Genomic DNA, 56,049 nt, shown 5'->3' on the forward strand with positions numbered 1-56,049 from the left:
ACCCGGACGTGATCGCACCGGAGGCGATCGCCAGCCCCACCCCGCGCGCGTCCACGTGCAGGCGCGGCGCGAAGGCCAGCGCCAGCAGCACGCCCATCGGCGCGGCGCGGATGAAGCCGGCGGCGCTGGCGGCCAGCGGATCGGCCGCACCACGGCCGCGCAGCGAGTACCCGCCCCAGGCCACCCCGGCGCCCGCCATCAGCACCGCCCCGGCCGGCGAAGGCGCTGCGGCGCCCGGCAGCAGCAGCACCGCAAGACCGCCCATGGCCAGCGCCAGCCCGAGCCAGCCGGCCGGCGCGAAGCGTTCGCCGCGCAGCAGGCCCACGCCCAGCATGGTCAGCTGCACGGCGCCGAACAGGATCAGGGCGCCGGTGCCGGCGGCCAGGGAGACGTAAGCGAAGGAAAACAGGGCCACGTAGGCGAACAGCAGCGCCGCCGAGCGCCAGCCGCCGTCTTCTGCCCGGGGCCGGCGGCCGATGCGCACCGCGCAGGCCAGCACCAGCGCGCCGGCCAGCAGCCGCACCGCGCCGAAACTGGCGGGGTCGATGCGGTCCTGCTGCAGCGCCAGCCGGCACAGCAGGGAGTTGGCGGCGAAGGCCAGCATCGCCAGCGCGGTCAGCCCGGCCGCGCCCAGCCGGGGCCCGGCAGCCTCAGGATCCGCGCGACGGAACATGGTCGAACTCCATTGGACAGCCTCCCGGGAAGATGCTTGAGGATTCCCTAAATCCCGTCCAGATTGTAAGCTATGCGATTTACAAGATAAACGCGCGCCATGCCCTGCCAAAAGCAGGGTGGAACGAGCGCATCCGCCGCCCTTCTGCTACCGTATGGAGCTTGCCGGCTCAGCGCCCACTTCAACTTCTTTGACTGAACACGACATGACCCTCTCGACAGAAACGGATACCGGCCTTCCCCTCGACATGACCATCTTCGGTGGCATGGGCGACCTGGCGATGCGCAAGCTGCTGCCGGCCCTCTACATGGCCTACCTGCACGGCAACCTGCCGGCCTCGACCCGCATCATCTCGACCGGCCGCCAGGAGTACGACCGCCAGGCCTACCTGGCCCACGTGCAGGAGCATTCGCGCGCCTTCATCCTTGAGGACAACTTCAACGAGAAGACCTGGGACGGCTTCCTGCAGCTGCTCGAGTACGTCCGCCTCGACGTCCAGCAGGCCGCGGATTTCAGTGCCCTCGCCAGCGCCTCGCGCCAGGGCGCACAGCGCGTGTTCTACCTGTCGACCGCACCATCGCTGTTCACCATCATCTGCGAAAAGCTGGCGAGCGCCGGCCTGGTCGACGCGAACGCCCGCGTGGTGCTGGAAAAGCCGCTCGGCACCGACCTGGCGTCGGCGATCGAGATCAACGAGGCGGTCGGCAAGCACTTCGGCGAATCCCAGATCTACCGCATCGACCATTACCTCGGCAAGGAAACCGTGCAGAACCTGATGGTGCTGCGCTTCGGGAACTCGATCCTCGAACCGCTGTGGCGCGCGCCGAACATCTCGAGCGTGCAGATCACGGTGGCCGAGGAAGTCGGGGTCGGCAGCCGCGCCGGCTTCTACGACGGCGCCGGCGCGATGCGCGACATGGTCCAGAACCACCTGCTGCAGTTGCTGTGCATCGTGGCGATGGAGCCGCCGACCTCCCTCAACGCCGACGCGGTGCGCGACGAGAAGCTGAAGGTGCTGCGCTCGCTGCGCCGCTTCACCCTGGCCGACATCGCGCGCGACACCGTGCGCGGCCAGTACACCCGCGGCGTCAGCGGCAACCAGGAAGTACCGGGCTACCATGAAGAGAAGAACGTCCCGCCTGACAGCAAGACCGAGACCTTCGTGGCGCTGCGCACCTTCATCGATACCTGGCGCTGGTCCAAGGTGCCGTTCTACCTGCGCACCGGCAAGCGCATGCAGCGCCGCTCCTCGAAGATCGTGATCGAGTTCACGAATCCGCCCTTCCCGCTGTTCCCGGATGCGCCGGGCGGCGTCGCGAACCGCCTGGTGATCGAACTGCAGCCGGAGGAAGCGATCAAGCTGCAACTGATGGCCAAGGAACCCGGCAGCGGCATGCACATGCAGCAGGTCGCGCTGAACCTCGACCTGCAGTCGGCCTTCCAGCAGCGCCGCGCCGAAGCCTACGAGCGCCTGCTGATCGACGTGGTGCGCGGCCGCCTGACCCACTTCATGCGCCGCGACGAACTGGAAGCGGCCTGGTCATGGGCCGATCCGATCATCGAAGGCTGGGGCACGCTGGGCGAAAAGCCGCACACCTACGCCGCCGGCTCGTGGGGACCGGCGGAATCGTTCGCGCTGCTGGCGCGCGACGGCTACAGCTGGGTGGAGTGAGATAGAACGGGAGGGGGCGCCCCCTCCCGCGGCCGTCTTCAGGCGTCGGCCTTGACGTCGGCCACCGCCAGCGCCGTCATGTTGACGATCCGGCGCACGGTGGCGCTGGGGCTGAGGATGTGCACCGACTTCGCCGCGCCCAGCAGGATCGGGCCCACCGTCACGCCCTTGCCGGAGGAAACCTTCAGCACGTTGAACAGGATGTTGGCGGCGTCCAGCGAGGGCATCACCAGCAGGTTGGCGCTGCCTTCGAAGCTGTTCTGCCCGGCCGGCAGGTAGACAGCGCGGATGTTCTCGTCCAGCGCGGCGTCGCCGTGCACTTCACCCAGCACCGCCAGTTCCGGCGCTTCCTTCGCCAGGATCTCGCGCGCCTCGCGCATGCGCTGCGCGGACGGACGCTGCGAGGAACCGAAGATCGAGTGCGACACCAGCGCGACCTTCGGATCCAGGCCGAACTGGCGCAGCTCATCCGAGGCCAGGCGCGTGATCGCCGCCAGTTCCTTGCCGGACGGCTGGTCGTTGACGTAGGTGTCGGTGATGAACAGGGTGCCCTTGTCCAGCACCAGTGCGTTCATCGCCGCCATCACCTCGGCGCCCGGCGCCAGGCCGATGTCGCGCTGCACGTGCGCCAGGTGGCTGTCGTAGCTGCCCTTCATGCCGCAGATCAGGGCATCGACTTCGCCCGCCGCCAGCATCGCGGTGCCGCGCGCGGTCGTGTCATCGCCGCATTCGGCGAGGGTGTAGTCGGCGTCGCGTCGCAGGCGCAGGCCGGATTGCCTGATCGCCTGCTCGATCTCGGCGCCGCGGCCGATCAGCACGGGCTTGCCGAGGCCCTCGTCGACCACGGTCTGCACCGCGCGCAGCACGCGCGGATCCGCGCCTTCCGCATAGGCGACGCGGCGCAGGTCGGAAGCATTGAGCGCGCGCGCCTTGGCGAACACCGGCCGCATGAAGAAGCTGGTGTGGTAGGTCAAGGCCGCGAGCTGTTCGCGGTAGGCGCCCATGTCCTCGATCGGGCGCGTGGCGACGCCGGAAGCCTGGGCCGCGGCGGCCACGGCCGGGGCGATCGCCGCCATCAGGCGCGGATCGAAGGGTTTCGGGATGATGTAGTCGGGGCCGAAGCTCAGGTCCTGGCCGGCGTAGGCGGCGGCCACGGCGTCATTCGCCTCGGCCTCGGCGAGTTCCGCGATCGCGGTCACGCAGGCCAGCTTCATCTCGGTGGTGATGCGGGTCGCCCCGCAGTCCAGGGCGCCGCGGAAGATGTAGGGGAAGCACAGCACGTTGTTGACCTGGTTCGGGTAGTCCGAACGGCCGGTCGCGACGATGCAGTCCGGACGCGCGGCCTTCGCCACTTCCGGACGGATCTCGGGTTCCGGATTGGCCAGCGCCAGGATCACCGGACGCGCCGCCATGGTCCTGACCATGTCGGCGGTCAGCACGCCGGCGGTCGAGCAGCCGAGGAAGACGTCGGCGCCGTCCACGATATCCGCCAGGCTGCGCGCGGAGGTGTCCTGGGCATAGCGCGCCTTGTTGGCTTCCATGTTCGCCTCGCGGCCCTTCCAGATCACGCCGCGCGAGTCGGTGACGTAGATGTTCTGCTGCCGGACGCCCAGGCTGACCATCATGTCCAGGCAGGCGATCGCCGCGGCGCCGGCGCCGGACGCCACCAGCTTCACCGCGCCGATGTCCTTGCCGACCACCTTCAGGGCGTTCAGCAGGGCCGCGCTGGAGATGATCGCGGTGCCGTGCTGGTCGTCGTGGAAGACCGGGATGTTCATGCGCTCGGAGAGCTTCTTCTCGATGTAGAAGCATTCCGGGGCCTTGATGTCTTCCAGGTTGATGCCGCCGACGGTCGGCTCGAGCATGGCGATCGCTTCGATCAGCTTGTCCGGGTCGTTCTCGGCCAGCTCGAGGTCGAACACGTCGACGCCCGCGAATTTCTTGAAGAGGCAGCCCTTGCCCTCCATCACTGGCTTGGACGCCAGCGGGCCGATATTGCCCAGGCCCAGCACGGCGGTGCCGTTCGAGATCACGGCCACCAGGTTGCCGCGCGAGGTGTACTCGGCGGCCATGGCCGGATTGGCGGCGATTTCTTCGCAGGCGTAGGCGACGCCAGGGGAATAGGCCAGCGACAGGTCGCGCTGGTTGGACAGCGGCTTGGTGGCGACGACCTCGATCTTGCCGCGCACGGGGCTGCGGTGGTAATCGAGGGCGTCGGCGCGCAGCTGCGCGTCCTTGCCCGGTTCCTGGATGCCGCTATCGAGGCTGCTTTCGGTGCTCATGGGTTCTCCCTTTGTTTCGAATGGCTATCATGTTCTCAGAAACGGCCGTGCCGCGCACGGGACGGCCTCGAACGGCGCAGCCTGCCGCTCAGAAAGCGTCGTGCGCCACGGTCAGGTGGGTGACGTTCGGGGCGCCGTCGAAGCAATGCCCGACCAGGGCGCGCCAGGCCTGGAAGTCTTCGCTGCCGCGGAAATGCACGGTATGGTCTTCCAGCGTCGCCCACTCCACCAGCAGGCGGTAGGCGCGCGGGTTCTCGACGCCGCGCATCACCCGCATGCCCTGGCAGCCCTGCGCCCGCTTGAACAGCGGCGCGGCCTGGCGCACGCCCTCCTCGAACGCCGCCTCCATCCCTTCCTTCACCAGGATCTCCGCACTTTCCAGCACCATATCGCTTTCCTTTCGTTAGTTTGAATACACAGGATCAGGACGATTATGCCAGTTGCGCCCGGATGCGGTATCGTGACGGTCCCGTTCCAGGAGCCCCCATGACGACAGCGTTTCATTTCTACGAGCCGCGCCACGGCCACGGCCTGCCGCACGATCCCTTCAACGCCATCGTCGGCCCGCGTCCGATCGGCTGGATCTCCTCGCGCAGCCGGTCCGGCATCCTCAACCTCGCGCCCTACAGCTTCTTCAACGCCTTCAACTACGTGCCGCCGATCGTCGGCTTCGCCAGCATCGGCTGGAAGGACACGGTGCGCAACATCGAAGAGACGGGCGAGTTCTGCTGGAACCTGGCCACGCGGCCGCTGGCCGAACAGATGAACCGGAGCTGCGCCGCGGTCCCGCCCGAGACCGACGAATTCGCGCTCGCGGGCCTCAGCCCGGCGCCCTCGCGCGTGGTCGGCGCGCCGCGCGTGGCCGAGACCCCGGTCTCGATGGAATGCCGCCTGACCCAGCTGCTGCAGCTGCAGCGCGCCGACGGCAGCCAGGTGCCGACCTGGCTGGTGCTGGGCGAGGTGGTCGGCGTGCACATCGACCGCGCCCTGCTCAGGGATGGGGTCTACGACACCGCGGCCGGTCAGCCCATCCTGCGCGGCGGCGGCCCGGCCGATTACTTCTCGATCGGCCCCGATCAGCTCTTCAGGATGTTCAGGCCGGGCTGAAGGAATTCCAAGGAATTTTGATCTACATCAAGATCGGTTTTGACAGCGGCAAGCGCTAGGCATACAGTGTCTTTCAGTGCTTCGGGGAGGAACCGAGACCATGTACAAGACCATCCTCATCCACGTCGACGGCGGCGCCCGCCAGGACAGCCGGCTGCGCGCCGCCGCCCTGCTCGCCGTCCGGCACGGCGCCCACCTGATCGGCAGCAGCGCCACCGGCATCTCGTGGATGGACTTCAGCCTGCTGACCGCCTCGATGGCGGCCCCGGTCATCGCCGACGACTACCAGCGCCTGCGCGATGCAGCCGCCGCCCGCCTCGAATCCTTCCGCCTCGCCGCCGAACACCTGGGCGTGGCCGCGCCCGAAGTCCGCCTGGCCGAGGACGATCCGCGCTTTGCCCTGCTGCTGCAGTCGCGCTATGTCGACCTGGTGGTGCTCAGCCAGAACGGCGACGAGGTGCAGGAATCGGGCCTGCCGGTGCGCGTGCGCGCCCTGCCCGAGCACCTGGCCCTGCGCGGCGCCAGGCCGGTGCTGGTGGTGCCCGGCGACTATCAGGGCGAACCGATTCCCGGCACCGCGGTCGCGGCCTGGGACGGCGGCATCCCGGCGCTGCGGGCGATCACCGCGGCCCTGCCGCTGCTGGCGCTGGCCGCCAGCGTCAAGCTGGCGGTCGTCAACCCCGATGCCCTGTCCGAGCTGCACGGCGAACAGCCCGGCGCCGACATCGCGCTCTGGCTGGCGCGCCACGGCGCGCGGGTCGAGGTCGTCGTCGAACGCAGCCGCACCACCGCCGGCGCCGCCCTGTGCGGACTGGCGCGCGACTGCGGCGCCGGGCTGATGGTGGCCGGCGCCTTCGGCCACAGCCGCTACCGCGAATGGATCCTGGGCGGCACCACCCGCGAGCTGCTCGAACGCGCCCCGGTACCGCTGCTGATCGCGCACTGAGGACCCGCGCCGATGACGCCGCGCCGCCCGCCGCAAGCGCCGCCGGCCTACAGCGCGGCGCTGCGCCATGCGCGCCGCCAGCTCTGCAGCCGTCTGGCGCGCTGCGCCGGCGCGCCGGACGAGTGCTTCGTGCGCGAGTACGCGGACATCGTGGCCGAGGTCGAAGCCCACCTGCACCACGAGGAAGTCGTGATGGAAGCCTGCCGCGTGCAGCGGCTGGAGGAAAGGGTGCACGAGAAGCGCCAGGAAAACGCGGCCATCCTCGCCGCCCTGCACCACACGCTGCCCCAGGTCGAGGACGGCGAGCTCGGCATGGCGCGCCGGCTGGTCGCCGCGCTCGCCGGCATCCTGTCCCTGCACCGCATCAGTGCCGACCTGGCCCTGCCGCACCGGCCGCCGGCGCCGGCCGGGCCGCCGCGCATGCGCGGACGGGCGGCGCGCCCGCCCGCACCCATGCCCGCGCGCACGCCGCCGCGCGCCGCGCGCCGTCTCCGTTCCCGCGACGCGCCGGAACGCTTTTCCTTCCCAACGGAGATCCCGATGTCGCTGCAGTCCATCCTGGTCCATGCCGACCTGTCCCGGCACGCGCCGGCCCGCATCCATGCGGCCGCGCTGCTGGCCCGCGAACACGGCGCGCACCTGACCGGGGCCGCCATGATGGGCGTTTCGCGCGCCATCTTCCCCGATGGCTACCAGGAGCGGCCCGGCTCCCTGAGCGCCGCCTGCTTCGACCCGCTGGCGGAAAACGCCCGCCTGGCGCTGTCGCGCTTCGAGGAAATCGCCAGCGCGCTCGGTGTCCCGCACGACACCCGGCTGGTGCCGGACGACGTCGACGACGGGCTGGCGATGCTGTCGCGCTTCGCCGACCTGGTCGTGGTCAGCCAGGACGATCCGGACGAATCGACCTCCGACCGCGTGCTGCGCATGCCCGATTACGTGGTCCTGAACAGTCCGCGCCCGGTGCTGGTGATCCCGCGCGACGCGACGCCGGAAGACGGCCTGGGACGGCGCATCCTGCTGGGCTGGGACGGCAGCCGCGAAGCCGCGGCGGCGATGGGCGCCGCGCTGCCGCTGCTGCGCCGGGCGGACGCGGTGACGGTGGCGATGCTGTCCGGACCCGGACTGGCGCCGGCCGACTGCGCGGCCCAGCAGCAGGAACTGCTCGCCTTCCTGGGCCGGCACCGGGTCCGGCCCGCGGTGCTGGTGCGCGATTGCCGGGCCGAGTATGGCGGCGACACCGGCCGCGCCCTGCTGGCGATGGCGGACGAGCGTGCGGCCGACCTGCTGGTGATGGGCTGCTACGGCCACAGCCGCCTGCGCGAACTGTGCCTGGGCGGCGCCAGCCGCACGGTGCTGGCCGAAGCGCGCATCGCGACCTTGCTGGTTCACTGAGCGGCGCGGCGTCGGGCGCGCCGCCCGATCCAGGCATACAGCGCCGCATTCAGGACCAGCACCCCGACGCCCAGCCCGAGCTGCAGCGTGCGCGTCAGCCCGGGCGGATAGATCAGCGGCACGAGGTAGTGGTCGATGAAGCCACCGCGATAGCCGGCCTCACCTGCCAGCGTGCGGAAAGCCAGCTCGGCCCAGGTCAGCGGGCAGACCGCGCCGGCCGCCTCCACCAGGAAGCCCCAGCCGGCCGCGGCGAGATGCAGGGGCAGCCAGCAGCGCCGGCGCGCCACCAGCAGCGCGCCGAACACGACGAACAGGATGAAGCCGAGGTGCAGCAGTAGAACGGCATCGGCCAACAAGCGGTAGAGCATAGTCCCAATTGAGCGACATCAAACGCGTAGTGTCATACCCACCTATTCTGCCTATGAACCGCAGGAAGGAGAACAACATGCCATCCAGAATCGTATTCCAGCGGACTGCCTGCCTCGGCGTCGCGGCCCTGCTGCTGTCGGGCGCCTACCCGCACGCCACGGCGCACACGCCTGCCGATCAGGACCAGCAGGCCGGGCATGCAGGCGGCAGCGATACCGCCACCCGGCGCCAGCAGGCCGCCGTCAAGCGCATCGGCGACGCGGTCGGTGTGGTCAACGCCATGCTGCAGGAACCCGGCATGCAGGACCTGCTGTCGCGCGCGCGCGGCGTGTACATCGTGCCGACCTACGGACGCGCCGCGCTCGGGGTCGGCGGCGAAGGCGGCTCCGGCGTGCTGATGGTGAGGCGCGCCGACGGCAACTGGGGCAACCCGGCCTTTTTCAATATCGGCGGCGTCAGCGTCGGCTTGCAGGTCGGCGTCGAGGGCGGCCCGCTCGCCCTGCTGCTGATGAACCAGAAGGCGGTCGACCATTTCCGCAACAAGAACAATTTCTCGCTGAGCGCGGACGTCGGCCTGACCGTCGTGAACTATACCCGCCTGGCGCAGGGCATGGCGACCGGCGACGTGGTCGCCTGGTCCGGCCACAAGGGTCTGTTCGGCAATGCCGCGACGCTGGCGATCAATGACATCCGCTACAACCAGCGCCTGAACGAAGCTTATTACGGCAAGGCAATGACGGCGCTGCAGACGATCGACAGCACCGAGAAAAATTCCCAGGCCGATGCCCTGCGCAAAGTGCTTGGAAAGTAGAAATATCCCGGCGTATAAGCACTTGGCCGGCCGCAAATGCGCATGCCGATCGTCCCGTGCGGGGATTCGCACGCGCGCGGCAATGGCGTACATTGCAGTCTTCCTGATTGAGAAGAGACCGCCATGTACGCAACGAACTGGAACACCTTCGGCACCCTCGGTGCCATGGCCCTCAAGCAGATGGACCGCAGCCGCCAGGCGCGCGGCCAGATGCTGGAGCGCGCCGGCTATGGCCCGCAGCCGACCCCATCCACGATCCTGCACAGCGAGCCCGGCCTGAACCTGCGCCGCTTCGGCCCGCAGCACGCCGAAGGCCCGGCGGTACTGCTGGTGCCGGCGCCGATCAAGCGCGCCTATATCTGGGACATGGCGCCCGAAGTCAGCGTGGTGCAGCGCTGGCTGGAGCGCGGCTACCGGGTCTACCTGGCCGAATGGACGCAAGCGGACGAGACCGAATCCGACGAAGGCTTCGGCCTGGCGGGCTACGCCGACCGCCTGCTGGTCGCCTGCCGCGCCGCCATCGCAGCCGACGGCGCCACCGGCAAGCCGGCCATCGTCGGCCACTCGCTGGGCGGGATCCTGGCCGCGATCCACAGCTGCCTGTATCCGGACCAGCTGCGCGCCACCATCCTGCTGGAGTCGCCGCTGCACTTCCAGCCCGGCTCCTGCTGCTTCAACAAGCTGGTGCAGGCCACGCCCGATGCGCGCGAGATCGCCTCGACCTTCGGGCGGGTGCCCGGCGTGTTCCTGAACACCATGAGCGCGATGGCCGAGCCGCAGGCTTTCCAGTGGGAACGATGGACCGACCGCTGGCTGTCGCTGGGGGACCCGCAAGCCCTCGCGACCCACATGCGGGTCGAGCGCTGGACCCACGACGAATTCGCGCTGCCGGGCAAGCTGTTCATCGACCTCGTCGAATCGCTCTACCGCAGGGACGAGCTGATGCAGGGCGAACTCGACATCGGCGGCCGGCAGGTCGGCCCGTCCGCCCTCAGCACGCCCCTGCTGAGCGTGGTCGACCCGCGCAGCAAGCTGATTCCGCCGGCGGCCATGCTGCCCTTCCACGAAGCGGCCGCGAGCGAGCGCAAGCAGGTGCTGCACTACGAGGGCGATGTCGGCGTCAACCTGCAGCACGTCGGGGTGCTGGTGGGCCGCAACGCCCACGCCAGGATCTGGCCGGCGGTGTTCGACTGGCTGGGCTAGTCCTACAAGGGACGCAGGAACAGGCCCACCGTCAGCGCCACGCCGATGCCGACGATGGCCACCCGCAGCGCCTTCTCGTTGACCCGGTGCAGGGCCCAGGTGCCGGCCAGCCCGCCGGCGATGGCGCCGAGCGCCAGCACTGCCGCCTGCAGCCAGTGCAGCTCGGGCGACGTGAGGAACAGGACCACCGCCGAGGCGTTCATCGCGCCCGCCAGCACGTTCTTGGTACCGCCGGCGTTGCGCGCAGACAGCCCGGCCATGGTCAGCGCCGCCATCATCAGGATGCCGATGCCGCCGCCGAAATAGCCGCCGTAGACCGCAATCACGAACTGCGCGGCGCCGGTGCTGAAGGGGCCGAGGTGCGCCGCCTTCTCGGCCGAGCCCTTGCGGAAGAAGCTGCCCCAGGTGAACAAGGCAGTGGCGAACAGCACCAGCCACGGCACCAGGCGCGCGAACACCTTGGGCGAGGTATGCAGCAGCAGGAGGCCGCCGGCCGCGCCGCCGAGGATGCTCAGGATGAACAGCGCGCGGAAGGACAGCCCGGCCGCGCCGCTCACCAGCTTGCGGCCGGCGTAGCCCGACGCGATCTGGCCGGGAAACAGCGCCACCGTCGAGGTGATGTTCGCGGCCAGCGGCGACATCCCGGACAGGATCAGCGCCGGCAGCGTGACGAAGGAGCCGCCCCCGGCGAGGGTGTTCTGTATGCCGGCCCAGACGCCGGCGAGGAAGATCAGCAGGAACAGCATCGCGTTTCCCGCCTCAGGCGGCGAGCACCTGCGGCCCGATCTCGCTCAGCGACTTCACGCCGGTCAGGACCATGTTCGTGCGGATGTCCTTCTCCATGATCGCCAGCAGGCGTTCGACCCCGGCCTGGCCCCCGGTCGCCAGTGCGTAGATGAAGGCGCGGCCGATCAGGACGCCGTCGGCGCCCAGCGCCAGCATGCGGAACACGTCGGTGCCGGTGCGCACGCCGCCGTCGGCGAAGATCGTCATCTTGCCCTTGACCGCGTCGGCGATCGCCGGCAGCACGCTGGCCGAGGACGGCGCGCCGTCGAGCTGGCGGCCGCCGTGGTTCGAGACCACGATGCCGTCGGCGCCGAAGGCCAGGGCGTCGCGCGCGTCTCCGGTGTCGAGGATGCCCTTCAGGACCAGCTTGCCCTTCCACTCGTCGCGGATCCACTGCAGGTCCTGCCAGCTGATGCCGGGATCGAAATTCGAACCGAGCCAGCCGATATAGTCCTCGAGGCCGGTCGCATGGCCGCGGTAGGTCGAGATGTTGCCGAGGTCGTGCGGGCGGCCGTGCAGGCCGACATCCCAGGCCCAGCGCGGATGCATCATCGCCTGCAGGATGCGGCGGCGCGGGCCGGCGTCGCCGCTCATGCCGCTGTGCAGGTCACGGTAGCGGTTGCCGGGCACCGGCATGTCGACCGTGAAGATCAGGGTCGTGGCCCCCAGTTCGCTGGCGCGGCGCATGATGTCGCGCATGAAGCCGCGGTCCTTCAGCACGTAGAGCTGGAACCAGATCGGCTTCGATGCCTTGGCCGCCACCTCTGCCAGCGAGCAGACCGAGACCGTGGACTGGATGAAGGGGATGTTGGCGCGGCAGGCCGCCTGCGCCGCCTGGACTTCGCCGCGGCGCGCGTACATGCCGGCCAGGCCGATCGGGGCCAGCGCGATCGGCAAGGCGTGCTCCTGGCCGAACCAGTGGGTGCCGAGGTCGAGATGCTCGGAGCCGCGCAGCACGCGCTGGCGCAGCTTGACGGTCTGCAGGTCGTCGACGTTGGCGCGGAGGGTCTGTTCGGCGCCGGCGCCGCCGTCGAGGTAGTGGAACAGGAAGGGCGGCAGCTTGCGCCGCGCGGCTTCGCGGAAATCGGTTGCGGAAGAGATGATCATGGGTCTCGGGATGCCTGCCATTGGCTGTTCTTGTCGTATTGTCCAGTGTACGACGAAATGCCCGTCATGGGCAGGCCGGGCGCTTGATTTCCGGGCCGCGATGCTATAGTGTGCCGGCCCTTTCCATTGCAGAGTAAAGACATCACGATGTTCCCGGCAGTTTCCCTCGACGTGGCGGCGGCCCTGAAGACGCTCGTCCTGACCCTCGACCTGGTCGGCACCTTCGTGTTCGCCCTCAGCGGCGCGACCGCCGGCGTCAAGCGCCGGCTCGACATCTTCGGCGTGCTCGTGCTTTCTTTCGTGGCCGCGAATTCCGGCGGCATCGTGCGCGACCTGCTGATCGGCGCCCGGCCGCCCGCCGCCATCAGCGACTGGCGCTACCTGCTGGTGTCGGTGCTGGCCGGGCTGCTGATCTTCTTCTGGTATCCGAAGCTGCGCCACCTGAAAAACCCGGTGCTCGTGTTCGACGGCGCCGGCCTGGCGCTGTTCTGCGTGGCCGGCGCGCAGAAGGCCCTGGTGTTCGGCCTGGAGCCCGTCATGGCGGCCCTGCTCGGCATGCTGACCGGGGTCGGCGGCGGCGTCGCGCGCGACGTGCTGCTGTCCGAAGTGCCGGCCGTGCTGCGCGCCGAGGTGTATGCGGTGGCGGCCCTGGCCGGCGCCGCCGTGGTGGTGCTCGGCCATGTGCTGGGCCTGCCGTCCACGCCGATGGCCTGCGCCGGCGCAGCCCTGTGCTTCCTGCTGCGCATGGCGGCGATCCGCTGGGACTGGCACCTGCCGGTGGCGCGCCTGCCTCAAGAGTAAGTGCGGAGTGCGACCGCTTTTATTGACATAAGTCAGTTACCCTTGGATATCATCGGCGCATTCCGAGGGCTTGCGTCAATTCCGCGCCCGGCAAACTTGCCTTCGCCGCCCTGCTGTTTTCCTTCCTCGGCGGAGCGATCCTCGAGCGCTGGAGCGTCGGCGCCCGGGTCCGGCGCCGACGCTGATGGCCGCGCTGCCCGTGGCCTGGTGCCTGTGGACCTCGGCGGCGCTGCTGTGCATCGTCCTGTGCGGAGCGGAACTCCTCAGGGGCAGGCGCGGACGCTGAACGTGCTCGCGGGCGCGGCAAAGCGCCAGTCGACAAGGAAGCCGCGTCTCGCTGTAGAATCCGCTCTTTGCCCTCCTCGCGCCCATGAACACACGCCCGCCGCTGTCCGCCGCCACGCCCCCGGTTCCCGACCTGGTCCTCGGACTGGAAGACCGTCCCCCCGTCCTGGTCGGCATCCTCGCCGCCCTCCAGCACCTCCTGGCCATCATCGTCCCCATCGTCACGCCGGGCCTGCTGATCTGCCAGGCGCTGGGCGTATCGGCGCGCGACACCAACCTGATCGTCTCGATGTCGCTGGTGGTGTCCGGGATCGCCACCTTCGTCCAGTGCCGCCGCTTCGGCCCCTTCGGCGCCGGCCTGCTGATCGTGCAGGGCACCAGCTTCAACTTCGTCGGCCCGCTGATCGCCGGCGGCAGCCTGATGGTCAAGCAGGGCACGCCGGTGGAAGCCGTGATGGCGGCGATCTTCGGCGTGGTGGTGGCCGGCTCCTTCATCGAAATGGGCGTGTCGCGCGTGCTGCCCTTCCTGAAGCGCATGATCACGCCGCTGGTCACCGGCATCGTGGTGCTGATGATCGGCCTCACCCTGATCAAGGTCGGCCTGATCAGCATGGGCGGCGGCTTCGGCGCCATGTCGAACGGGACCTTCGCGAACGGCGAGAACCTGATGCTGTCCGGCGTGGTCCTGGCCATCATCGTCATCCTCAACCGGGTGCCCATCGTGTGGATGCGCAGCGCCGCCATCATCATCGCGCTGGCGGTCGGCTACCTGCTGGCGGGTTCGCTGGGACGGCTGGACTTCACCGGCATGCACCAGGCGGCCTGGTTCCAGGTCCCGCGGCCCCTGCACTTCGGCCTGAGCTTCTCGTGGTCGCTGTTCATCCCGATGATCGTGATCTACCTGGTCACCTCGCTCGAAGCGATCGGCGACGTCACCGCGACCAGCAAGGTATCGCGCGAACCGGTCGAAGGCGAGACCTGGATGCGGCGCATCAAGGGCGGCGTGCTGGTGAACGGCGCCAACTCCCTGCTGGCCGGCCTGCTCAACACCTTCCCCAGCTCGATCTTCGCCCAGAACAACGGCGTGATCCAGCTGACCGGCATCGCCAGCCGCCATGTCGGCATGTGGATCGCCCTGTTCCTGGTCGTGCTGGGCCTCTTCCCCAGCGTGGCCGGCGTGATCCAGGCGGTGCCGGAGCCGGTGCTGGGCGGCGCCGCCATGGTGATGTTCGGCGCGGTTGCCGCGGCCGGCATCAACATCCTGGCCAGCGTGACCCTGGACCGCCGCGCCCTCCTGATCATCGCGGTGTCGCTGGCGCTGGGCCTGGGCGTGTCGCAGGTGCCGGAATTCCTGGCCCACGTCCCGTCCGCGCTGCGCAACGTGCTGGAGTCGGGCGTGGCAACGGGCGGCATCTGCGCCGTGCTGATGAACTGGTTCCTGCCGGCCGCGCACGAAACGGGCGCCGGAACCGCCTGAGCTAATCCAGGCGCAGGTGCCGGGCGTGGGCGTAGCAGACGTAGTCGCGCCCGCGCGCGAAGGCCAGCAGCGTCATGCCGGCCCGCTCGGCCAGCTCGACCGCCGCCAGCGTCGGCGCCGACATGCCGACCAGGGCCGGAACGCCCGCCATGATCGCCTTCTGCGCCATCTCGTAGCTGACCCGGCTGGTGATCAGCAGGAAGCCCTCGCCGGGCCGGACACGCGTTGCCGCCATCGCGCCGATCACCTTGTCCAGCGCGTTATGGCGGCCGACGTCCTCGCGTACGATGCGCAGGCCGCCATCGTTGCCGCACCAGGCGGCCGCGTGGGCGGCGCCGGTCGACCGGTTCAGGGCCTGTTCGGCGCCGATCGCATCCAGGGCCCGCCGCACCGCCGCGGCATGGAAACCCTGCGCCGGCTCGAGCACCGGCAGCGGGCGTGAGACCTGCTGCAGGCTGTCCACGCCGCACAGGCCGCAGCCGGTGCGCCCGGCCAGCGAGCGGCGGCGCTCCTTCAGTGCCGTGAAGGCCGACGCCGCGATCTCGAGCTGCACGGCGATCCCCTCCTTGCCGGGCTCGACGTCGATGCCGTAACATTCCGCAGGCCGGGCGATGATGCCTTCGCTGAGGGAAAAGCCGAGCGCGAAGTCTTCCAGGTCGGCCGGGGTCGCCATCATGACGGCATGCGAGATACCGTTGTACACGAGCGCGACCGGCACCTCGTCGATCACCATGTCCTCGACCTCGGCGAGCACGTCGTGGCGCATGCGCAGCACCCGGCGCAGGTGCGCCGGTTCCGGATTCGGCGATGTGGGGCGGCGGTCCATGCTGCCAATCTAGCATTTCCCCCGTTTCCGGGGCGCTCGCCATTGTGCCGCCGCCAGGGCGGGAAAGAGAACGGAGCGTCGGCGCCGTGTGTGATAAAAGAGGGATTGCAGGGGTATGCCCGGTTCGTTTCAAGGAGAGAAGATGCTGAAGCTGGGGAATATGGATGGCGAGCGGGTCGAGCGCCTGGGCGCGCTGGCGGCGCACGTCGTGGAACATGCGCTGGCCTCGGGACTGAGCTGGGACGAAGCCATCCTCGGCTTCGGCATCGCGGCCAAGGCCATCGCCGCCAGGGCCTCGGACCAGGGCGGCGGCAGCCTCGAACAATGCGCGGCGCTGGCCGAGCGCCGCCTGAAGTCCGGCATGGAGCAGAGCGCCGACCTGCTGCGGGCCTGGCTGCGTTGAGCGGGCCGGTACGCGCATCGGCACGCTCATCGCCGCGCCTGGCCGTGCGCGGCCTGCGCTCGCGCTTCGGCGGGCCGTTCGACTTCGAGCTGCAGGCCGGCGAGTGCGTCGCCATCCAGGGCCCGTCCGGCGCCGGCAAGAGCGTCCTGCTGCGCATGCTGGCCGACCTCGATCCGCACGAGGGCGAGGTGCTGCTCGACGGCCAGTCCAGCGCCTCGATGCCGGCGCCGGCCTGGCGCGCCAGGGTGGTCTACCAGGCGGCCGAGGCGGCATGGTGGGAAGCCACCGCCGGCGAGCATTTCACCGATGCGCAGCGCGATTTCGTCGACCGGACGCTGGCGGCCCTGGGCCTGTCCGCAACGCTGCTCGAGACCGAGATCGAACGCCTGTCGACCGGCGAGCGCCAGCGCCTGGCACTGCTGCGTTCGCTGGCCGCGCAGCCGCGCGTGCTGCTGCTCGACGAGCCGACCGCCGCCCTCGACCCGGCTTCCGTAAAGCGCGCCGAAGACCTGCTGGCCGCGCGCCTGGCGGAAGGCATGACGGTGCTGATCGTGACCCACTCCGTCGAGCAGGCGCAGCGCCTGGCGCAGCGCATCTTCCACCTCGAGCATGGAAAGTTGGGCACGACATGAATGCGATGCACCTGGGCGCCTGGGACCTGCTGGCGGCCGCCCTCCTGATCCTGCTGGACGCCGCGCTGTCGCTCGCGCTGCGCCTCGGCGTGCACCGCCAGATCCTGGTCGCGGCGCTGCGGATGGTGGTGCAGCTGTCCATCGTCGGCCTGGTCCTGCGCGCCGTGTTCGCCAGCGCCTCGCCCGGCGCGACGGCCGCCGTGGTCGTGTTCATGGTCGCCGCCGCCGCGCGCGAAGTCGCGACCCGGCCGAAGCAGCGCCTGAAGCACCAGATGAATTACCAGATCAGCGCCGCGGTGGTGGCATGCGCCGGCTTCGCCACGGTCCTGCTGGCCCTGACCACGGCGGTGCGGCCCGACCCGTGGTACGCGCCGCGCTATGCGATCCCGCTGATGGGCATCGTGCTCGGCAGCGTGCTGAATGCGGCCTCGCTGGCGCTGGACGGCATCCTGGACGGCGTGGTGCGCGAACGGGGACGCATCGAGGCCCGGCTCGCGCTCGGCACGCCCTTCCGCGAAGCGATCGGCCCGCTGGTCCGCAACGCCACCCGGCGCGGCATGATCCCGGTGGCGAACCAGATGTCGGCCGCCGGCATCATCACCCTGCCCGGCATCATGACCGGCCAGCTGCTGGCCGGGATGGACCCGATGGAAGCGGTGAAGTACCAGATCCTGCTGATGTTCCTGCTGGCCGGGGCCAGCGGCCTGGCCTCGGTGGGGGCGGCGCTGCTGGCGGTGCGGGCGCTGAGCGACGAACGCCAGCGCCTGCGGGTGGACCGCCTGCGCACCTAAGGGCGCTTCCTGAAGTCCCGCAGCACCTCGCGCGCCGCATTGTGCCCCGGGGCCCCGGTCACGCCGCCGCCCGGATGCGCGCCCGCGCCGCAGGTGTAGAGGCCCGCCACCGGGCCGCGGTAGTCGGCGTGGCCCAGCATCGGCCGCGCGGCGAACAGCTGGTCGAGCCCGAGCGCGCCGTGGAAGATGTCGCCGCCGACCAGGCCGAAGCTACGCTCCAGGTCGAGGGGGCTCATGATCTGCCGGCCCAGCACCGCGCGCTTGAAATTCGGCGCGTAGCGGTCGACGGTGGCGATCATCAGGTCGGCCACTTCCTCGCGGTGCGCGTCCCAGCTGGCGCCGCCGGGCAGCGCCGGCGCCACATGCTGGCAGAACAGGCTGGCCACGTGCTGGCCCGGCGGCGCCAGCCCCGGGTCCAGGGTCGAGGGTATCAGGATCTCGACGATCGGTTCGCGCGCCCAGCCGTGCGCGCGGGCGTCGTGGTAGGCGCGTTCCATGTACTGCAGGCTGGGCGCGACGATGATGCCGCTGGCATGGTGCTCGGCGGCCTCCCTGCCGGGCAGGCAGCTGAAGTCGGGCAGTTCGGACAGGGCCACGTTCATGCGGAAGGTGCCGGAGCCGCAGCGCCAGGCCTGCATGCGGCGCAGGAAGTCGTCGGGCAGCGCGGCCGGATCCACCAGCCGGGTGTAGAGCAGGCGCGGATTCAGGTTCGACACCACCACGCGCGCATCCAGGCGCTCGCCTACCTCGGTGACGACGCCGGTGGCGCGGCCCTTGTCCAGCATGATCTCGGCCACCCTGCAGCCGGTGCGGATCTCGACACCGCGCGCCCGGGCCGACTTCGCCATCGCCTGCGTGATCGCGCCCATGCCGCCGATGGCATGGCCCCAGGCGCCCTTCTTGCCGTTCACCTCGCCGAACACGTGGTGCAGCAGCACGTAGGCGGAACCGGGCGTGTAGGGGCTGGCGTAATTGCCGACCACGCTGTCGAAGCCGTAGGCCGCCTTGATCGGCGCGCTCTCGAACCAGCCATCCAGCACATCGCCGGCCGACTTGGTGAACAGGTCGAGCAGCTCGCGCTGGGCCGCCAGCGGCAGCCGCGCGACGCGCTTGCCGATCCGGCCGGCCTTGAGCAGTTCGGGCAGGATGTCGAACCAGCCGCCCTGCGCGCGGTTGGGCGGGGTCTGCAGCACCAGTTCGCGCAGCAGGTCGGCGGCGGCGTCCAGGTGCGCCGCATAGTCGTCGAGCCGCGCGGCGTCGCGGCAGGAGAACTTCGCCACCTCGAGGGCGGTCCGGCCGGCGCCGAGCTTCAGGTAGCGGCCATCGTCGAGCGGCAGGAAGTTCGCCAGCGGCCGCTCGACCACGCGCAGCCCGTGCGCGGCCAGGTCCATCTCGCGGATCACCTTGGGGTTCAGCAGGGACACCGTGTAGGCGGCGACCGAGTTGCGAAAGCCCGGGTGGAATTCCTCCGTCACCGCCGCGCCGCCGACCACGCCGCGCTGCTCCAGCACCGTCACCTTCAGCCCGGCGCGGGCCAGGTAAAAGGCGCACACCAGGCCGTTATGGCCGCCGCCGACAATGATCGCATCGCGCATGCATGTCTCCCCGGTTGAACACGAGCATTGTGAACCGCTGCGCCGGAAAATGCACCTGAATAGACGGCCGGCACCAGGCCCGTCAAGTTTGCGTGAAGTCGCCCGTGCGGCCCTCCGCGCGCGTTATCCTTGGCGCATGACAAACGCTTCGACACCCGCATGCCGGCCCTGATCGACTGGGTGCTGCACCTCGACGCCCATCTCGGCGTACTGGCGGCGAGCCACGGCACCCTGGTCTACGCGGTGCTGTTCGCGGTCATCTTCATCGAGACCGGGGTCGTGATCCTGCCTTTCCTGCCCGGCGACTCGCTGCTGTTCGTGGCCGGCGCCATGGCGGCCCAGGGCAGCTTCAGCTGGTTCGTGCTCGCCCCGCTGCTGATCGCGGCGGCCATCGCGGGCGATGCGATGAACTATGCGGCGGGCGCCCTGATGCAAAGGAAGATGGCGGACGGCCACCGGCCGCGCTTCATCAAGCAGGAATATTTGACGCGCACAGAGGACTTCTTCGATCGTCACGGCCGCAAGACCATCGTGCTGGCCCGTTTCGTCCCGGTGGTGCGCACCTTCGCGCCCTTCGTGGCCGCGCTCGGGCACATGCCCTTCCCCAGCTTCCTGGCCTACAACGCGGTCGGCGGCGCCGCCTGGGTGGCCGCGCTGCTGGCCGCCGGCTATGCCTTCGGCAACTTGCCCTGGGTGGGCGAGCACCTGACGCTGGTCATGCTCGGCATCGTCGCGCTGTCGATCCTGCCCGGCGTGATCGGCTGGCTCAAGGAGCGCCGCAACAAGGACACGCCCGCGAAAACCATCGGGGACAAGGCATGAGCAGGAATCAGGGAGCCGAAGCCGCGAGCGCGGCGCAGGCGCTCGGCAAGGTGCCCGCGGTGACGCTCGGCTTCTGGCTGATCAAGATCGCGGCCACCACGCTGGGCGAAACGGCCGGCGACGCGCTCACGATGTCGCTGGGCCTCGGCTACCTGGTCGGCACCCTGGTCCTCGCCGCGCTGCTCCTCTGCGCGCTGGGCCTGCAGCTGCGCGCGCAGCGCTTCCACCCCATGCTGTTCTGGATCGTCATCGTGGCTACCACCACGGTCGGCACCACGCTGGCCGATTTCTGCGACCGCTCGCTCGGCATCGGCTACCTGGGTGGCTCGGCGCTGCTGGCGGCGCTGCTGGGGGCATCCCTGCTGGCCTGGCACCGGACGTTGGGCAGCGTCTCGGTCCAGCGCCTGGATACCCGCAGCGCCGAGATCTTCTACTGGGTCACGATCCTGTTCTCGCAGACGCTCGGCACCGCGCTGGGCGACTGGGTGGCCGATCCCGACAGCGGCTGGGGCCTGGGCTACGAAGGCGGGGCGCTGCTGTTCGCGGCCGGCCTCGCCGTCGTCGTCGCCCTGTATTACTGGTCGCGCGTGTCGCACACGGTCCTGTTCTGGGCCGCCTTCGTCCTCACCCGCCCGCTCGGCGCGACCGTCGGCGACTTCCTCGACAAGCCGATCGCGAGCGGCGGCCTGGCGCTGAACCGCTTTTCGGCATCGGCGGCCCTGGTCGCCTGCATGCTGGCGCTCATCCTCCTGTTGCCGCAGCGGGCCGAACGGGTCGCGGGGCCGCCCGCGTGAGCGGCAGAGTGACGGCCAGGCGCGAGCCGGGTCGAGCGGGATCGGAGGCCCGGCCTTGGCGGCTTCACGCTGATGGAGTATGCACGCGGTGGGAAGGTGATGCTCAAGACGGCCAAGGGTCCACTGCTGCTGGACACGGCCCGGCCCGAGCTGGCGGCGGCATGAGCGTCCTGTTCACCTTCCCCGGCCAAGGTGCGCAAAAGCCGGGCATGCTGCACGCGATGTAGGTGCGCCGGGCCGGGGCCGGGTCCTAGGCCGCCTGTTTGCAGCCGCCCTGCTTCAATACCCGCTCGGTGGACGCCGGATTGTTCGCCAGCTTGTCCTGGGGTCGCCTGGGGCGCACAACGAACTCGCCGCCGCAATTCGGGCACTTGTCCTTCAATACGTTCGTCACGCAATCCGCACAGAAGGTGCATTCGAAGGAACAGATCCGGGCCTCGGTCGATTCCGGCGGCAGGTCCTTGTCGCAGCACTCGCAATTCGGGCGTAGTTGAAGCATGTTTTTACTCCTGGTCTGGTTGAACGGCAGGTTGCGGCCGGTCCAGCAGGCGCCGCAGTTGCGCCGCCTGGTAGGCCCCGAAGGTATCGCCGAACAGGCAGCGGATCAGCGGGTCGTCGACCACGTCGGCGTCCTGCAGCTCGCGCTCGGTCCCGGCGTCGAACACGGCGTCGTTGATCCGCATGTACATCGAGGTCAGCGACTCGCCCAGTTCCAGCGCCGCATACAGCTTGGCCGCCGGGATCTCGGTGGTCCAGCCCGGCGGCGCCGATCCCGCGTCGGGAAAGGCGTCGCCGCCGCCGTCGAGACGATAGCGGAAGCGGGCCGCCTGCCCCTCGTGGTCGTAGACCGACAGCTGCCAGATGCGGGTCCGGTCGAAATAGTCCGAGGCGGCGTCAAGCCCGCCGTATTTTTCTATGATGCCGTGGCGGCAGAATTCCATGACCCGTGCCTGCTGCCCCTCGGTCAGCGGCGCGAAGCGGCGCGCAATCTCCGCTGTCGGCGGCGCGGCGCTATTGCCTTCGTAGACATAATCGACATCCTGCCCGCCGACCGGCACGACCCAGTCCAGCGGCGCCGCCGGCTGCAGCGAGTCCGCATCCAGCCGCACCGAGACCGAGGGATCGAGACGCACCACCTGCACCCGGGGCAGCGCCGCCCTCACTTCGCGCGCGAACATCGCATACGAGATCGGGAAGAAGGCCCGGTTATACCAGGACCACGGTTCCAGTTTGAACTGGCAGGAACTCGGCACCACGTAGCGCGGCGCGAGCGCGCGCAGCTGGGGAATCCATTCCTCGGGCAGCGCGGGCGGGGCCGCGGGCGCGCGCGACGGCGCCAGCACTTCGAGCTCGCGCATGGTCTGGAAGGGCCACAGCAGCATGTCCCAGGGGCCCTCGCCGACCAGCCTGGCGAGCGCGTCCTCGTCGATCCAGGAATCGACCACGTTCAGCACGTTCAGCCCGGCGGCCTGCACCTGGAACATCGAGTCGACCTCGGCATCCATGGCTTCGCGCGGCGTCACGCGGAAAGCGCCGACCTCGACCGGCTGGTTCAACTGCAGGGCATGCACCCGGCTGAAGCCGAGCTGGCGCACCATGTCGAACAGCTCCTCGAACAGGCAGTAGATGTACAGCGGCGTGGCGCGGTCCAGCAGGTCGAGGCTCTCGAGCGAGCAGTGGTCGTCGTGGAAGTGGGAGATGAACACCGCGTCGAAGCGCTGGCGCCGGATCGCATCGCGGTCGAAGCGCAGGTCGGGAAAGGCGTGGCAGTTGCGGCTGAAGGGATTCTCGAAGATGGAGTCGAAGGCGATGCGCGTGCCTTCGCAGTCGAATACATAGCCGGCGTGGAGGATGCGGGAAATGGTCAGCGATGGGCGATTCATGCCCGCATCCTAACATCTGGCGCCCAGACGTGACAAAATCGGGGCTTTCCCAACACAGGCGGCGTACATGGCGGAACAGCACCCACTCACCTTCGACGAACTGATGGCGCTGGCGCGCGCATCCGCCAGCGTGGCGCGCGCCTGCTCGTGCGCGATCGACACCTATCGCGAATGGACCCGCGTCCCGGCCGGTTTCCCGCAGGCGCAGATGCGCCCGGCCGGCACCCTGGTGGCCGATCCGTATGCCGATCCCACCTATGCCGAATACCATCCCGGCGGCACCGGCTACTGGTCGCCCGACGCGCCGATCGCGCCGCGCTGGTTTCCCACCAACCGCTGCACGGTCCAGCAATGTGCCGTGTGCGGGCGCGCCGCGCTGACTTATGTCGAGGCGGGCGGCTACTATGTCGAGCCGCGCATCCGGGCGCTCGACCCGAGGCTGCTGGTGGATGCGCCGCTCACGGAATAAGGCTTATTCGAGGGCGCGGTTGCGGGATTCGAGATCCACACACAGGATCGCCACCGCGCCGAGCGCCAGGAAGGCCGCCAGCATGGCCAGCGCCAGCGTGAAATGGGCCGCCATCACGGGCGCCACGATGGACGGCGCGAACAGGCCGCCGAAGCGGGCGACGGCGCCCGCCGTGCCCATCCCGCTGGCGCGCAGGTCGGTCGGATAGACCTCCGGCGTGAAGGCATACAGCGCCGCCCAGGTGCCGAGCAGCGCAAAACTCATCAGCAGCGTCGATCCGACCACCAGCCAGGTGGCGCTGCCGAGGCCGTAGAACATGCAGCCGGCCGCGCTCAGGAGCAGGAAGCCGACCAGCGTCGGCTTGCGCCCCCAGCGCTCCACCCCGTAGGCCGACAGCGCGTAGCCGGGCAACTGCACCAGGGCCAGCAGGATCAGGAACTCCTGCCCGCGCATGAAGCCGAAGCCTTCGGCGCCGAGCTTGAGCGGCAGGTAGACGAACACGCCATAGTAGGCGATCGAGATCAGCGCCCAGGCCGCGAACAGGGCCAGGCTCCGGCGCCGCAGTCCGCGTGAAAACAGGGACAGCAGCGAGGTCTTCGCCGGGCTCTCGGTGCGCAGCATCGGGATGCTCACCGTGCGGCCGTTCTCCCTGGCGACGCGCTCCAGCACTGCGCGCGCGCGCTCCGGCATGCCGCTGCGGTTCAGGTACATCGGCGACTCGGGCACATACAGCCGCAGGACCACGCCCACCAGCGCCGGGATGCCGGTGGCGAAGAAGATCGCGCGCCAGGCGTCGTCGCCCCAGCGCACGGCCAGCAGGGCCAGCACCGCCAGCAGGATGGTGCCGACCGCCCAGAAGGATTCGAGCAGCACCAGCCAGCGCCCGCGCCGGTCGCTCGGCAGGAACTCGGCCATCATGGTGTAATCCACCGGCAGCGTGCCGCCGACGCCGATCCCGGTCAGGAAGCGCAGCGCGAGCAGCCAGCTGAAGTCCGGCGCGAAGCTCGAGGCAACGCCGAAGCAGGCGTCGACCACCACCGCCGCCATCAGCACCGGCCGGCGCCCGATCCGGTCCGCCAGGCGGCCGAAGGCGAAGGCGCCGATCAGCATCCCGACGAAGAACACGGTGCCGGTTTCCAGCGCGCGCGGCATGACGATGCCGAAGGTCTTCGCGATCGACGGCGCGCTGAAGCCGATCGACAGGACCTGCATGGCGTCGGCCATCCAGACGAGCCCGAAGATGAGGAACAGGCGATACTGGAACTTGCCGACGCCTGCCGTCTGAATGCCCTGCTCCACGGTCGCGCTGAGGGTAGCCATCGTGTTTTCCTTCGCAATTCACACTGTTGTGAATGCTATTTTGCCGCAAGGATCAGATTGATACCGTGCATTGGAAAACAGAGGCGAAAAAAATCCCGCGCGGGCGGGAGCATCGAACCAGCGTAATTTAGCGATTTACGGGTTTGCCAGGTCAGGGAGATCGACTTATTGCGGCTCATCGAACCTGACAATCCTCTGCCCCTGCAAGCCGATCCCTGCCATGAGACCCTGCTGGCCGAACAGAAAAGCATAGACGTCGGACTTCAAGGTGGTCGTGGTCAGCGATTTGGCCATGCCTGCATCCACGACCACCACGCTCGGCCCGGAGCCCACCGACAAGCCGGCGCCGCTGGTGAGCTCGGTGATGGCCGAGTCGGTCAAGAGAAACAAGGCCTCGGAGAATGTCTGGGCGCCGGCCTGCAAGCCATACGACACGGCACGCGCCCTGTAATAGCCGAGGACCCTGCCGTCCGGAGAAAACATCACCCCTTTTCCGCCTTCCGCACCAATGATCAGGCCGGCCTTGGTAATGTCGGGAAATACGATGACGGCTTTCGCCCGGGGCTGGAGCGCGTGCGCCGCCGGCGTGCTGCCAACCAGTTGTTGTAGGGCCGCTTGCGCCTGCGCGACCAACTGCGGGTCGCCGCCATTTGCGACAGTCGGGTTCGTTGAGCAGGCCACGATCAACAGAACGACGGGAATCATGAGAATACGCCGAATGTAGGTGATCATTTTCCAGCTCCGGCCAGGCAGGTCTCTATCGTGTCCCCATGCATTGTGGCAGTGGCGTTCACATTGAGCGATTGGACCTTGGTCCCAGTGACATGCCGGGAAATACGAGCGCTTTGCACCGGCAGCGGGAAAGATGGTCATAAAAAAGCCCGCTCGAGGCGGGCTTTTTTGCAATCGACCTGAAAAATTTACTGGGTGACAGGCGTGGCAGCCGCCGGGGTCGCGGCGGCTGCCGGCGCAGTGTCCGTTGCCGGCGTCGTCGTTGCAGCCGGGGTCGTGCCTGCGGCCGGGGCCGGGGTGTCGGCCGGAGCCGGGGCCGGGGTCGGCGCCGCGTCAGCTGCCGGCGCCTGCGTCGCCGCAGCCTTGTCCTGGCTGTCCTTTGCCGTTTCCGTTTTCGCGACATGCCTGGTCTTGCTCTTCGCATGCTTGGCGCTCGACTTCGCATCCTTGGCGTGCGTCTTGGCCGCCTTCGCATCCTCATGCGCGGCTTTCACGTCGGCTTGCGCTCCCTGTACATCGACAGGCGCCGGCTTGCTGTCGGCTTTCGGCGCCTTCAGCGCTGCATTGTCGACCAGCACGGCTTGCTTGGCGGCCGGCTTCGAAGTCTTCGGGGCGGCCGGCGCGGGCGTCTGGGCGAAAGCTGCGGTGGCGAACAGACCGGCGATCATGGCGGCAATGGTTTTTTTCATGAGTATGCTCCTCAAAGTTTGTCGGGCGGTGTATGGCTTGCTGTGTAGCGTTCGCCTGTAAAACGCAGCCGCTTCACTGGCTGTTGACCGGATTTACAAACGCTTACGCAGATGACAGATATTTACATACTCTGCAATATTGCTGCGCATGCCACGGCCGGCCGCCCTGCGGCTGCTGCATGTCCTCGCGCGACAATGTTTGCGCTCACCATTCACCATGCATGGAGCATGCCAGCGCCGCCTCCAGCACCCGCGCCACATGCACCGCTTCCCGCTGCGCCCCGTCCGCGATCTGGTGCCGGCAGCTGGTGCCATCGGCCACGATCAGGGTATCGGGTCCGGCCTTGCGCACCGCCGGCAGCAGCGAGAGCTCGCCCATCTTCATCGAGGTCTCGTAGTGCCTGGCTTCGTAGCCGAAGCTGCCGGCCATGCCGCAGCAGCTGCTTTCGATCAGCTTGACCTCCAGGTTCGGGACCAGCCCGAGCACTACCTGCACCGGCTTGACCGCGTCGAAGGCCTTCTGGTGGCAGTGGCCGTGCAGCAGGGCCGTCGATTGCGGCAGCGCCTTGAGCTTGAGATTCAGGCTGCCCGCCTTCGATTCGCGCGCGATGAACTCTTCGAACAGCATGGCCGCGCGGGCCAGTTGCTTCGCTTCGTCGCCGAAGCCGTAGGCCAGGAATTCGTCGCGCATGGTCAGCAGGCAGGACGGCTCCAGGCCCACTACGGGCAGGCCGCGCCGGACGAAAGGCAGCAGCGCGTCGATGGTGCGGCGGGCCTCCTGTTTCGCTTCATCGACCTGGCCGGCCGCCAGGTAGGTGCGGCCGCAGCACAGGGGCCGCTCCTCGCCCAGGGCGCGCGCCACGTGCACGTGATAGCCGGCGGCCTGCAGCACCCGCAGCGCGGCGCGCGCATTCTCGGATTCGAAGTAGTTGTTGAAGGTGTCGGCGAACAGCACGACTTCCATCACGCCCTGCGCGGCCCGGGTCGACAGCGGCGCCGAGGACAGGAAGGGATCGCTGCGCCAGCGCGGCAGCGTGCGCCTGGCGCTCAGGCCCAGCCATTTCTCGCTCAGCGCGGCGGCGCCCGGCAGGCGGTCGCGCAGGTTCAGCAAGGGCGCGAACTTCGACGCCAGCGGCGCGTAGCGCGGCAGGTTCGCCACCAGCCTGTCCTTCAGCTTCAATCCATTGCGCTTGCGGTAGTGATACAGGAATTCCGTCTTCATGCGCGCCATGTCGATGCCGGTCGGGCAATCGCGCTTGCAGCCCTTGCAGCCGACGCACAGTTCCATCGTCTCGTACAGGGCGTCGGAGCCCAGCGCATCCGGGCCGAGCTGGCCCGACACGGCCAGGCGCAGCGTGTTGGCGCGGCCGCGCGTGAGGTGCTGCTCGTCCTTCGTCACGCGATAGCTCGGGCACATGGTGCCGCTGTCGAACTTGCGGCAGTGGCCGTTGTTATTGCACATCTCGATCGCCTTGGCGAAGCCGCCGGTGGCGTCGCCCCCGGTGCCGGGCGCACTCACCTGCTCCGTCACCGGGTCGGTCTGCACGTTCCAGGCCGACCAGTCGAGGGCCGTCTGCAGCGGCTGTTCGGCATAGCCGGGCTTGAAGCGGTACAGCGAGCGCTCGTCCATCTTCGTGGAACGCACGATCTTCCCGGGGTTCATCAGGCCGTCCGGGTCGAAGGCGTCCTTGATCTCGCAGAAGGCGCCCATCATGCGTTCGCCAAACTGCCAGTCGACCCATTCGCTGCGCACCAGGCCGTCGCCGTGCTCGCCCGAGAAGGCGCCCTTGTACTTGCGCACCAGGCTTGCGGCCTCTTCGGCGATCGCGCGCATCTTGGCGCTGCCGTCGCGCCGCAGGTCGAGGATCGGCCGCACGTGCAGCGTGCCGACCGAGGCGTGGGCATACCAGGTGCCGCGCGTGCCATGCCTGGCGAAGACTTCGGTCAGGCTGTCGGTGTAGGCGGCCAGGTGCTCGAGCGGCACCGCGCAGTCCTCGATGAAGGACACCGGCTTGCCGTCGCCCTTCAGGCTCATCATGATGTTCAGGCCGGCCTTGCGGACTTCCCACAACGCCTTCTGCTCGGCTTCGTCGGCCATCTCGACCACCGATCCCGGCAGCCCGAGATCGCCCATCAGCGCCACCAGGTCCTTCAGCTTGCGGTCCTGTCCGGCCTTGTCTTCGCCGGCGAATTCCACCAGCAGGATGGCGTCCGGCTTGCCGATCAGGGCTTTTTCGACGGTCGGGCGGAACGCGGGATTGGAGAGCGCCAGTTCGATCATGGTGCGGTCCACCAGCTCGACCGCGACCGGGCCCAGCTTGACGATGTGCTGGGTGCTGTCCATCGCCTTGCTGAAGTTCGTGAAGTTGACGATGCCCAGCGATTTCGCTTTCGGCAGCGGCGCCAGCTTCAGGGTCAGCTGGCGCGAGTAGGCCAGCGTGCCTTCCGAGCCGACCAGCAGGTGCGCCAGGTTGACGCTGCGGTCCGCCGTGTACGGCCGTTCGGATTGCGGATGGAAGATGTCGAGGTTGTAGCCGCCGACGCGGCGCAGCACGCGCGGATAGCGCGCGGCGATCTCCTCGCGCTCGCGCGCGGCGATGCCTTCCACGGCCTCGACCAGGCGCCTGACGCGCGTGGCGGCGCCCCCGCGCATGTCGGCCAGCGGGCCGAAGCGGCTCGCGGTGCCGTCGGCCAGCCAGGCGTCGATCGACAGCACGTTGTGCACCATGTTCCCGTAATGGAGGCTGCGCGAGCCGCAGGAGTTATTCCCCGCCATGCCGCCGATCGTGCACTGGGCCGCGGTCGAGACGTCCACCGGGAACCACAGGCCGTGCGGCTTGAGCCAGGCGTTCAGGTGATCCAGCACGATGCCCGGCTGGACCGTGACCGTCATCGCCGCCTTGTCGAAGTCGACGACCTTGTTCAGGTATTTGCTGTTGTCGAGGACCAGCGCCGCGCCGACGGTCTGGCCGCACTGGCTGGTGCCGCCTCCGCGCGCCAGCACCGGCACGTGCGCGTCGCGGGCGATCGCCAGCGCCTGGGCCACATCGTCCTCGGTGCGCGGAATGAACACGCCGACCGGTTCGATCTGGTAGATCGAGGCGTCGGTCGCATAGCGGCCGCGCGAGCCGCGGTCGAACAGTACCTCCCCGGTGGTCTCGCGGCGCAGGCGGCCGGCGAGCTCCTGGCCGTCGATGCGTGCCTGCACACCGGCGGAAAGCAAGACTTTGGAAGGTACCGAATCGTTCATGTCAGAGGTCTCCGGAGGTGCCGGTCGCGGCGTTTTGCGCCGCGCGCAGGACGGCGATCACGGCGTCGCGCTTGTTGCGCAGGTGTTGTTGGAGAATCAGGCGCAGGGCGTTGCCGTCGCGCCGTTCCAGCGCTTCCTGCATGCGGCCGTGCTCCTCGACCGCCGCATCCCATTTGTCCTGGTTGAAGTTCGAGCGGAAGCGCAGGCTCTGGATGCGCGCATTGATCTGCTGGTAGGTCTCGGTCAGGACCGTGTTGCGCGCCATCGCGTTGATGCGGTCGTGGATCGCGTGGTTCAGCTTGTAATAGCTGGGCAGGTCGCGCCGGGCGTGGGCGGCCAGCATCTCGAAGTGCAGCGCCCGCACTTCCGCGATTTCCTCGTCGGTCGCGCGCGCGCAGGCCAGTTCGCCGGACAGGCTTTCCAGCGCCCCCATCACTTCGAAGGTCTGTTCGATTTCAGGGACCGACATCTGCGCCACCACCGCACCGCGGTTCGGCTGCAGCACGATCAGTCCCTCGACCGCCAGGGTCTTGAACGCCTCGCGCAGCGGGGTGCGCGACACGTTCAGCTGTTCGCACAGCATGCGCTCGTTGAGGCGGGTGCCGGGCGCCAGCACGCCTTCGACGATCATGTCCCTCAGGCGTGCGCCGACGGCAGCGGACAGGCCCAGGCGGTCGATGCTGGCAATGACGGGGGGAGTTGCGTGATTATTCATGGTTCCTCGATTGTATACCAAATACAAAATTCGGAAATAGGCGACCCTATCATTTCTGCTAGGGTTTTACAGCGGGTATCCAATATGCGTTGAACTTTGATTTGGATCTGCATATTGTATACAAAAGTTTTTTATCGTTTTTGCTCACCCCACAGGATCACTCACATGGTAAAACTGAACTCGCACCCGGCCGGCCGTCACTTCCTGCAGATCCCCGGCCCTTCCACCGTTCCCGACCGTATCCTGCGAGCGATGGATTATCCGACCATCGACCACCGCGGCCCGGAATTCCAGGCGCTGGGCAAGAAGGTGCTGGCCGATATCCGCAAGATCTTCCAGACCAAAAACCCGGTCGTGATCTACCCGGCGTCCGGTACCGGCGCCTGGGAAGCGGCCCTGGTCAACACGCTGTCGCCGGGCGACACCGTGCTGATGTACGAGACCGGCCACTTCGCCACCCTGTGGAAGAAGATGGCCGACAAGCTGGGCATCAACCCGGAATTCATCGGCGACGACTGGCGCCGCGGCGCCGACGCCGCCAGGATCGAGGCGCGCCTGGTCGCCGACACCGAACACAAGATCAAGGCCGTGTGCGTGGTCCACAACGAGACCTCGACCGGCGTCACCTCCGACATCGCCGCCGTGCGCCGCGCGATGGACCGCGCCAAGCACCCGGCCCTGCTGCTGGTCGACACCATCTCCTCGCTGGGCTCGATCGACTACCGCCACGACGAATGGGGCGTGGACGTCACCGTCAGCGGCTCGCAGAAGGGCCTGATGCTCCCGCCGGGCATCTCGTTCAACGCCGTCTCCGACAAGGCGATCGCCGCCTCGCGCGAGGCCAGGCTGCCGAAGGCCTACTGGGGCTGGGACGAGATCCTCGAAGCGAACAAGAACGGCTTCTGGCCCTATACCCCGGCCACCAACCTGCTGTACGGCCTGTCCGAAGCCTGCGACATGCTGCTCGAGGAAGGCCTGGAGAACGTGTTCGCGCGCCACCAGCGCCATGCCGCCGCCACCCGCGCCGCGGTCGAAGCCTGGGGCCTGGAGATCCTGTGCCAGAACCCGGCCGAATACAGCGGCGTGCTGACCGGCGTGGTCATGCCGAAGGACGCCTCGGGCCAATACTACAACGCCGACGCCTTCCGCAAGGCGGTGCTGGAAAACTTCAACATGTCGCTGGGCCAGGGCCTGAGCAAGCTGTCCGGCTGGGTGTTCCGTATCGGCCACCTCGGCGACTTCAACGACCTGACCCTGATGGGCACCCTCGCCGGTGTCGAGATGGGCTTCGAGGTGGCGGGCATTCCGCACCGCAAGGGCGGCGTGCTGGCCGCCATGCAGTACCTGACGGCCACTAGCCCACAAGGCAAGCAGGCCGAGACGCTGGCAAAGGCCGCCTGAAGAGCGGTACGCCATCCCTAACATCAAACCGGAGACATCACATGAAAGCAAGCCGTGCCACGACGCAGGTGCTATTACTACTCTGCGTGATGTACTTTATTACCTATGTAGACCGTGTCAACGTCAGTACCGCCGCCGCCGGATTCGGCAAGGAATTCGGCCTCAGCAAGACCGAACTGGGCTTCGTGTTTTCCGCCTTCGCCTATCCCTACCTGATCTTCCAGATCATCGGCGGCTGGCTGGGCGATAAATACGGCCCGCGCAAGACGCTCACTGTGTGCGCCGTGATCTGGGCCGGCGCCACCATCCTGAGCGGCCTGGCCGGCGGCTTCGTCTCCCTGGTCCTGGCGCGGATGCTGCTCGGCCTCGGCGAAGGCGCGACCTTCCCGACCGCGACGCGCGCCATGGCCAGCTGGTTCTCGGCCGACAAGCGCGGCTTCGCGCAGGGCGTCACCCACGCCTGCGCACGCCTGGGCAATGCGGTCACGCCGCCGCTGGTCGTGGCCCTGGTCGCGGCCACCAGCTGGCGCGGTTCCTTCGTCATCCTCGGCTGCTGCAGCCTGGTGTGGGTGCTGTGGTGGGCCATCAGCTTTCGCGACAATCCGAACGACCATGCGGGCGTCACCAAGGAAGAACTCGCCACGCTGCCCGAGTACAAGCAGTTCAAGGACCGTCCGAAGGTTCCGTGGATGCCCCTGTTCAAGCGCATGATGCCGGTGACCATCACCTACTTCTGCTACGGCTGGATCCTGTGGCTGTTCCTGAGCTGGATTCCCCAGTACTTCCTGCACAACTACCACCTCGACCTGAAGAAGTCAGCCATCTTCTCGGCCGGCGTGTTCTTCGCCGGCGTGATCGGCGATGCGCTGGGCGGCATCGTCTCCGACCACCTGCTGAAGAAAACCGGCAACCTGAACACCGCGCGCCGCAACATCGTCGTGATCTGCATGCTGCTGACCCTGGCCTCGCTGTTCCCGCTGATGTTCGTGCATGACCTGATGATCTCGGCGATCTGCCTGAGCCTCGGCTTCTTCTTCATCGAGTTCACCATCGGCCCGATGTGGGCGATCCCGATGGACATCGCGCCGAAGTTCTCCGGCACCGCCAGCGGCATGATGAACACCGGCTCGGCGCTGGCCGCGATCATCAGCCCGCTGCTGGGCGGCTGGCTGATCGACAAGACCGGCAACTGGGACGTGCCCTTCATCTTCTCGATGGCGCTGATGGTGGTCGGTTCGATCACCGCGTTCGCGATGAAGCCGCACGAGAAGTTCGACGAGGCCGCCCACGCGGTCCCGACCGGCGTGCAGCCCGCCGTGTAAACCCGGCGTAGGGACGGGAGCCGGCCGCCCTGGCCGGCTCCCGCAAGCAACCGAGGCAAAGGAGTTCCATGAGCAAGGGCCAAGTGCATTTGACCGTCAAGGACGGCATCGCTTCCATCCTGATCGACCGTCCCGAGGCGCGCAACGCCATGACCTGGGCGATGTACGAGGAGCTGGGACGCATCTGCGACGAGCTGGCGACCCGCACCGACGTGCGCGTCGCCACCTTCCGCGGCGCCGGCGGCGAGGCTTTCGTCGCCGGCACCGATATCGAACAATTCAAGAGCTTCGAAGGCGGGCTTGATGGCATCGCCTACGAAAAGACGATCGACCTGCGCATCGGCCAGATCGAGCGGCTGCCGATGCCGACCGTCGCCATCGTCGACGGCTGGTGCATCGGCGGCGGCCTCGCGATCAGCGCCGCCTGCGATTTCCGCATCGCCGCGCCCACCGCTTCCTTCGGCGTGCCGATCGCGCGCACGCTGGGCAACTGCCTGTCGATGGCCAACACGGCGCGGGTCGTCGCAGCCTTCGGCGTGGCGCGCGCCAAGCGCATGCTGCTGCTGGCCGAGCTGCTGCCGGCCCGGGAAGCCCTGGAATGCGGCTTCGTCACCGAGATCGCCGAAGCCGGCGCCCTCGACGCCGCCGCCGACGCCCTGTGCGCCAGGCTGGAGAAACTGGCGCCGGTGACGCAGCGGGTGTCGAAGGAAGCGATCCGCCGCGTGGTGGCGGCGACCGTACCCGAGGGCGACGACCTGGTGGCCGCCTGCTACGGCAGCAAGGACTTCAGGATCGGCGTGACCGCCTTCCTGGACAAACAAAAACCCGCCTGGAGCGGAACCTGAGCCCGAACCCCGAGACCATGACAAGCACACAGACCAAACCCCACCCCGGACCGCTGGCCGGCATGCGCGTGCTGGAACTCGCGCAGATCATGGCGGGCCCCACCTGCGGCATGATGCTCGCCGACATGGGCGCCGACGTCATCAAGGTCGAGAAGCTCCCCGGCGGCGACGATTCGCGCGGCTACCGCGAGCCGCGCGTGAACGGCGTCTCCGCGCCCTTCATGATCCTGAACCGCAACAAGCGCGGCATCGCCCTCAACCTGAAGCATCCGAAGGGGCGCGAAGTCCTGCTGAACATGGTCAGGCAGGCCGACGTCCTGACCGAAAACTACCGCCGCGGCACCCTCGAGCGCCTGGGCCTGGGCTACGAGACGCTCAAGGAGATCAATCCCGGCCTGATCTACTGCTCGGTGTCGGGCTATGGCCGCGACGGTCCCTACGCCGACAAGGGCGGCTTCGACCTGATCGCGCAGGGCTTCTCCGGCCTGATGTCGGTAACCGGCGAACCCGGACGCCCGCCGGCCAAGACCGGCAATTCGATCGCCGACATCAACGCCGGCATCCTGGCCGTGGTCGGCATCCTGGCGGCCTATGCGCACAAGCAGCAGACCGGCGAAGGCCAGGTCGTCGAAACCTCGTTGATGGAAGCGGCCCTGCAGCAGACCTACTGGCATGCGGCGATCTGGTTCGCCACCGGCGAGTCCGCCGGCCCGACCGGCTCGGCGCACCTCCTGACCGCGCCCTACCAGGCCTTCCAGGCCAGCGACGGCTGGATCAATATCGGCGGCGCCAACCAGGCCAACTGGGAGCGCATCGCCGACGTGCTCGGCCATCCCGAATGGCGCGACGATTCGCGCTTCCACGACAATGCGGCGCGCATGCGCAACCTGCAGGCCCTGACCGACGCCATGGCCGCGGTCCTGAAGACGCGCTCGCGCGACGAATGGATCACGGCCTTCGACGCCGCCGGCGTGCCGGTCGGCCCGGTGCATACGATCGGCGAGGCGCTCAGCCACCCGCAGGTGGCCGCGCGCGGCATGGTGGTCGAGGTCGAGCATCCGCAGGCGGGCGCCACCCGTGCGCTGGGCTGTCCGATCCATTTTTCCGGCACGCCCACCCGGATCGACCGCCACGCCCCGATGCTGGGCGAGCATTCGCGCGAGCTGCTCAGGGAGTACGGCTACGGCGACGAGGAGATCGACGCGCTCGCCGCCGACGGCGTCATCGAGGAGGCGCGGCTGGACTAGCCCCGAGGTGGTAAAGTCGGATTCCCTGAGCGGACTTGGTTCAATGCCATGGAATTCGATTCGGACACGATGAGCGCGACCGTCCAGCCGTGTGCGCCGGCCGCGCGCAAGTGGGTGCTGGCGAACAGCATCCTGGCCTCGGGAATGGTGTTCATCGACGGCACTGTCGTCAACGTGGCGCTGCCGGCCCTGCAGCGGGACTTCGGCGCCGGGGTGGCGCAGGCGCAATGGGTGGTCGAGGCCTATGCCTTGCTGCTGACCGCGCTCCTGCTGCTGGGCGGCAGCATGGGCGACCGCTACGGCCGGCGCCGCATCTTCGCGCTCGGGGTCGCCGTGTTCGGCGCCGCCTCGGTGGCCTGCGGCCTGGTAGGCGGCATCGGGCAGCTGATCTGGGCCAGGGCCTTGCAGGGGGTGGGCGGCGCTCTGCTGGTGCCCGGCAGCCTGGCGCTGATCAGCGCCTCCTTCCCCGCGAATATCCGCGGCCGCGCGATCGGCACCTGGTCCGGCTACAGCGCCATCACCGCCGCGCTCGGCCCGGTGCTCGGCGGTTTCCTGATCGAGCATGTGTCGTGGCGCGCGGCCTTCCTGATCAATGTGCCGCTGGTGCTGAGCGTGCTGTTCCTGACTTTCAGGCATGTGCCCGAAAGCCGCGGCAACGCGTCCGGCCGGCTGGACTGGCCGGGCGCCCTGCTCGTCAGCGTCGCCCTCGGCTGCCTCGTGTATGGCCTGATCGAGTCTTCCACACGCGGCTGGACCGACCCGCGCGTGCTGGCCGCTCTCGTGCTTGCGCCGCTGGCCTGCGCCGGCTTTGTGCTGACGGAGATGCGCCATCCCTCGCCGATGCTGCCGCTGGGCGTGTTCCGCGCGCGCGACTTCAGCGGCGCCAACCTGTTGACCCTGCTGCTGTATGGGGCGCTGGGCGGCCTGATGTTCTTCCTGCCGCTGAACCTGATCCAGGTCCAGGGCTACAGCGCGACCGCGGCGGGCGCCGCCCTGGCGCCCTTCATCCTGCTGATGTTCACACTGTCGCGCTGGTCGGGCGGACTGGTCGACCGTTATGGCGCCAGGGGTCCGCTGGTGATCGGGCCGGCGATCGCCGCCGCCGGCTTCGCCCTGTTCGCCCTGCCCGGCATCGGCGGCAGCTACTGGCGCAGCTGGTTCCCGGCCATCCTGCTGCTGGGCTTCGGCATGACGGTTACCGTCGCCCCGCTGACGACCACGGTCATGAATACGCTGGAGCCGGCGCGGGCGGGACTGGCCTCCGGCATCAACAATGCCGTGTCGCGCGCGGCCGGCCTGCTGGCGATCGCCCTGCTGGGCCTCGTCATGCGCCAGGCCTTCGACAGCGCGCTGGACCGGCGCATGCAGGCGCTGACGGTGTCGCCGCCGCTGCGGGCGCAGGTCGAGGCGCAGCGCGGCCGGCTGGCCGCCATCAGCCTGCCGGCGGCGGGTCCTGCCAGTGAAAGACAGGCCGTCGAACGGGCCGTCGCCGAGGCGTTCGTCGCCGGCTTCCGCCGCGTCATGGCGGTGTCGGCGCTGCTGGCGCTGGCGAGTTCAGTGGGCGCCTGGTGGATGATTGGCGGGAAGCAGAGCTGAGAACGTTCTAAATCCCCGCATACCATTCATACCCCAGGTCCTCCCAGTAGCCGCCCTTCCCCCCGCGGATCCGGTCCAGCCGCTCCACCAGCTCGATCCGCATCAGGTACTTGGCCTGCTTGTAGCCCAGCTGCCGCTCGACCCGCAGCCGCAGCGGCGCGCCGTTCTTGACCGGCAGCGGCTCGTCGTTGAGCGCATATGCCAGGATCGTCTGCGGGTGATTCGCCTCGACCAGGTCGATGCTCTCGTAATAGGTCGAGCCGGGCGCCTGCAGGTCCGAGCCGTCCATCGGGTCCGCGCAGTGGAAGACGACGTAGCGCGCCGCCGGCAGCGGCCCTACCCGCGCCAGCAGGTGCCGCAAGGGCAGCCCGGTCCACTTGCCGATCACGCTCCAGCCCTCGACGCAGTCGTGGCGCGTGATCTGGGTGCGCGAGGGCATCGCCTGCAGCTCGGCCAGCCCCAGCTGCGCCGGCCGCGCCACCAGGCCGCCGACCTGCAGGCGCCAGTCGCGGAACTGGTCGGCCAGCAGTTGCCGGTACAGGCGGCTGTCCGGCATCGCGGTGCCGTTGCTGCGGAATTCGTCGGCGATGTCGTCTTCGCTGAATTCCTGGGCCATGGACGCGCTCCCGGTCACGAGCGCCTGCGCGCGCCGGCTCAGGAACTGGGCGCCGCGCAGCGTGCCGTTGAAGGATTCGCTCGACGCCAGCCGGTCGCAGCCGGCCAGCACGGGCGGCAGCACCGCACCGGCGGCCAGCGCCAGGAAGCGTCGCCGGCTGACCACGATCATGGCGTCCTCTCCTCTTCCTTGGGCCCGGGCAGGCGGTAGTACCCCGTGATCATCGAGCGCAGGTTGTTCCACAGTCCGGTCACGATCACCTCGAACACGTGTACGGCGACAAAGGCCAGCAGCAGGCAGGCGGCCGCAAAGTGCAGCGTGCGCGCGGACTGGCGCCCGCCGAGCAGGTCGACCCAGCCGCCGAACAGGCTGTCCATGCGCGGCGACATGCCGAGGCCGGCCAGCACGATCAGCGGCAGCAGGACGAAGATCACCGCGAGGTAGGCCAGGTTCTGCAGCACGTTGTAGCGTCTCGCCGCCTCGCCGCCCGGATGGCGGAACAAGAGATGGTCCCGGATCGATCCGCCGATGCCGCGCAGCTCGGCCTTGTGCGGCAGCAGGTCGCGCCGCAGATGGCCGCTGAAGATGGTGTAGGCGATATACGCGATGCCGTTGATCACGAAGACCCAGGCAAAGAACAGGTGCCAGTTGCGCGCCGTCGCCAGGCTTTGCTGGCCCGGGATCGTGGCCCAGGACGGGAAGGCCCGCTCGCTCTGCCGCGCCGCGCCCTCGACGCGCGAGGCGCCGAGCACGCCGTCGGTATCGAAGACGTGGCTGCCGACCTGCGTGAGGCCGTGCGGCTCGCCGTCGGGTCCGGGCCGGGCCGTCATCGACAGCAGCGGCGCGTCGAAATCCGATTGCGCGCCCCAGTACAGGTGAGGATGGGCATTGAAGATGCCGAGCCCGCTCATCAGCATCAGGAAGAAGCTGATGACGTTAATCCAGTGCATGACCCGGATCGGCAGCCTGTGCCGGTAGAACAGCCGCGCCCGAAACTGATGCATGGCCCGCCTCCGAAAACGCGAGGTGCCGCCTTCGTCCGACCGCTCAGCCGCCCAGGCCCAGCTCTTCGGCGATCCGGTCGCGCAGCACGTACTTCTGTATTTTACCCGTAACCGTCATCGGAAAGCTGGAAACGAAGCGGACATAACGCGGGATCTTGTAGTGGGCGATCTGGCCGCGGCAGAAGTCCTGGATTTCCTCGACAGTCGCTTCCTGCCCGGGACGCAGGATGATGCAGGCGCACAGCTCCTCGCCGAATTTCCGGTCCGGCACGCCGACGCACTGCACATCCATGACCTTCGGATGGCGGTACAGGAACTCCTCGACCTCGCGCGGGTAGATGTTCTCGCCGCCGCGGATCACCATGTCCTTCGCGCGGCCGACGATGGCCGCGAAGCCGTTCTCGTCGATCACGGCCAGGTCGCCCGTGTGCATCCAGCGTGCGGGGTCGATGGCGTCGCGCGTCTTTTCCTCGTCGCCCCAGTAGCCGAGCATGACCGAATAGCCGCGGGTCAGCAGTTCGCCCTTCACGCCGCGCGGGACGATCCTGCCGTTCGCATCGACGATCTTGACTTCCAGGTGCGGATGGACGCGCCCGATGGTCGACACGCGCAGCGCGACGGGATCGTCGACCGAGCTCTGGAAGGACACGGGCGAGGTCTCGGTCATGCCGTAGGCGATCGTGATCTCCCCCATGTGCATCAGGCTGATGACCCGGCTCATCACCTCGGCCGGACAGGGCGAGCCGGCCATGATGCCGGTGCGGAGCGTCGACAGGTCATGGTTCGAGAATTCCGGATGGTCGAGGATGGCGATGAACATCGTCGGCACGCCGTGCAGCCCGGTGCAGCGTTCCGCCTGCACCGTTTCCAGCACCGCCTTCGGATCGAAGCTCTCGCCCGGGAAGACCATGGTCGCGCCGTGCGTGACGCAGGCCAGGTTGCCGAGCACCATGCCGAAGCAGTGGTAGAGCGGCACCGGAATGCAGAGGCGGTCGAGCGGCGTGAGCTTCATCGCTTCGCCGATGAAGAAACCGTTGTTGAGGATGTTATGGTGGCTCAGCGTGGCGCCCTTCGGCGCACCGGTCGTGCCCGAGGTGAACTGGATGTTCACCGGATCGTCGAACTGCACGGCGTCTTGCAGCGCGGCCAGGGACGCCAGCTCCTCCGCGCCGGGCGGCGCCAGCAGCTGGTCGAAGTTGAGCATGCCGGGCGTGTGCTCCGTGCCCAGGCGCACCACGTGGCGCAGCTGCGGCAGCCGCGCCGACTGCAGCGCGCCCGGCGTGGCATGCCGGAGTTCCGGCGCGATGTCCTGCACCATGCCGATGTAGTCGCTCGACTTGAAGGACGGCGCCAGGATCAGGGCGCTGCACTGGACCTTCTCGAGCACATACTCGAGCTCCGTGCGGCGGTAGGCCGGATTGATGTTCACCATGATCAGGCCGGCGCGCGCCGTCGCGAACTGCACCAGCACCCATTCGGCGCAGTTCTGCGCCCAGATGCCGACCCGGTCGCCGGGCTGGAGGCCAAGCCGGAGCAGGCCGGCGGCCAAGCGGGTGACGCGTTCGTCGAACTCGCGGTAGGTCCAGCGGATGTTCTGGTGACGGACGATCAGTGCATCGTTGTCGCCGAAACGCTCGGCGATGGACGCCAGGTGGACCCCGATCGACTCCCCGATCAGCGGGACGTCATGGGCGCCGTGGACGTAGCTCGGGCTCTGCGGCATGCTTGTCTCCTTTTGTGTTCACCGTGGTGATCGCTTATATTCTAGCCAAGAAAACGATGCGGTTGCCCAATATGCCACTTTCCGTCCACGAAGACCTCTGGATCGACCATCCGCAAGGCCGCCTGTTTGCCCGGATCTGGAAGCTTCCCGGCCACGCCGACGCCGACGCCGACGCCGACGCCGGTTCTGCCGCAGCGCCCATCGTCCTGTTCCACGACTCCCTCGGCTGTGTCGACCTGTGGCGGGATTTTCCCGCGAGGCTGAGCGCCGCCAGCGGCCGCACCGTGATCGCCTACGACAGGCTAGGCTTCGGCCGCTCGGACCCGAGGGAAGGCAGGCTGCCGCCGGACTTCGTGGCCGACGAGGCGGCCAGCTTCTTCCCGCTGGTCCGGGAACGGCTCGGCCTGCGCCGCTTCATCGCCTTCGGTCACAGCGTGGGCGGCGGCATGGCGGTCCATTGCGCCGCCCGTTTCGCGAACGGCTGCGAGGCCCTGGTCACCGAGTCGGCGCAGGCCTTCGTCGGCGAGGAAACGCGCCAGGGGATACGGATCGCGAAGGAAGGGTTCCGCCAGGCGGCGCAGTTCGAGCGCCTGCACAAGTACCACGGCGACAAGGCCAGGTGGGTCCTCGACGCCTGGACCGAGACCTGGCTGGACCCTGCATTCGCCGGCTGGTCGCTGGCCGCGGTCCTGCCGCGGGTGAGCTGCCCGCTGCTGGCGATCCACGGGGCATGCGACGAATACGGCTCGCCGCGGCACCCGGCGACGATCGCCGAACTGTCCGGCGGCCCGGCACGCATCGCGATGCTGCCGGACACCGGCCATGTGCCGCACCGGGAACGCCCGGAAGAGGTCCTCGGCCTGGTCGCCGGCTTCGTCAGGACAGGTGACGGATGCCGGCCATGAAGCCGGAAGCGGCGCGCTTCGGCAGCCGGATATCCATTAGCATTGCAGATTTCGGAGATGAGAATGCCCATTCCACCAGAGTTCGATACCCCGCAGTTCGCCAAAGGCCTGGCGGTCCGCCGCGAAGTGCTCGGCGCGGAGTACGTCGACAAATCGGTCAACGAGGTCGACGACTTCATGATCCCGATGCAGAAAATGACGACCGAGTGGTGCTGGGGCGAGGTCTGGACCCGGCCCCAGCTCGACCGCCGCACCCGCAGCCTGCTGAACCTGGCCATGCTGACCGCGCTGAACCGCCCGAACGAGCTGCGGCTGCACGTGCGCGGCGCCCTGAACAACGGCGTGACGATCGCGGAAATCCAGGAGGTCCTGCTGCAGGCCTGTATCTATTGCGGCGTGCCGGCCGCGCTGGACAGCTTCAAGGCCGCGAATGAAGTGCTGAAGCAGGTCGCGGCGGAGAAGTCCGGCGGCCGAGCCGCCGAAGCACCTTAGTCGGCCGCCGGGACGATCTGGCTGCGGCGCGCCGCCAGCACCTGCTCGAGCTTCGGGTCGCGGCCGTAGATGTCCGCCGCGAAGCGCGGGCTGCCGTTACTGTCGACCATCGCGGTGGCGTAGAAGATCACGACCGGGATCGTCTTCACCAGATCGACGTGCCGGGTCGGTCCCGGCTGCAGCGCGGACTGGATGGCGTCGGCGTTCCATTGGCGCTGCCCTTCCAGCACGTACTGGGCCAGCGCGGCCGGATGCTCGACCCGGATGCAGCCGTGCGACAGGTCGCGCCGGCTGCGCTCGAACACCTCGCGCACGGGAGTCGAGTGCAGGTAGATGTCCATCGGGTTGGGCATCGCGAACTTGATCGGCCCCAGCGCATTCTTCGGTCCCGGAAGCTGGCGCACGCGGGCGCGCCCTGCCTTCAGGTCGGCCAGGCTCGCGTTCGGCGGCACCGTCTCCATCCCGTTCTGCGCGAGATAGGCGCGGTTGCGCTCGAGCTTGGGCACGATCTCTTTCTCGAGGATGCTGCGCGGGACATTCCAGTAGGGGTTGAACTCGAGGTAGCGCATCTGGCCGACGAACAGCGGGGTCTCGGTCTTGGCCGCGGTGCCGACCACGACCCGCATCTCGAGCGTGTCCCCGCTGCCGCCATCGTTCATCGCCCACAGGCGGTAGGCCGGCAGGTCGACCATGATCAGCGGGCCGGGACCGACATCCGGCAGCCAGCGCAGACGCTCGAGCGTCAGTTCGAGCTGGCGCACGCGCCTCGAAGGCGGCACATTCAGCGCATCGATGGTGCCGCGGCCCAGCACGCCGTCCTCGGCCAGGCCGTGACGGGCCTGGAAGTGCTCGACGCCCTCCGCCATCTTGTCGCTATAGACTCCTTCACCCGGGGGCGGCGTGTCGGCCGGCAGGTCGCCCAGCAGCACCAGGCGCTCGAACAGCGCCTGCGCGGCCGGGTAGGCGCCGCCGGGCGTGAGCCTGGCGGCCGGTTTCGGCAGCGCCGGATACGTTTGCCTGGACAGCTCGCGGTAGGCTGCCAGCGCCGCCTTCACCCGCGCGTACTCCTGCAGGCGGGGCTCGGCCGCCTGCACCGCGGCCTGCAGCCGGCCGGTGGCGAGCCCGGCGCGCAGGCGCTCGACCGGATCGTAGGCGCGCAGGCGCGCGTCCGGCAGGCGGGTGTGGAATTCGGAGCGCACGCGGCCCACGCGCAGGTCGGCCAGGTAGTGCAGCATGGCCGAGGTGAGCGCGACATCGAAACGGGCGGGATCGGCGTCGCCGGAACTCAGCTGCCGCTGCAGCGCGTCGGCGCCGTAGTCGCGCGGGTCCAGGCCCTGCAGCCTGGCCTGGCGCAGCACCCACAAGGCCGCCGCGGCGGTCGACGGATTCCAGGCCGGCGCGTACTTGCGCGGAGCGTAGAAGCGCTGCAGCCAGCCGCGTTCGTCGTAGGGCCCCGAGGGCATGACGGGCGACTGCGAGGCCTGGACGGCCAGCGTGCGAATGGCGGCGGGGACGGGCTGCGCGAACGCGGTACAGGGAAGGAGCGCCACCGCTGCGCAAAACGCGAGCGCGGCGCCGAATTTCAGGCTGGGCTTCATCGATACTCTCGGACTTCGGCAAGCGTACCTTGCCGCTCCGTATCATAGCCTGCGGCCCTGGCCGCACCCAGCGGCGTGACGAATTCTTACACTCGGCTTAAGGCCCGGGGTCGCCATGTGGTCGTTCCGATAATTATCATTTACTATACAAGACGGAATCGTGCTTTCGCGCGCCCTCACCTCTCAAAAGGACATGATCGATGAATAAAGGCTTGGCTGGACTGGCAGTGCTCGTGGTGCTCGGCGGATCCTCGTCTTCCTTGCTGGCGGCGCCGGCAGGGCCGCAGTCGCTTGGCGACGCCTTCGCGAAGCCGCATCGGCTCGTCGATATCGGCGGCCGCAAGATGAACCTGTATTGCAGCGGCCAGGGCGCCACCACCGTGGTGTTCGACGCGCCGTCCGGCGACGCGGGCTGGAACTGGTTCAAGGTGCAGCCCGCCGTCGCGAAGCACACGCGCGCCTGCGTGTTCGACCGCGCCGGCCTCGGATTCAGCGATCCCGCCAAGCGCCCGAATACCTCGGAAAACGTGGCCGAGGACCTGCACAAGCTGCTGGCCGGCGCCGGCGTCAAGCCGCCCTATGTCCTGGTCGGCAATTCGCTGGGCGGCGCGAACGTGCAAGTCTATGCCTATCGCTACCCTGCCGAGGTCAAGGGACTGGTGCTCGTCGAGCCGCAGCACGAGGATGAAACCAGCCGCCTGGACAAGGCCAGCCAGGGCAACCTGCAAAAGGTGTATGCGATGGTCGCGCAGCAGAACAAGTACTGCCTGGCGGCCGCCGAAAAAGGCTTCAGGCCGGGCAGCGAAGAACGGATGAATTGCGTCGGCAATCCAGCGGACGTCTACGGCCCCGCCCTCGGCGCCGCCGTGGCGTCGGCGACGAGCCGGCCCGCCTACTGGCGCACCGCGATCGACGAATGGGACGCCATCAAAGTCAGCGACGAACAGTTGCGCAAGCTGCGGCGGCCGTTCGGCGATCTGCCGGTGGTGGTGCTGACGCGCGGCGTGAGCCCGTATGCCGTCCCGGGCAAGCCGCAGAGCGCCTTGAACAAGGCCATGGAAGACGAGAACGCCGCCATTCAGAAAGAAACCGCCGCCCTGTCGACGCGCGGCAGGCAGCGTGTGGTGCCGGGCGCCGGGCATGTGATCCATGCCGACAAGCCGGAGGCGGTGGTGGAGGCGGTGCTGGAAGTGCTCGGGCAGGTGAAGTAAAGCTGCCCGGGCCGATACTCGTTGTTTACTGCGGCGGCGCCGGAAACTGGACAAAGGGACCGGCAGGCGTCTGGCCCGGCGGGACGAAGGCCGGGGCCGGCGTGCCGGTCGGCTCCAGCTGCCTGACGAAACGGTAAATTGCGCGTAGATCGTCCTTGTCCATATCGCGCAATGCGAACCAGGGCATAGGGGGCCGCAACTTCATCGTGTGCGCAGCTTTCAGCCATTCGGCTTCGGTCATCCTGTTCATCGCCAGGCGCAGGTTGGAGGGGTAAGTGGTTCCCCATGGTCCCCGGAATCCCAGGCTGTCGCCGAGCAGCCACTCTTTTTCGGGGATCTTTCCCTCGGCCTGCGCATACCCTGCGGTGTGGCAGTCATTGCACCCTGCAATGCGGACCAGATAACGTCCGCGCTCGACATACGATCCCTTGGTCGCGCCGGCCGCCGACGGCGCGCGCGCAGCCTGGTCCGCGGCAAAACCCGCCAACGGCATACACATCCCCAACAGCGCGGCGCCAGCGACAGCCCTGGCGGCAAACGTCTTGCAGATCCCGGTGACTGCCATGGCCCTCTCCCGATCGTGTGTTATGCGCTTCCACGGCTTATGATAATTAGCCGCGAAATCGATACAAGTGACGGACGTACTGGATTTTTCAGGCAATCGAAGGCTTCGGATAGGCAGCTGTACTGGTTCCCGTTCCGAACGCGGGCAATGGACCGGAAAGCGGCCGCCCGCCCCTGCTAAACTCCGCCTCTTCCACATCAACATCCCGCAACAACAAATGAAACCTCGTTCAGAATCCGTCCTCGTCTATTCCACCGACGGCGGCCGCATGTGCCCCGAATGCCGCCAGCCCCTCGGGAGCTGCGCATGCAAGGCGAAGGCCGCGCCGGTCGGCGACGGCGTGGTCCGCGTCTCGCGCCAGACCAAGGGCCGCGGCGGCAAGAGCGTCACCCTGGTCAAGGGCCTGGCGCTCGATCCGCTGGCGCTGGCGCTGCTGGGCAAGCAGCTGCGCACGGCCTGCGGCTCCGGCGGCACCGTCAAGGACGGCGTGCTCGAAATCCAGGGCGACCACTGCGACAGAGTCATGGAAGAGCTGAAAAAGCACGGCCACCAGCCGAAGCGCGCCGGCGGCTGAGGGCTTCAGGGCAGCCCAGCCCTCCTGCATCGAGAAGCCGGCAATCCCGAACCTCGTTGTACCCTTGCCGCCTCTGCTTACATCGGCGCCGCTAGCGAAAGGCCGCCGAGGCCGGGCATGTGGCCATCGGCGGCCAGCAGGCGGTCGGCAACGACGAATGCGAGCGCCCAGGCCAGGACGATCACGATGATGTCGCAGCGGCCGCTTTTCCACAGATTCAGCGAGTGCCGCCGCATGAGCCAGGGGACGCCCAGCGGGTTCGGCCAGTCGGCCAGCAGGTGCATGATGCCGCCCGCCGCAAACCCGAACGGCAATGGCGCCCAGGCGGTCCCGCCGAGCGCCAGCCAGGAACAGGCCAGCAAAACAAACCATCCGACACCCCAATGGGTCCAGGTCCGATGGGTAATCCAGAGCTTTCTTTTCCTCGACCACCATGCCACTTCAAGCCAGTCGGGCGCGGTGCCGCCGGCGCTGCCCGCGATGGCGGCCAGGAGGCTCCAGGCGTGGTAGGGACCGCCCGCGCCGGCGTGATGGACGAGAACGGCGGCGATCAGGCCGGCGGCCAGCCCGGTCGAGTGGTGTGCGTTATGGGAAGCCATGGTGCGGACAATCTCTTGCTGCGAATGAGGAGGTGCCGCACTATACTGCCCCGCCCCCGAAAAAACAGGCTTTGAAACGTCTTCTTGCAATTCGCTCCGCGCCACGGACTCGGTCCTTCGATCCTGTTTTCCCGTGCATTTTTTGCGATACCCAAACGTTATCGGTAATTGCCAAAGCGGAAATAGACAGTTATGGAGAAGCCGCGCACAATCGATTCATAAATACAACATAAACGGAGGCGTAATGAAACCGGAGACGCCCGCAAGCCTTCTTCTGGGCGCACGCTCACGTGTTCCTGCCGGCCATAGCGGCTGACCGGCAAGGCCCGCGACGCCGGGCCAGCCGCGGCCGCCGGCCCATCCCATCCAGGCACTACCCGGGAGCAAACCTGGCGCAAGGCGAGGCGCGGTCCCGTCGCCCGAACCCGATGAAGGTCAACAAGGAGCTCTCCGCCCCATGAACTACGAACTTCTGTTCAAAGAAATTCCGCAGCAGCGCATCCGGATCGCCCTGACCGGCGCCAACGGCGGCTTTTCCCGCACGCTGCTGGTGCAGTGCCGCGCGCTCGCCGGCGTCGAGCTTGCGGCGCTGTGCGACCTCGACCTCGAAGGCACGCTTGGCCTGCTGACCGAGCTTGGCTACGACGCGCGCTCGGTCCGGATCTGCCGCAGCGCGGACGAGGTGCGCCTTGCGGTCGACGCGCGGGAAGTCGTGCTGATCAATGACCACCGCCTGCTGGCGTGCGTCCGGCACGATATCGTGATCGAAGCCACCGGGCAGCCGGAAGTGAGCGTGCAAATCGCGGTCGATGCGATCGGGCGCGGCGTCCACGTCGGCATGGTGTCGAAAGAGACCGATTCCGTCGCTGGTCCCTACCTGAACGGCCTGGCGAAGCAGCGCGGCGTGGTCTACACGACGGTCGACGGCGACCAGCCGAGCAACCTGATCGGCTTGGTCAGCTAGGCAAGGGTGCTCGGTTTCGATATCGTCGCGGCGGGCAAGTCGAGCGAATACGACTATGTCTATCACGCGGCCAGCGAGCAGATCGAGTACCGCGGCGAGCTGCATCCGGCCAGCGGCATGGCCGGGCTGTGGGAGCTGGACGGCAATGTGGCGGCCCTGCTGGAGCGGCGCGATGCCCTCATTCCCGGCATCCCGAAGAGCGCCACGCCGGATTACTGCGAGCTGAACGTCGTGTCGAACTCGACCGGCTTGCTGCCGGCGCGTCCCTCCCTGAGTTATCCGCTCTGCCATCTCACCGAACTGGCGGACGTCTTCATCCCGCGCGAAGACGGCGGCATCCTCGACCGCAGCGGCGTGGTCGACGTCTTTAACTGCCTGCGCGGGCATGACGAGGCGAGCTTCGGCGGCGGGGTCTTCGTGGTGGTCCGCTGCACCGACGACGCGGTCTGGGAAACTCGCGACCGCCCAACGCGATTTCCGTGCCGGCGAACGCCTGGCCATGGGCGGCCACCACCACGAGATCGACGGCATCAGGGCATCGCTGGTGCCCGCAAGCGAGGCGCGGGGTCTGGCGCCCTTCTATCTCGCCGCGAACAAGCGCCTGCGCACCGGCGTCGCGCGCGGCCAGGCCGTGTCGATCGACATGCTGGAGCTGGACGGCTCGGCCCTGTACGAAGCCTGGCGGCGCAATCCTTCTTGACGCATCGATCACCGCACTACGACAACAACCCGACAGGAGACAGCAATGGCAGTGCAATTGAAACGCAAGTTGTTCCAGATGTCGCTACTGACCGCGGCGATCTGCGCGCCGGCCCTGGGCCATGCCGCCGGCGATTGGGCGCCGACGAAGACGGTGGAATTCTATGTGCCGTGCGGCGCCGGCGGCGGCACCGACCAGTTCGCGCGGCTGGTACAGACGATCATCATCAAGCACAAGCTGATGGACCAGAATACGGTTGTGATCAACAAGGCCGGCGGCTCCGGCGCCGAGTCCTTCGTCGAGATCGCGTCCGACCGCGGCAATTCCCACAAGATCGTGTTCGGCACGAACAACGCCTATCTGCTGCCGCTGGTGGTCAGGCTGCCCTACCGCTTCGACCAGCTGACGCCGGTGGCCATGCTGGCCCAGGACGAGTTCCTGCTGTGGGTGCCGCAGGATGCGCCGTACAAGACCGCCAGGGACTTCATCGGCGCCGCGCGCGCCAACCCGGCGAATTTCGTGATGGGCGGCGCCCATTCCAAGGACACCGACCAGACCCTTGCGGAACTGATCAACAAGACAGGAGGCATGAAGCTGACCTATGTCCCAATCAAGAGCGGCGCCGAGGCGGCAACCCAGCTGGCGGGAAAACACGTCGCGGCCAACCTGAATAATCCGAACGAAAATATCTCGCAGTGGCGCGCCGGGCAGGTCCGCCCGCTGTGCGTGTTCGGCAAGGAGCGCATGCCCTACAAGGACAAGGTGACCGCCTCGATGTCCTGGAACGACATCCCGACCTGCGTGGAATCCGGCCTCGCCATTTCCGAATACCGGATGCCGCGCGCGGTCTACATCGCCGCCGGCACGACGCCGGAGCAGGTCAATTACTACGTCAGGCTGCTCAGGAAAGTCAGCGAAACGCCCGAGTGGAAGGCCTACCTCCAGACCAATGCCCTGAACGGCGACTTCGCCAACGGCGAGGAGCTCAAGCGCTATATCGAGAATAACCAGTCGACGGTGCGCGAAATTTTCGTGAACGCCGGCTGGCTCGTGAAATAAGGGTGCGGCATGCCTGTGCTACTTGGATGTATCGCCGACGACTTCACCGGCGGCACCGACCTTGCCGGCATGCTGGTGAAAGCCGGCATGCGCACCGTGCTGCTGATCGGCGCGCCGCCCGACGCGCCGCCCGCCGATGCCGATGGCGCCGATGCGGTGGTCATCGCGCTGAAGTCGCGCACCAGTCCGGCCCACGAGGCGGTTGCCGAATCGCTGGCGGCCTTGCGCTGGCTGCGGCAGGCCGGCTGCCGGCAGTTCTATTTCAAATACTGCTCGACCTTCGACTCCACGCCGCGCGGGAATATCGGGGCGGTGGCGGACGCCCTGATGCAGGCGCTCGGTACCGGCTTCACGATCTGCTGCCCGGCGTTTCCGGCCAATGGGCGCACGGTCTACAAGGGCTACCTGTTTGTCGGCGACCAGCTGCTGAGCGAATCCGGCATGCGCAGCCATCCGCTGACGCCGATGACCGATCCCAGCCTGGTCCGCGTCGTGCAGCGGCAGACCGACGGCAAGGTCGGGGTGGTGGGGCATGGCGCGGTGGCCCAGGGCGCCGCCGCCATCGGCGCCCGCTTTGCCGCCTTGCGCGGCGAGGGTTGCCGCTTCGCCGTGGTGGACGCGGTATCCGACCATGAGCTGCTGTCGATCGGCGCCGCTTGCGCCGAGTTGTCGCTGGTGACCGGCGGTTCCGGCATTGCGCTGGGCCTGCCCGACAACTTCCGCCGCCGTGGGCTGCTGGGCCGGCGCGATGCGGCCGCCGCGCCGCCGCGCGCGCACGGCGCCCGCGCCGTGATTGCCGGCAGCTGTTCGCAGGCGACCCAGCGGCAGGTAGCGCTGATGCACGAGCAGGCGCCGGCGTTTCATGTCGATCCCCTGACCCTGGCGCGCGGCGCGGGTGTGGTTGAGGAAGCCCTTGCCTGGGCGGCCGTGCATCTCGGCCAGGCCCCGCTATTGGTCTTTGCGACTGCGCCGCCCGACACCGTGAAGGCGGTGCAGGCGGCACTGGGTACGGAACGCGCGGGCAGCCTGGTCGAGGATGCCCTCGCCGCGATCGCGCAGGGCCTGGTCGCGCTGAGTGTCGGGCAGCTGATCGTGGCCGGCGGCGAGACCGCCGGCGCCATGGTCAAGGCGCTCGGCGTCACGGGATTGCGCATCGGCCCGGAAATCGACCCCGGCGTGCCGTGGACCAGCGCGCAAAGGGACGCCACGGACGACCGGGAAGGCCAGCCGCTGGCGCTGGCGCTCAAGTCCGGCAATTTCGGTAGCGACGATTTCTTCCTGAAAGCCTGGAGCACCCTGTCATGAGCCCCGCCGTCCATACCACACCCGAAGAGACCCGCCAGCGCGAACAGATGGTCGAGTTCGGACGTTCGCTGTTCGAGCGCGGCCTGAGCGCCGGCAGCAGCGGGAACATCAGCGTCCGGCTCGACGATGGCTGGCTGCTCACGCCTACCAACGCCAGCCTGGGCCCCTCGAAGGAAGCCTTCCTGCACCGCGCCATGTACCAGCAGCGCCCCGGCGCGGGCGCGATCGTGCACCTGCATGCGACCCATTCGGCGGCCGTGTCCTGCATGTGCGGCTTGAATCAAGAGGACTGCATCCCTCCCTTGACGCCCTATTTCGTGATGAAGATCGGCAGGCTGCCGCTGGTGCCCTACCACCGTCCCGGCGACCCGGCGCTGGCGGGCGCGATCGGCGCCCTCGCGCGCAGGCATGCGGCGCTACTGCTGGCCAACCATGGTCCGGTGGTGTCCGGCGCGAGCCTCGAAGCGGCGGTGTATGCGGCCGAGGAGCTCGAGGAAACCGCCAAGCTGTTCCTGCTGCTGCGCGGTGTGGAGAGCAGGCCGCTCGACGCCGCGCAGATCGGTGAACTCAAATCGGTCTACGGCCTCGACCTGTGAGCGGGCCCCACAAGCATACAAGGAGCCCAGGCATGAAAGTCCTGATCACCGGCGGCGCCGGATTCCTCGGCCAGGGCCTCGCCCGCCAGTTGCTGTCGCGCGGGCAGCTGAGCGACAGCCAGGGCGAAGTGCGCCGGATCGAGCAGCTGGTACTGCTCGACGTGACGTCCGCCCACGATTTCGGCGACCCGCGCGTACGCGTCGTCACCGGCGACATCGCCGACCGCACCCTGCTCGGCGAGCTTCTCGATACCGCGACGGCGTCGATTTTCCACCTCGCCGCCATCGTCAGCGGACAGGCGGAAGCCGATTTCGAGCTCGGCATGCGGATCAACCTCGACGCCTCGCGCCTGCTGCTGGACGTGTGCCGCGAGCGTGGGCACCGGCCCAAGCTCGTGTTTACCAGCTCGGTCGCCGTGTATGGCGGGGACTTGCCGGAGCTCGTGCAGGACACGACGGCGCGGAATCCCCAGTCCTCGTACGGCACGCAAAAAGCCATCGCCGAACTGCTGTTGAACGATTACAGTCGCCGCGGCTTCGTCGATGGGCGGGTGCTGCGTCTGCCGACCATCAGCGTACGTCCGGGCCAGCCGAACAGGCCGGCGTCTTCGTTCGCCAGCGGGATTATCCGCGAGCCCTTGAACGGCCTGGCTGCAAGCTGTCCGGTGTCGGCGGAAGCGCGGCTATGGCTGCTGTCGCCGCGGCACGCCATCGCGTCCCTGATCGCCGTCCACGAACTCGGGGCGGCATCGTTCGGCAACAGCCGCACTGTCAATTTGACCGGCGTATCGGTCAGCGTCGGCGAAATGCTGGCTGTACTGAAGAAGGTGGCGGGTCGAGAGGCGGCATCGCGCGTCAGTTTCGCGCCGGACCCGGACGTCGAAACCATCGTGAAGGGATGGCCGAAAGCCTGGGATACGCGTCGTGCGAAAGCGCTGGGCCTCAGCGGGGAAGCCGACTTCGAATCGATCGTGCGGGCGTATATGGAGGAAAACCCGCGCCCAAAAGCAAAAAGCCCCACCAGATCACTGGTGGGGCTTTGCTTAATAATTAGCCTGACGATAACCTACTTTCACACTGGTTGCAGCACTATCATCGGCGCAAAGTCGTTTCACGGTCCTGTTCGGGATGGGAAGGGGTGGTACCGACTTGCTATGGTCATCAGGCATGACTTGTACGCGGACCGCTCGGGATGCAAGCGATACGCTGAATCTGGAAGAAGTGTTTTATCTGTTGTCTCAACAAGCAGCTGTCAAAACCCGGCAAGACTGCCAAGGTTATAGGGACAAGCCGTACGGGCAATTAGTATCGGTTAGCTTAATGCATTACTGCACTTCCACACCCGACCTATCAACGTCCTGGTCTCGAACGACCCTTCAAGGAGCTCAAGGCTCCGGGAAATCTCATCTCAAGGCGAGTTTCCCGCTTAGATGCTTTCAGCGGTTATCTCTTCCGAACTTAGCTACCCGGCAATGCCACTGGCGTGACAACCGGTACACCAGAGGTTCGTCCACTCCGGTCCTCTCGTACTAGGAGCAGCCCCCTTCAAATTTCCAACGCCCACGGCAGATAGGGACCAAACTGTCTCACGACGTTTTAAACCCAGCTCACGTACCACTTTAAATGGCGAACAGCCATACCCTTGGGACCGGCTACAGCCCCAGGATGTGATGAGCCGACATCGAGGTGCCAAACTCCCCCGTCGATATGAACTCTTGGGAGGAATCAGCCTGTTATCCCCAGAGTACCTTTTATCCGTTGAGCGATGGCCCTTCCATACAGAACCACCGGATCACTATGTCCTACTTTCGTACCTGCTCGACTTGTCGGTCTCGCAGTTAAGCACGCTTATGCCATTGCACTATTAGCACGATGTCCGACCGTACCTAGCGTACCTTCGAACTCCTCCGTTACACTTTAGGAGGAGACCGCCCCAGTCAAACTGCCTACCATGCACTGTCCCCGACCCGGATAACGGGCCAAGGTTAGAACCTCAAACAAACCAGGGTGGTATTTCAAGGATGGCTCCACGAGAACTGGCGTCCCCGCTTCAAAGCCTCCCACCTATCCTACACAGATTGGTTCAAAGTCCAATGCAAAGCTACAGTAAAGGTTCATGGGGTCTTTCCGTCTAGCCGCGGGTAGATTGCATCATCACAAACATTTCAACTTCGCTGAGTCTCGGGAGGAGACAGTGTGGCCATCGTTACGCCATTCGTGCAGGTCGGAACTTACCCGACAAGGAATTTCGCTACCTTAGGACCGTTATAGTTACGGCCGCCGTTTACTGGGACTTCAATCAAGAGCTTGCACCCCATCATTTAATCTTCCAGCACCGGGCAGGCGTCACACCCTATACGTCCACTTTCGTGTTTGCAGAGTGCTGTGTTTTTATTAAACAGTCGCAGCCACCAGTTTATTGCAACCCTTTCACCCTCATGGAGTAAACCAATCAAGCTACCGGGGCGTACCTTATCCCGAAGTTACGGTACCAATTTGCCGAGTTCCTTCTCCCGAGTTCTCTCAAGCGCCTTAGAATACTCATCTCGCCCACCTGTGTCGGTTTGCGGTACGGTCTCGTATGACTGAAGCTTAGAGGCTTTTCTTGGAACCACTTCCGATTGCTTCGCAGCATGAAGCCGCTCGTCCCGATCCCTTGAATTCCGCGCCCGGATTTGCCTAAGCGCCTTCTATGAACCAGAAACTGCCTATTCCAACAGGCAGACAACCTTCCGCGATCCGTCCCCCCATCGCATCATACGACGGTGCAGGAATATTAACCTGCTTCCCATCAGCTACGCATCTCTGCCTCGCCTTAGGGGCCGACTCACCCTGCTCCGATGAACGTTGAACAGGAAACCTTGGGCTTTCGGCGAGGGGGCTTTTCACCCCCTTTATCGCTACTCATGTCAGCATTCGCACTTCTGATACCTCCAGCATCCTTTACAAGACACCTTCGCAGGCTTACAGAACGCTCTCCTACCATATGTCAAAGACATATCCGCAGCTTCGGTGACTGGCTTAGCCCCGTTACATCTTCCGCGCAGGACGACTCGATCAGTGAGCTATTACGCTTTCTTTAAATGATGGCTGCTTCTAAGCCAACATCCTGACTGTTTTAGCCTTCCCACTTCGTTTTCCACTTAGCCAATCTTTGGGACCTTAGCTGGCGGTCTGGGTTGTTTCCCTCTTGACGCCGGACGTTAGCACCCGACGTCTGTCTCCCAAGCTCGCACTCACCGGTATTCGGAGTTTGCAATGGTTTGGTAAGTCGCAATGACCCCCTAGCCATAACAGTGCTCTACCCCCGGTGGTGATACTTGAGGCACTACCTAAATAGTTTTCGGAGAGAACCAGCTATTTCCAGGTTTGTTTAGCCTTTCACCCCTACCCACAGCTCATCCCCTAATTTTTCAACATTAGTGGGTTCGGACCTCCAGGGCGTGTTACCGCACCTTCATCCTGGCCATGGGTAGATCACCTGGTTTCGGGTCTACACCCAGCGACTGTCGCCCTATTCGGACTCGATTTCTCTACGGCTCCCCGATCTGGTTAACCTCGCCACTGAATGTAAGTCGCTGACCCATTATACAAAAGGTACGCCGTCACCCCACGAAGAGGCTCCGACTGTTTGTATGCACACGGTTTCAGGATCTATTTCACTCCCCTCCCGGGGTTCTTTTCGCCTTTCCCTCACGGTACTGGTTCACTATCGGTCGATTACGAGTATTTAGCCTTGGAGGATGGTCCCCCCATCTTCAGACAGGATTTCTCGTGTCCCGCCCTACTTGTCGTACGCTTAGTACCACCGTTCGGATTTCGTGTACGGGGCTATCACCCGCTATGGCCGCCATTTCCAGAGCGTTCCACTATCCGATCGACTATCACGTACAAGGCTCATCCCATTTCGCTCGCCACTACTTTGGGAATCTCGGTTGATTTCTTTTCCTGCAGCTACTTAGATGTTTCAGTTCGCCGCGTTCGCTTCACACACCTATGTATTCAGTGAGTGATGACCCAAAGGGCCGGGTTTCCCCATTCGGAAATCTGCGGATCAAAGTGTGTTTGCTCACTCCCCGCAGCTTATCGCAAGCTACTACGTCCTTCATCGCCTGTAATCGCCAAGGCATCCACCATGTGCACTTATTCACTTGTCCCTATAACGTTGGCCTCTACATGAGTAATAGAGAACGTCATAGGCAAATGACAGCTTACTTTGTTTGTTGATACAACAGATTACTACCCTAAGTGTGCATTCGGTCGTTAGACCAATTACACGCTTAAAGAAAACTTTACTTCTTCCAGATTGTTAAAGAACGAGAACTACACTTATCTAAGGTTTACACCTTACATAAGTACAGTTCATTCAACAGTCGATAAGCGTAGGCGCTTGATGCTGAGCTTTCGCTCCAGTGCCACTCTAGAAAGGAGGTGATCCAGCCGCACCTTCCGATACGGCTACCTTGTTACGACTTCACCCCAGTCACGAATCCTACCGTGGTAAGCGCCCTCCTTGCGGTTAAGCTACCTACTTCTGGTAAAACCCGCTCCCATGGTGTGACGGGCGGTGTGTACAAGACCCGGGAACGTATTCACCGCGACATGCTGATCCGCGATTAATAGCGATTCCAACTTCACGCAGTCGAGTTGCAGACTGCGATCCGGACTACGATACACTTTCTGGGATTAGCTCCCCCTCGCGGGTTGGCGGCCCTCTGTATGTACCATTGTATGACGTGTGAAGCCCTACCCATAAGGGCCATGAGGACTTGACGTCATCCCCACCTTCCTCCGGTTTGTCACCGGCAGTCTCATTAGAGTGCTCAACTGAATGTAGCAACTAATGACAAGGGTTGCGCTCGTTGCGGGACTTAACCCAACATCTCACGACACGAGCTGACGACAGCCATGCAGCACCTGTGTTCAGGCTCCCTTTCGGGCACTCCTCGATCTCTCAAGGATTCCTGACATGTCAAGGGTAGGTAAGGTTTTTCGCGTTGCATCGAATTAATCCACATCATCCACCGCTTGTGCGGGTCCCCGTCAATTCCTTTGAGTTTTAATCTTGCGACCGTACTCCCCAGGCGGTCTACTTCACGCGTTAGCTGCGTTACCAAGTCAATTAAGACCCGACAACTAGTAGACATCGTTTAGGGCGTGGACTACCAGGGTATCTAATCCTGTTTGCTCCCCACGCTTTCGTGCATGAGCGTCAGTCTTGACCCAGGGGGCTGCCTTCGCCATCGGTGTTCCTCCACATCTCTACGCATTTCACTGCTACACGTGGAATTCTACCCCCCTCTGCCAGACTCCAGCCTTGCAGTCTCCAACGCAATTCCCGGGTTAAGCCCGGGGATTTCACCTCAGACTTACAAAACCGCCTACGCACGCTTTACGCCCAGTAATTCCGATTAACGCTTGCACCCTACGTATTACCGCGGCTGCTGGCACGTAGTTAGCCGGTGCTTCTTCTGCAGGTACCGTCATTAGCCGAGGATATTAGCCCCAACCGTTTCTTCCCGGCCGAAAGAGCTTTACAACCCGAAGGCCTTCTTCCCTCACGCGGCATTGCTGGATCAGGCTTGCGCCCATTGTCCAAAATTCCCCACTGCTGCCTCCCGTAGGAGTCTGGGCCGTGTCTCAGTCCCAGTGTGGCTGGTCGTCCTCTCAGACCAGCTACTGATCGTCGCCTTGGTGAGCCTTTACCTCACCAACTAGCTAATCAGACATCGGCCGCTCCAAAAGCATGAGGTCCGAAGATCCCCCACTTTCTTCCGTAGAACGTATGCGGTATTAGCGTAACTTTCGCTACGTTATCCCCCACTTCTGGGTACGTTCCGATGTATTACTCACCCGTTCGCCACTCGCCGCCAGGTTGCCCCGCGCTGCCGTTCG

Annotated in this window: 49 protein-coding genes, 3 rRNA genes and 2 pseudogenes (2 of these 54 cut by a window edge); 30 read left to right on the top strand and 24 right to left on the bottom strand. The window is 66.9% G+C overall.

Translation table 11 applies throughout. The features are described 5' to 3' along the window. Nucleotides 1-673 carry the 5' portion of a DMT family transporter gene (locus AM586_RS03445; protein WP_047825754.1) on the bottom strand. It extends 227 nt beyond the left edge of the window, so 673 of the gene's 900 nt are visible here — the first part of the coding sequence; it begins with the start codon at nt 671-673; the stop codon falls past the left edge of the window. A gap of 205 nt (nt 674-878) precedes the next feature. Here AM586_RS03445 and zwf point away from each other — a divergent pair, with 205 nt between their 5' ends. Next, on the top strand, nt 879-2,345 hold the full coding sequence (zwf, locus tag AM586_RS03450; protein ID WP_047825753.1) for a glucose-6-phosphate dehydrogenase: 1,467 nt from the start codon (nt 879-881) through the stop codon (nt 2,343-2,345). Nucleotides 2,346-2,383: 38 nt separating this feature from the next. Here the strand turns inward: zwf and AM586_RS03455 are convergent, their stop codons facing one another. Both AM586_RS03455 and AM586_RS03460 read right to left on the bottom strand, forming a co-directional pair. Then, nucleotides 2,384-4,627, bottom strand: coding sequence for an NADP-dependent malic enzyme (locus AM586_RS03455; protein ID WP_047825752.1), 2,244 nt, complete (start codon nt 4,625-4,627; stop codon nt 2,384-2,386). 88 nt (nt 4,628-4,715) lie between these two features. Then, complete coding sequence (locus AM586_RS03460) at nt 4,716-5,015, bottom strand: antibiotic biosynthesis monooxygenase (protein ID WP_047825751.1); 300 nt, start codon at nt 5,013-5,015, stop codon at nt 4,716-4,718. A 98-nt stretch (nt 5,016-5,113) separates the two neighbouring features. Between AM586_RS03460 and AM586_RS03465 the strand changes: the two genes are divergently transcribed. The 3 genes from AM586_RS03465 (at nt 5,114) to AM586_RS03475 (ending at nt 8,072) form a co-directional block, all read left to right on the top strand. Further along, on the top strand, nt 5,114-5,734 hold the full coding sequence (locus AM586_RS03465; RefSeq protein ID WP_047825750.1) for a flavin reductase family protein: 621 nt from the start codon (nt 5,114-5,116) through the stop codon (nt 5,732-5,734). Nucleotides 5,735-5,834: 100 nt separating this feature from the next. Further along, nucleotides 5,835-6,680: a universal stress protein gene (locus AM586_RS03470; protein WP_047825749.1), complete on the top strand. Its 846-nt coding sequence runs from the start codon at nt 5,835-5,837 to the stop codon at nt 6,678-6,680. A 12-nt stretch (nt 6,681-6,692) separates the two neighbouring features. After that, on the top strand, nt 6,693-8,072 hold the full coding sequence (locus AM586_RS03475; protein ID WP_052234020.1) for a universal stress protein: 1,380 nt from the start codon (nt 6,693-6,695) through the stop codon (nt 8,070-8,072). On the opposite strand, the gene AM586_RS03480 is transcribed toward AM586_RS03475, so the two are convergent. Beyond that, nucleotides 8,066-8,440, bottom strand: coding sequence for a DUF2784 domain-containing protein (locus tag AM586_RS03480; protein ID WP_047825746.1), 375 nt, complete (start codon nt 8,438-8,440; stop codon nt 8,066-8,068). The two genes, AM586_RS03475 and AM586_RS03480, sit on opposite strands and share 7 nt — an antisense overlap. Nucleotides 8,441-8,517: 77 nt before the next feature. Between AM586_RS03480 and AM586_RS03485 the strand changes: the two genes are divergently transcribed. Next, a complete protein-coding gene (locus tag AM586_RS03485) occupies nt 8,518-9,252 on the top strand; it encodes a lipid-binding SYLF domain-containing protein (protein ID WP_162600517.1) in 735 nt (244 codons plus the stop codon). A gap of 123 nt (nt 9,253-9,375) precedes the next feature. Beyond that, a complete protein-coding gene (locus tag AM586_RS03490) occupies nt 9,376-10,455 on the top strand; it encodes an alpha/beta fold hydrolase (RefSeq protein ID WP_047825744.1) in 1,080 nt (359 codons plus the stop codon). 2 nt (nt 10,456-10,457) lie between these two features. On the opposite strand, the gene AM586_RS03495 is transcribed toward AM586_RS03490, so the two are convergent. Beyond that, nucleotides 10,458-11,198: a sulfite exporter TauE/SafE family protein gene (locus AM586_RS03495; RefSeq protein ID WP_109370547.1), complete on the bottom strand. Its 741-nt coding sequence runs from the start codon at nt 11,196-11,198 to the stop codon at nt 10,458-10,460. Nucleotides 11,199-11,214: 16 nt separating this feature from the next. Continuing rightward, nucleotides 11,215-12,348 (bottom strand): FMN-dependent L-lactate dehydrogenase LldD, encoded by a 1,134-nt coding sequence (gene lldD, locus AM586_RS03500; protein ID WP_047825742.1) that lies wholly within the window; start codon nt 12,346-12,348, stop codon nt 11,215-11,217. A gap of 147 nt (nt 12,349-12,495) precedes the next feature. On the opposite strand from lldD, the gene AM586_RS03505 reads away from it, so the two are divergent. Beyond that, nucleotides 12,496-13,149, top strand: coding sequence for a trimeric intracellular cation channel family protein (locus AM586_RS03505; RefSeq protein WP_047825741.1), 654 nt, complete (start codon nt 12,496-12,498; stop codon nt 13,147-13,149). 370 nt (nt 13,150-13,519) lie between these two features. After that, nucleotides 13,520-14,911 (top strand): nucleobase:cation symporter-2 family protein, encoded by a 1,392-nt coding sequence (locus tag AM586_RS03510; protein ID WP_047825740.1) that lies wholly within the window; start codon nt 13,520-13,522, stop codon nt 14,909-14,911. Nucleotide 14,912: 1 nt separating this feature from the next. On the opposite strand, the gene fdhD is transcribed toward AM586_RS03510, so the two are convergent. Then, nucleotides 14,913-15,737, bottom strand: coding sequence for a formate dehydrogenase accessory sulfurtransferase FdhD (fdhD, locus tag AM586_RS03515; protein WP_047825739.1), 825 nt, complete (start codon nt 15,735-15,737; stop codon nt 14,913-14,915). Nucleotides 15,738-15,879: 142 nt separating this feature from the next. Between fdhD and AM586_RS03520 the strand changes: the two genes are divergently transcribed. From AM586_RS03520 to fetB, 3 genes are read left to right on the top strand one after another with little or no spacing between them, the layout of a single operon-like run. Continuing rightward, entirely contained in the window at nt 15,880-16,140 is a 261-nt protein-coding gene (locus tag AM586_RS03520; RefSeq protein WP_047825738.1) for a hypothetical protein, read from the top strand. Then, nucleotides 16,137-16,772 (top strand): ATP-binding cassette domain-containing protein, encoded by a 636-nt coding sequence (locus AM586_RS03525; RefSeq protein ID WP_229412949.1) that lies wholly within the window; start codon nt 16,137-16,139, stop codon nt 16,770-16,772. Before AM586_RS03520 ends, AM586_RS03525 begins: the two co-directional genes overlap by 4 nt. Continuing rightward, nucleotides 16,769-17,563 (top strand): iron export ABC transporter permease subunit FetB, encoded by a 795-nt coding sequence (gene fetB, locus AM586_RS03530; protein WP_047825737.1) that lies wholly within the window; start codon nt 16,769-16,771, stop codon nt 17,561-17,563. The genes AM586_RS03525 and fetB overlap by 4 nt, the downstream gene beginning before the upstream one ends. Here fetB and AM586_RS03535 read toward each other — a convergent pair. Beyond that, nucleotides 17,560-19,158: an NAD(P)/FAD-dependent oxidoreductase gene (locus tag AM586_RS03535; RefSeq protein WP_047825736.1), complete on the bottom strand. Its 1,599-nt coding sequence runs from the start codon at nt 19,156-19,158 to the stop codon at nt 17,560-17,562. The genes fetB and AM586_RS03535 overlap by 4 nt on opposite strands. A gap of 129 nt (nt 19,159-19,287) precedes the next feature. Between AM586_RS03535 and AM586_RS03540 the strand changes: the two genes are divergently transcribed. Together AM586_RS03540 and AM586_RS03545 are read left to right on the top strand one after the other, a co-directional pair. Continuing rightward, nucleotides 19,288-19,980: a VTT domain-containing protein gene (locus tag AM586_RS03540; protein ID WP_307164709.1), complete on the top strand. Its 693-nt coding sequence runs from the start codon at nt 19,288-19,290 to the stop codon at nt 19,978-19,980. Further along, nucleotides 19,977-20,774: a membrane protein gene (locus tag AM586_RS03545; protein ID WP_047825735.1), complete on the top strand. Its 798-nt coding sequence runs from the start codon at nt 19,977-19,979 to the stop codon at nt 20,772-20,774. The genes AM586_RS03540 and AM586_RS03545 overlap by 4 nt, the downstream gene beginning before the upstream one ends. A 250-nt stretch (nt 20,775-21,024) precedes the next feature. Here AM586_RS03545 and AM586_RS03555 read toward each other — a convergent pair whose 3' ends face one another. Together AM586_RS03555 and AM586_RS03560 are read right to left on the bottom strand one after the other, a co-directional pair. After that, nucleotides 21,025-21,273 (bottom strand): DUF1272 domain-containing protein, encoded by a 249-nt coding sequence (locus AM586_RS03555; protein WP_047825734.1) that lies wholly within the window; start codon nt 21,271-21,273, stop codon nt 21,025-21,027. Nucleotides 21,274-21,277: 4 nt separating this feature from the next. Then, nucleotides 21,278-22,657 (bottom strand): MBL fold metallo-hydrolase, encoded by a 1,380-nt coding sequence (locus tag AM586_RS03560; protein WP_047825733.1) that lies wholly within the window; start codon nt 22,655-22,657, stop codon nt 21,278-21,280. A gap of 67 nt (nt 22,658-22,724) precedes the next feature. Between AM586_RS03560 and AM586_RS03565 the strand changes: the two genes are divergently transcribed. Continuing rightward, the gene (locus tag AM586_RS03565) at nt 22,725-23,126 is read left to right on the top strand and encodes a hypothetical protein (RefSeq protein ID WP_047825732.1); all 402 of its coding nucleotides are present in this window, start codon (nt 22,725-22,727) and stop codon (nt 23,124-23,126) included. A 3-nt stretch (nt 23,127-23,129) separates the two neighbouring features. Here the strand turns inward: AM586_RS03565 and AM586_RS03570 are convergent, their stop codons facing one another. The 5 genes from AM586_RS03570 to AM586_RS03590 form a co-directional block, all read right to left on the bottom strand. After that, nucleotides 23,130-24,446, bottom strand: a complete 1,317-nt coding sequence (locus AM586_RS03570; protein ID WP_047825731.1) for an MFS transporter — start codon at nt 24,444-24,446, stop codon at nt 23,130-23,132. Nucleotides 24,447-24,611: 165 nt separating this feature from the next. After that, nucleotides 24,612-25,178, bottom strand: coding sequence for a YSC84-related protein (locus tag AM586_RS03575; RefSeq protein WP_047825730.1), 567 nt, complete (start codon nt 25,176-25,178; stop codon nt 24,612-24,614). Between the two features lie 188 nt (nt 25,179-25,366). Then, nucleotides 25,367-25,867, bottom strand: coding sequence for a hypothetical protein (locus AM586_RS03580; RefSeq protein WP_047825729.1), 501 nt, complete (start codon nt 25,865-25,867; stop codon nt 25,367-25,369). A gap of 205 nt (nt 25,868-26,072) precedes the next feature. Beyond that, on the bottom strand, nt 26,073-29,117 hold the full coding sequence (locus tag AM586_RS03585; RefSeq protein WP_052234019.1) for an FAD-binding and (Fe-S)-binding domain-containing protein: 3,045 nt from the start codon (nt 29,115-29,117) through the stop codon (nt 26,073-26,075). 1 nt (nt 29,118) lies between these two features. Next, complete coding sequence (locus AM586_RS03590) at nt 29,119-29,832, bottom strand: GntR family transcriptional regulator (protein WP_047825728.1); 714 nt, start codon at nt 29,830-29,832, stop codon at nt 29,119-29,121. Nucleotides 29,833-29,997: 165 nt separating this feature from the next. Here AM586_RS03590 and AM586_RS03595 point away from each other — a divergent pair, with 165 nt between their 5' ends. The 5 genes from AM586_RS03595 to AM586_RS03615 all read left to right on the top strand — a co-directional run bounded on the left by AM586_RS03595 (nt 29,998) and on the right by AM586_RS03615 (nt 36,243). After that, a complete protein-coding gene (locus tag AM586_RS03595) occupies nt 29,998-31,233 on the top strand; it encodes an alanine--glyoxylate aminotransferase family protein (RefSeq protein ID WP_047825727.1) in 1,236 nt (411 codons plus the stop codon). A 41-nt stretch (nt 31,234-31,274) separates the two neighbouring features. Beyond that, the gene (locus AM586_RS03600) at nt 31,275-32,555 is read left to right on the top strand and encodes an MFS transporter (RefSeq protein WP_047825726.1); all 1,281 of its coding nucleotides are present in this window, start codon (nt 31,275-31,277) and stop codon (nt 32,553-32,555) included. Between the two features lie 68 nt (nt 32,556-32,623). Beyond that, nucleotides 32,624-33,400 (top strand): enoyl-CoA hydratase/isomerase family protein, encoded by a 777-nt coding sequence (locus AM586_RS03605; protein ID WP_047825725.1) that lies wholly within the window; start codon nt 32,624-32,626, stop codon nt 33,398-33,400. A gap of 17 nt (nt 33,401-33,417) precedes the next feature. Further along, the gene (locus tag AM586_RS03610; RefSeq protein ID WP_047825724.1) at nt 33,418-34,647 is read left to right on the top strand and encodes a CaiB/BaiF CoA-transferase family protein; all 1,230 of its coding nucleotides are present in this window, start codon (nt 33,418-33,420) and stop codon (nt 34,645-34,647) included. Nucleotides 34,648-34,695: 48 nt separating this feature from the next. Next, nucleotides 34,696-36,243: a DHA2 family efflux MFS transporter permease subunit gene (locus tag AM586_RS03615; protein ID WP_082439625.1), complete on the top strand. Its 1,548-nt coding sequence runs from the start codon at nt 34,696-34,698 to the stop codon at nt 36,241-36,243. A gap of 7 nt (nt 36,244-36,250) precedes the next feature. Here the strand turns inward: AM586_RS03615 and AM586_RS03620 are convergent, their stop codons facing one another. The 3 genes from AM586_RS03620 to AM586_RS03630 are packed head-to-tail and all read right to left on the bottom strand — an operon-like array spanning nt 36,251 to nt 39,586. Next, a complete protein-coding gene (locus AM586_RS03620; protein WP_047825723.1) occupies nt 36,251-37,030 on the bottom strand; it encodes a molybdopterin-binding protein in 780 nt (259 codons plus the stop codon). Further along, a complete protein-coding gene (locus AM586_RS03625; protein ID WP_047825722.1) occupies nt 37,027-37,863 on the bottom strand; it encodes a cytochrome b/b6 domain-containing protein in 837 nt (278 codons plus the stop codon). Before AM586_RS03625 ends, AM586_RS03620 begins: the two co-directional genes overlap by 4 nt. A 43-nt stretch (nt 37,864-37,906) precedes the next feature. Then, entirely contained in the window at nt 37,907-39,586 is a 1,680-nt protein-coding gene (locus tag AM586_RS03630) for an AMP-binding protein (RefSeq protein WP_047825721.1), read from the bottom strand. 71 nt (nt 39,587-39,657) lie between these two features. Here AM586_RS03630 and AM586_RS03635 point away from each other — a divergent pair, with 71 nt between their 5' ends. Further along, nucleotides 39,658-40,491 (top strand): alpha/beta fold hydrolase, encoded by an 834-nt coding sequence (locus AM586_RS03635; RefSeq protein ID WP_197416476.1) that lies wholly within the window; start codon nt 39,658-39,660, stop codon nt 40,489-40,491. 63 nt (nt 40,492-40,554) lie between these two features. Then, the gene (locus AM586_RS03640; protein WP_047825719.1) at nt 40,555-40,983 is read left to right on the top strand and encodes a carboxymuconolactone decarboxylase family protein; all 429 of its coding nucleotides are present in this window, start codon (nt 40,555-40,557) and stop codon (nt 40,981-40,983) included. Here the strand turns inward: AM586_RS03640 and AM586_RS03645 are convergent. Beyond that, entirely contained in the window at nt 40,980-42,581 is a 1,602-nt protein-coding gene (locus AM586_RS03645) for a murein L,D-transpeptidase (RefSeq protein ID WP_052234018.1), read from the bottom strand. The genes AM586_RS03640 and AM586_RS03645 overlap by 4 nt on opposite strands. A gap of 200 nt (nt 42,582-42,781) precedes the next feature. On the opposite strand from AM586_RS03645, the gene AM586_RS03650 reads away from it, so the two are divergent. Beyond that, complete coding sequence (locus tag AM586_RS03650) at nt 42,782-43,792, top strand: alpha/beta fold hydrolase (RefSeq protein ID WP_082439626.1); 1,011 nt, start codon at nt 42,782-42,784, stop codon at nt 43,790-43,792. A gap of 25 nt (nt 43,793-43,817) precedes the next feature. Here AM586_RS03650 and AM586_RS03655 read toward each other — a convergent pair whose 3' ends face one another. Beyond that, nucleotides 43,818-44,357, bottom strand: coding sequence for a cytochrome C (locus AM586_RS03655; protein ID WP_197416475.1), 540 nt, complete (start codon nt 44,355-44,357; stop codon nt 43,818-43,820). Nucleotides 44,358-44,574: 217 nt separating this feature from the next. Between AM586_RS03655 and AM586_RS03660 the strand changes: the two genes are divergently transcribed. After that, nucleotides 44,575-44,931 (top strand): translation initiation factor Sui1, encoded by a 357-nt coding sequence (locus AM586_RS03660; RefSeq protein WP_047825718.1) that lies wholly within the window; start codon nt 44,575-44,577, stop codon nt 44,929-44,931. Nucleotides 44,932-45,008: 77 nt separating this feature from the next. On the opposite strand, the gene AM586_RS03665 is transcribed toward AM586_RS03660, so the two are convergent. Beyond that, nucleotides 45,009-45,530: a metal-dependent hydrolase gene (locus tag AM586_RS03665; protein ID WP_047825717.1), complete on the bottom strand. Its 522-nt coding sequence runs from the start codon at nt 45,528-45,530 to the stop codon at nt 45,009-45,011. A gap of 457 nt (nt 45,531-45,987) precedes the next feature. Between AM586_RS03665 and AM586_RS28545 the strand changes: the two genes are divergently transcribed. The 7 genes and pseudogenes from AM586_RS28545 to denD all read left to right on the top strand — a co-directional run. Next, nucleotides 45,988-46,494, top strand: a complete 507-nt coding sequence (locus tag AM586_RS28545) for a hypothetical protein (protein ID WP_197416474.1) — start codon at nt 45,988-45,990, stop codon at nt 46,492-46,494. Between the two features lie 117 nt (nt 46,495-46,611). Continuing rightward, a pseudogene (locus AM586_RS29240) lies at nt 46,612-46,881 on the top strand (homoserine dehydrogenase); the annotation flags it as partial. Then, nucleotides 46,880-47,194, top strand: a complete 315-nt coding sequence (locus tag AM586_RS28550; protein ID WP_197416473.1) for a hypothetical protein — start codon at nt 46,880-46,882, stop codon at nt 47,192-47,194. The pseudogene AM586_RS29240 and the gene AM586_RS28550, both read left to right, overlap by 2 nt. A gap of 45 nt (nt 47,195-47,239) precedes the next feature. Continuing rightward, a complete protein-coding gene (locus AM586_RS03675; protein WP_047825716.1) occupies nt 47,240-48,253 on the top strand; it encodes a tripartite tricarboxylate transporter substrate binding protein in 1,014 nt (337 codons plus the stop codon). Nucleotides 48,254-48,262: 9 nt separating this feature from the next. Beyond that, nucleotides 48,263-49,558, top strand: coding sequence for a 3-oxo-tetronate kinase (gene otnK / locus AM586_RS03680; RefSeq protein WP_047825715.1), 1,296 nt, complete (start codon nt 48,263-48,265; stop codon nt 49,556-49,558). After that, nucleotides 49,555-50,154, top strand: coding sequence for a class II aldolase/adducin family protein (locus AM586_RS03685; protein ID WP_047825714.1), 600 nt, complete (start codon nt 49,555-49,557; stop codon nt 50,152-50,154). The genes otnK and AM586_RS03685 overlap by 4 nt, the downstream gene beginning before the upstream one ends. A gap of 32 nt (nt 50,155-50,186) precedes the next feature. Continuing rightward, nucleotides 50,187-51,146: pseudogene (denD, locus tag AM586_RS03690) on the top strand (D-erythronate dehydrogenase); the annotation flags it as partial. 61 nt (nt 51,147-51,207) lie between these two features. On the opposite strand, the gene rrf reads toward denD, so the two are convergent. From rrf to AM586_RS03705, 3 genes are all read right to left on the bottom strand, one after another. After that, nucleotides 51,208-51,320: ribosomal RNA gene (gene rrf, locus AM586_RS03695) — 5S ribosomal RNA — on the bottom strand. Between the two features lie 115 nt (nt 51,321-51,435). Beyond that, nucleotides 51,436-54,311: ribosomal RNA gene (locus AM586_RS03700) — 23S ribosomal RNA — on the bottom strand. A gap of 267 nt (nt 54,312-54,578) precedes the next feature. Beyond that, nucleotides 54,579-56,049: ribosomal RNA gene (locus AM586_RS03705) — 16S ribosomal RNA — on the bottom strand (it continues 62 nt past the right edge of the window). Together the 16S, 23S and 5S rRNA genes form the textbook arrangement of a ribosomal RNA operon.

This window comes from Massilia sp. WG5 (genome assembly GCF_001412595.2).
Lineage (GTDB): Bacteria > Pseudomonadota > Gammaproteobacteria > Burkholderiales > Burkholderiaceae_D > Telluria.

Excerpts from the sequence above, each read along its gene's own strand:
- AM586_RS03595 (WP_047825727.1), top strand. The coding sequence starts at position 29,998 with ATGGTAAAACTGAACTCGCACCCGGCCGGCCGTCACTTCCTGCAGATC.
- AM586_RS03485 (WP_162600517.1), top strand. The coding sequence starts at position 8,518 with ATGCCATCCAGAATCGTATTCCAGCGGACTGCCTGCCTCGGCGTCGCG.
- AM586_RS03560 (WP_047825733.1), bottom strand. The coding sequence starts at position 22,657 with ATGAATCGCCCATCGCTGACCATTTCCCGCATCCTCCACGCCGGCTAT.
- AM586_RS03625 (WP_047825722.1), bottom strand. The coding sequence starts at position 37,863 with ATGCATCAGTTTCGGGCGCGGCTGTTCTACCGGCACAGGCTGCCGATC.
- AM586_RS03610 (WP_047825724.1), top strand. The coding sequence starts at position 33,418 with ATGACAAGCACACAGACCAAACCCCACCCCGGACCGCTGGCCGGCATG.
- AM586_RS03685 (WP_047825714.1), top strand. The coding sequence starts at position 49,555 with ATGAGCCCCGCCGTCCATACCACACCCGAAGAGACCCGCCAGCGCGAA.
- AM586_RS03480 (WP_047825746.1), bottom strand. The coding sequence starts at position 8,440 with ATGCTCTACCGCTTGTTGGCCGATGCCGTTCTACTGCTGCACCTCGGC.
- AM586_RS03650 (WP_082439626.1), top strand. The coding sequence starts at position 42,782 with ATGAATAAAGGCTTGGCTGGACTGGCAGTGCTCGTGGTGCTCGGCGGA.
- AM586_RS28545 (WP_197416474.1), top strand. The coding sequence starts at position 45,988 with ATGAACTACGAACTTCTGTTCAAAGAAATTCCGCAGCAGCGCATCCGG.
- AM586_RS03555 (WP_047825734.1), bottom strand. The coding sequence starts at position 21,273 with ATGCTTCAACTACGCCCGAATTGCGAGTGCTGCGACAAGGACCTGCCG.
- AM586_RS03590 (WP_047825728.1), bottom strand. The coding sequence starts at position 29,832 with ATGAATAATCACGCAACTCCCCCCGTCATTGCCAGCATCGACCGCCTG.
- AM586_RS03660 (WP_047825718.1), top strand. The coding sequence starts at position 44,575 with ATGAAACCTCGTTCAGAATCCGTCCTCGTCTATTCCACCGACGGCGGC.
- otnK (WP_047825715.1), top strand. The coding sequence starts at position 48,263 with ATGCCTGTGCTACTTGGATGTATCGCCGACGACTTCACCGGCGGCACC.
- AM586_RS03580 (WP_047825729.1), bottom strand. The coding sequence starts at position 25,867 with ATGAAAAAAACCATTGCCGCCATGATCGCCGGTCTGTTCGCCACCGCA.
- fdhD (WP_047825739.1), bottom strand. The coding sequence starts at position 15,737 with ATGGACCGCCGCCCCACATCGCCGAATCCGGAACCGGCGCACCTGCGC.
- AM586_RS03490 (WP_047825744.1), top strand. The coding sequence starts at position 9,376 with ATGTACGCAACGAACTGGAACACCTTCGGCACCCTCGGTGCCATGGCC.
- AM586_RS03455 (WP_047825752.1), bottom strand. The coding sequence starts at position 4,627 with ATGAGCACCGAAAGCAGCCTCGATAGCGGCATCCAGGAACCGGGCAAG.
- AM586_RS03665 (WP_047825717.1), bottom strand. The coding sequence starts at position 45,530 with ATGGCTTCCCATAACGCACACCACTCGACCGGGCTGGCCGCCGGCCTG.
- AM586_RS03645 (WP_052234018.1), bottom strand. The coding sequence starts at position 42,581 with ATGAAGCCCAGCCTGAAATTCGGCGCCGCGCTCGCGTTTTGCGCAGCG.
- AM586_RS03460 (WP_047825751.1), bottom strand. The coding sequence starts at position 5,015 with ATGGTGCTGGAAAGTGCGGAGATCCTGGTGAAGGAAGGGATGGAGGCG.
- AM586_RS03605 (WP_047825725.1), top strand. The coding sequence starts at position 32,624 with ATGAGCAAGGGCCAAGTGCATTTGACCGTCAAGGACGGCATCGCTTCC.
- AM586_RS03635 (WP_197416476.1), top strand. The coding sequence starts at position 39,658 with ATGCCACTTTCCGTCCACGAAGACCTCTGGATCGACCATCCGCAAGGC.
- AM586_RS03630 (WP_047825721.1), bottom strand. The coding sequence starts at position 39,586 with ATGCCGCAGAGCCCGAGCTACGTCCACGGCGCCCATGACGTCCCGCTG.
- AM586_RS03505 (WP_047825741.1), top strand. The coding sequence starts at position 12,496 with ATGTTCCCGGCAGTTTCCCTCGACGTGGCGGCGGCCCTGAAGACGCTC.
- AM586_RS03570 (WP_047825731.1), bottom strand. The coding sequence starts at position 24,446 with ATGGCTACCCTCAGCGCGACCGTGGAGCAGGGCATTCAGACGGCAGGC.
- AM586_RS03545 (WP_047825735.1), top strand. The coding sequence starts at position 19,977 with ATGAGCAGGAATCAGGGAGCCGAAGCCGCGAGCGCGGCGCAGGCGCTC.
- AM586_RS03475 (WP_052234020.1), top strand. The coding sequence starts at position 6,693 with ATGACGCCGCGCCGCCCGCCGCAAGCGCCGCCGGCCTACAGCGCGGCG.
- AM586_RS03510 (WP_047825740.1), top strand. The coding sequence starts at position 13,520 with ATGAACACACGCCCGCCGCTGTCCGCCGCCACGCCCCCGGTTCCCGAC.
- AM586_RS03535 (WP_047825736.1), bottom strand. The coding sequence starts at position 19,158 with ATGCGCGATGCGATCATTGTCGGCGGCGGCCATAACGGCCTGGTGTGC.
- AM586_RS03565 (WP_047825732.1), top strand. The coding sequence starts at position 22,725 with ATGGCGGAACAGCACCCACTCACCTTCGACGAACTGATGGCGCTGGCG.
- zwf (WP_047825753.1), top strand. The coding sequence starts at position 879 with ATGACCCTCTCGACAGAAACGGATACCGGCCTTCCCCTCGACATGACC.
- AM586_RS28550 (WP_197416473.1), top strand. The coding sequence starts at position 46,880 with ATGACGAGGCGAGCTTCGGCGGCGGGGTCTTCGTGGTGGTCCGCTGCA.
- AM586_RS03520 (WP_047825738.1), top strand. The coding sequence starts at position 15,880 with ATGCTGAAGCTGGGGAATATGGATGGCGAGCGGGTCGAGCGCCTGGGC.
- lldD (WP_047825742.1), bottom strand. The coding sequence starts at position 12,348 with ATGATCATCTCTTCCGCAACCGATTTCCGCGAAGCCGCGCGGCGCAAG.
- AM586_RS03600 (WP_047825726.1), top strand. The coding sequence starts at position 31,275 with ATGAAAGCAAGCCGTGCCACGACGCAGGTGCTATTACTACTCTGCGTG.
- AM586_RS03675 (WP_047825716.1), top strand. The coding sequence starts at position 47,240 with ATGGCAGTGCAATTGAAACGCAAGTTGTTCCAGATGTCGCTACTGACC.
- fetB (WP_047825737.1), top strand. The coding sequence starts at position 16,769 with ATGAATGCGATGCACCTGGGCGCCTGGGACCTGCTGGCGGCCGCCCTC.
- AM586_RS03640 (WP_047825719.1), top strand. The coding sequence starts at position 40,555 with ATGCCCATTCCACCAGAGTTCGATACCCCGCAGTTCGCCAAAGGCCTG.
- AM586_RS03465 (WP_047825750.1), top strand. The coding sequence starts at position 5,114 with ATGACGACAGCGTTTCATTTCTACGAGCCGCGCCACGGCCACGGCCTG.
- AM586_RS03585 (WP_052234019.1), bottom strand. The coding sequence starts at position 29,117 with ATGAACGATTCGGTACCTTCCAAAGTCTTGCTTTCCGCCGGTGTGCAG.
- AM586_RS03620 (WP_047825723.1), bottom strand. The coding sequence starts at position 37,030 with ATGATCGTGGTCAGCCGGCGACGCTTCCTGGCGCTGGCCGCCGGTGCG.
- AM586_RS03470 (WP_047825749.1), top strand. The coding sequence starts at position 5,835 with ATGTACAAGACCATCCTCATCCACGTCGACGGCGGCGCCCGCCAGGAC.
- AM586_RS03655 (WP_197416475.1), bottom strand. The coding sequence starts at position 44,357 with ATGGCAGTCACCGGGATCTGCAAGACGTTTGCCGCCAGGGCTGTCGCT.
- AM586_RS03575 (WP_047825730.1), bottom strand. The coding sequence starts at position 25,178 with ATGATCACCTACATTCGGCGTATTCTCATGATTCCCGTCGTTCTGTTG.
- AM586_RS03615 (WP_082439625.1), top strand. The coding sequence starts at position 34,696 with ATGGAATTCGATTCGGACACGATGAGCGCGACCGTCCAGCCGTGTGCG.